At 68.8% G+C, this 55,008-nt stretch carries 58 protein-coding genes, 1 tRNA gene and 1 riboswitch (1 of these 60 only partly in view); of the genes, 21 read left to right on the top strand and 38 right to left on the bottom strand.

What is annotated here, in order from left to right:
• The 13 genes from QWY76_RS05730 to cobT form a co-directional block, all read right to left on the bottom strand.
• Window positions 1–377 carry the start of a PTS fructose transporter subunit IIABC gene (locus tag QWY76_RS05730; RefSeq protein WP_290310152.1) on the bottom strand. 1,528 nt of this gene lie to the left of the window's left edge, so 377 of the gene's 1,905 nt are visible here — the first part of the coding sequence; its start codon is at window positions 375–377; the stop codon falls past the left edge of the window.
• Window positions 378–499: 122 nt separating this feature from the next.
• Window positions 500–1,282 (bottom strand): ABC transporter ATP-binding protein, encoded by a 783-nt coding sequence (locus QWY76_RS05725; RefSeq protein ID WP_290310151.1) that lies wholly within the window; start codon window positions 1,280–1,282, stop codon window positions 500–502.
• Window positions 1,279–2,277, bottom strand: coding sequence for a FecCD family ABC transporter permease (locus QWY76_RS05720; RefSeq protein ID WP_290310150.1), 999 nt, complete (start codon window positions 2,275–2,277; stop codon window positions 1,279–1,281). The genes QWY76_RS05725 and QWY76_RS05720 overlap by 4 nt, the downstream gene beginning before the upstream one ends.
• On the bottom strand, window positions 2,264–3,163 hold the full coding sequence (locus QWY76_RS05715; RefSeq protein ID WP_290310149.1) for a cobalamin-binding protein: 900 nt from the start codon (window positions 3,161–3,163) through the stop codon (window positions 2,264–2,266). The genes QWY76_RS05720 and QWY76_RS05715 overlap by 14 nt, the downstream gene beginning before the upstream one ends.
• On the bottom strand, window positions 3,163–4,983 hold the full coding sequence (locus QWY76_RS05710; protein ID WP_290310148.1) for a TonB-dependent receptor domain-containing protein: 1,821 nt from the start codon (window positions 4,981–4,983) through the stop codon (window positions 3,163–3,165). Before QWY76_RS05710 ends, QWY76_RS05715 begins: the two co-directional genes overlap by 1 nt.
• Before the next feature lie 133 nt (window positions 4,984–5,116).
• Window positions 5,117–5,334: riboswitch (cobalamin riboswitch) on the bottom strand.
• Window positions 5,335–5,354: 20 nt separating this feature from the next.
• Window positions 5,355–5,807: a bifunctional adenosylcobinamide kinase/adenosylcobinamide-phosphate guanylyltransferase gene (locus QWY76_RS05705; protein ID WP_290310147.1), complete on the bottom strand. Its 453-nt coding sequence runs from the start codon at window positions 5,805–5,807 to the stop codon at window positions 5,355–5,357.
• The gene (locus QWY76_RS05700; protein WP_290310146.1) at window positions 5,759–6,409 is read right to left on the bottom strand and encodes a histidine phosphatase family protein; all 651 of its coding nucleotides are present in this window, start codon (window positions 6,407–6,409) and stop codon (window positions 5,759–5,761) included. The genes QWY76_RS05705 and QWY76_RS05700 overlap by 49 nt, the downstream gene beginning before the upstream one ends.
• 31 nt (window positions 6,410–6,440) lie before the next feature.
• Window positions 6,441–7,199: an adenosylcobinamide-GDP ribazoletransferase gene (cobS, locus tag QWY76_RS05695; protein WP_290310145.1), complete on the bottom strand. Its 759-nt coding sequence runs from the start codon at window positions 7,197–7,199 to the stop codon at window positions 6,441–6,443.
• On the bottom strand, window positions 7,196–7,732 hold the full coding sequence (locus tag QWY76_RS05690) for a bifunctional adenosylcobinamide kinase/adenosylcobinamide-phosphate guanylyltransferase (RefSeq protein ID WP_290310144.1): 537 nt from the start codon (window positions 7,730–7,732) through the stop codon (window positions 7,196–7,198). The genes cobS and QWY76_RS05690 overlap by 4 nt, the downstream gene beginning before the upstream one ends.
• Complete coding sequence (gene cobD, locus QWY76_RS05685; protein WP_290310143.1) at window positions 7,729–8,811, bottom strand: threonine-phosphate decarboxylase CobD; 1,083 nt, start codon at window positions 8,809–8,811, stop codon at window positions 7,729–7,731. Before cobD ends, QWY76_RS05690 begins: the two co-directional genes overlap by 4 nt.
• Window positions 8,808–9,788 carry an adenosylcobinamide-phosphate synthase CbiB gene (gene cbiB / locus QWY76_RS05680; RefSeq protein ID WP_290310142.1) on the bottom strand — a complete coding sequence of 327 codons (981 nt, stop codon included), beginning with the start codon at window positions 9,786–9,788 and terminating at the stop codon, window positions 8,808–8,810. Before cbiB ends, cobD begins: the two co-directional genes overlap by 4 nt.
• The gene (locus QWY76_RS05675; RefSeq protein ID WP_290310141.1) at window positions 9,785–10,486 is read right to left on the bottom strand and encodes an adenosylcobinamide amidohydrolase; all 702 of its coding nucleotides are present in this window, start codon (window positions 10,484–10,486) and stop codon (window positions 9,785–9,787) included. Before QWY76_RS05675 ends, cbiB begins: the two co-directional genes overlap by 4 nt.
• Window positions 10,487–10,491: 5 nt before the next feature.
• A complete protein-coding gene (gene cobT / locus QWY76_RS05670) occupies window positions 10,492–11,541 on the bottom strand; it encodes a nicotinate-nucleotide--dimethylbenzimidazole phosphoribosyltransferase (RefSeq protein WP_290310140.1) in 1,050 nt (349 codons plus the stop codon).
• Between the two features lie 173 nt (window positions 11,542–11,714).
• Between cobT and QWY76_RS05665 the strand changes: the two genes are divergently transcribed.
• The 3 genes from QWY76_RS05665 to QWY76_RS05655 all read left to right on the top strand — a co-directional run bounded on the left by QWY76_RS05665 (window position 11,715) and on the right by QWY76_RS05655 (window position 14,573).
• The gene (locus QWY76_RS05665; RefSeq protein WP_290310139.1) at window positions 11,715–13,040 is read left to right on the top strand and encodes a sulfite oxidase; all 1,326 of its coding nucleotides are present in this window, start codon (window positions 11,715–11,717) and stop codon (window positions 13,038–13,040) included.
• A gap of 8 nt (window positions 13,041–13,048) precedes the next feature.
• The gene (locus QWY76_RS05660) at window positions 13,049–13,426 is read left to right on the top strand and encodes a hypothetical protein (protein WP_290310138.1); all 378 of its coding nucleotides are present in this window, start codon (window positions 13,049–13,051) and stop codon (window positions 13,424–13,426) included.
• Between the two features lie 76 nt (window positions 13,427–13,502).
• Entirely contained in the window at window positions 13,503–14,573 is a 1,071-nt protein-coding gene (locus tag QWY76_RS05655) for a PA0069 family radical SAM protein (protein ID WP_290310137.1), read from the top strand.
• A gap of 1 nt (window position 14,574) precedes the next feature.
• Here QWY76_RS05655 and QWY76_RS05650 read toward each other — a convergent pair whose 3' ends face one another.
• From QWY76_RS05650 to QWY76_RS05600, 11 genes are all read right to left on the bottom strand, one after another.
• Window positions 14,575–15,570, bottom strand: coding sequence for a zinc-dependent alcohol dehydrogenase family protein (locus QWY76_RS05650; protein WP_290310136.1), 996 nt, complete (start codon window positions 15,568–15,570; stop codon window positions 14,575–14,577).
• 71 nt (window positions 15,571–15,641) lie between these two features.
• The gene (locus tag QWY76_RS05645; RefSeq protein ID WP_290310135.1) at window positions 15,642–16,481 is read right to left on the bottom strand and encodes a DUF2797 domain-containing protein; all 840 of its coding nucleotides are present in this window, start codon (window positions 16,479–16,481) and stop codon (window positions 15,642–15,644) included.
• Window positions 16,465–16,749 (bottom strand): YeaC family protein, encoded by a 285-nt coding sequence (locus QWY76_RS05640; protein WP_290310134.1) that lies wholly within the window; start codon window positions 16,747–16,749, stop codon window positions 16,465–16,467. Before QWY76_RS05640 ends, QWY76_RS05645 begins: the two co-directional genes overlap by 17 nt.
• A gap of 22 nt (window positions 16,750–16,771) precedes the next feature.
• Window positions 16,772–17,623 carry a rhomboid family intramembrane serine protease gene (locus tag QWY76_RS05635; protein WP_290310133.1) on the bottom strand — a complete coding sequence of 284 codons (852 nt, stop codon included), beginning with the start codon at window positions 17,621–17,623 and terminating at the stop codon, window positions 16,772–16,774.
• A 165-nt stretch (window positions 17,624–17,788) separates the two neighbouring features.
• Window positions 17,789–18,790: a metallophosphoesterase gene (locus QWY76_RS05630; RefSeq protein ID WP_290310132.1), complete on the bottom strand. Its 1,002-nt coding sequence runs from the start codon at window positions 18,788–18,790 to the stop codon at window positions 17,789–17,791.
• 1 nt (window position 18,791) lies between these two features.
• Window positions 18,792–19,673 (bottom strand): NAD(+) kinase, encoded by an 882-nt coding sequence (locus QWY76_RS05625; RefSeq protein ID WP_290310131.1) that lies wholly within the window; start codon window positions 19,671–19,673, stop codon window positions 18,792–18,794.
• Between the two features lie 64 nt (window positions 19,674–19,737).
• Window positions 19,738–20,607: an EamA family transporter gene (locus tag QWY76_RS05620; RefSeq protein ID WP_290310130.1), complete on the bottom strand. Its 870-nt coding sequence runs from the start codon at window positions 20,605–20,607 to the stop codon at window positions 19,738–19,740.
• Window positions 20,608–20,699: 92 nt separating this feature from the next.
• Entirely contained in the window at window positions 20,700–22,388 is a 1,689-nt protein-coding gene (locus tag QWY76_RS05615; protein WP_290310129.1) for a glycerol-3-phosphate dehydrogenase/oxidase, read from the bottom strand.
• 63 nt (window positions 22,389–22,451) lie between these two features.
• The gene (gene glpK / locus QWY76_RS05610) at window positions 22,452–23,957 is read right to left on the bottom strand and encodes a glycerol kinase GlpK (protein ID WP_290310128.1); all 1,506 of its coding nucleotides are present in this window, start codon (window positions 23,955–23,957) and stop codon (window positions 22,452–22,454) included.
• A 52-nt stretch (window positions 23,958–24,009) separates the two neighbouring features.
• Entirely contained in the window at window positions 24,010–24,834 is an 825-nt protein-coding gene (locus QWY76_RS05605; protein ID WP_290310127.1) for an MIP/aquaporin family protein, read from the bottom strand.
• Window positions 24,835–25,208: 374 nt separating this feature from the next.
• On the bottom strand, window positions 25,209–25,712 hold the full coding sequence (locus QWY76_RS05600) for a YqaE/Pmp3 family membrane protein (RefSeq protein ID WP_290310126.1): 504 nt from the start codon (window positions 25,710–25,712) through the stop codon (window positions 25,209–25,211).
• Window positions 25,713–25,959: 247 nt separating this feature from the next.
• Here QWY76_RS05600 and QWY76_RS05595 point away from each other — a divergent pair, with 247 nt between their 5' ends.
• The 6 genes from QWY76_RS05595 (at window position 25,960) to putP (ending at window position 33,083) form a co-directional block, all read left to right on the top strand.
• Window positions 25,960–26,367, top strand: coding sequence for a CBS domain-containing protein (locus tag QWY76_RS05595; protein ID WP_290310125.1), 408 nt, complete (start codon window positions 25,960–25,962; stop codon window positions 26,365–26,367).
• A gap of 298 nt (window positions 26,368–26,665) precedes the next feature.
• Window positions 26,666–26,739: transfer RNA gene (locus QWY76_RS05590), tRNA-Gly, on the top strand.
• 59 nt (window positions 26,740–26,798) lie between these two features.
• Entirely contained in the window at window positions 26,799–27,170 is a 372-nt protein-coding gene (locus tag QWY76_RS05585) for a hypothetical protein (protein WP_290310124.1), read from the top strand.
• A gap of 63 nt (window positions 27,171–27,233) precedes the next feature.
• A complete protein-coding gene (locus QWY76_RS05580; RefSeq protein WP_290310123.1) occupies window positions 27,234–28,034 on the top strand; it encodes an AraC family transcriptional regulator in 801 nt (266 codons plus the stop codon).
• Window positions 28,035–28,219: 185 nt separating this feature from the next.
• Window positions 28,220–31,411, top strand: a complete 3,192-nt coding sequence (gene putA / locus QWY76_RS05575) for a bifunctional proline dehydrogenase/L-glutamate gamma-semialdehyde dehydrogenase PutA (protein WP_290310122.1) — start codon at window positions 28,220–28,222, stop codon at window positions 31,409–31,411.
• Between the two features lie 181 nt (window positions 31,412–31,592).
• Complete coding sequence (gene putP, locus QWY76_RS05570; protein WP_290310121.1) at window positions 31,593–33,083, top strand: sodium/proline symporter PutP; 1,491 nt, start codon at window positions 31,593–31,595, stop codon at window positions 33,081–33,083.
• Between the two features lie 285 nt (window positions 33,084–33,368).
• On the opposite strand, the gene QWY76_RS05565 is transcribed toward putP, so the two are convergent.
• A complete protein-coding gene (locus QWY76_RS05565) occupies window positions 33,369–33,677 on the bottom strand; it encodes a hypothetical protein (RefSeq protein ID WP_290310120.1) in 309 nt (102 codons plus the stop codon).
• A gap of 275 nt (window positions 33,678–33,952) precedes the next feature.
• On the opposite strand from QWY76_RS05565, the gene QWY76_RS05560 reads away from it, so the two are divergent.
• On the top strand, window positions 33,953–34,561 hold the full coding sequence (locus tag QWY76_RS05560; RefSeq protein ID WP_290310119.1) for an OmpW/AlkL family protein: 609 nt from the start codon (window positions 33,953–33,955) through the stop codon (window positions 34,559–34,561).
• Between the two features lie 173 nt (window positions 34,562–34,734).
• The gene (locus tag QWY76_RS05555; RefSeq protein ID WP_290310118.1) at window positions 34,735–35,364 is read left to right on the top strand and encodes an OmpW/AlkL family protein; all 630 of its coding nucleotides are present in this window, start codon (window positions 34,735–34,737) and stop codon (window positions 35,362–35,364) included.
• 116 nt (window positions 35,365–35,480) lie between these two features.
• On the opposite strand, the gene QWY76_RS05550 is transcribed toward QWY76_RS05555, so the two are convergent.
• From QWY76_RS05550 to QWY76_RS05530, 5 genes are all read right to left on the bottom strand, one after another.
• Window positions 35,481–35,981 carry a gamma-glutamylcyclotransferase family protein gene (locus QWY76_RS05550; protein WP_290310117.1) on the bottom strand — a complete coding sequence of 167 codons (501 nt, stop codon included), beginning with the start codon at window positions 35,979–35,981 and terminating at the stop codon, window positions 35,481–35,483.
• A gap of 7 nt (window positions 35,982–35,988) precedes the next feature.
• Window positions 35,989–36,321 (bottom strand): YqcC family protein, encoded by a 333-nt coding sequence (locus tag QWY76_RS05545; protein ID WP_290310116.1) that lies wholly within the window; start codon window positions 36,319–36,321, stop codon window positions 35,989–35,991.
• Between the two features lie 67 nt (window positions 36,322–36,388).
• Window positions 36,389–37,147, bottom strand: a complete 759-nt coding sequence (locus QWY76_RS05540) for an amino acid ABC transporter ATP-binding protein (RefSeq protein WP_290310115.1) — start codon at window positions 37,145–37,147, stop codon at window positions 36,389–36,391.
• Entirely contained in the window at window positions 37,144–37,818 is a 675-nt protein-coding gene (locus QWY76_RS05535) for an amino acid ABC transporter permease (RefSeq protein WP_290310114.1), read from the bottom strand. Before QWY76_RS05535 ends, QWY76_RS05540 begins: the two co-directional genes overlap by 4 nt.
• Window positions 37,819–37,836: 18 nt before the next feature.
• Window positions 37,837–38,601 (bottom strand): amino acid ABC transporter substrate-binding protein, encoded by a 765-nt coding sequence (locus tag QWY76_RS05530; protein WP_290310113.1) that lies wholly within the window; start codon window positions 38,599–38,601, stop codon window positions 37,837–37,839.
• A gap of 328 nt (window positions 38,602–38,929) precedes the next feature.
• Between QWY76_RS05530 and QWY76_RS05525 the strand changes: the two genes are divergently transcribed.
• The 4 genes from QWY76_RS05525 (at window position 38,930) to QWY76_RS05510 (ending at window position 41,889) form a co-directional block, all read left to right on the top strand.
• A complete protein-coding gene (locus tag QWY76_RS05525; RefSeq protein ID WP_290310112.1) occupies window positions 38,930–39,955 on the top strand; it encodes a DUF3549 family protein in 1,026 nt (341 codons plus the stop codon).
• Between the two features lie 24 nt (window positions 39,956–39,979).
• A complete protein-coding gene (locus QWY76_RS05520; protein ID WP_290310111.1) occupies window positions 39,980–40,417 on the top strand; it encodes an ATP-dependent zinc protease family protein in 438 nt (145 codons plus the stop codon).
• Between the two features lie 38 nt (window positions 40,418–40,455).
• A complete protein-coding gene (rimK, locus tag QWY76_RS05515; RefSeq protein WP_290310110.1) occupies window positions 40,456–41,364 on the top strand; it encodes a 30S ribosomal protein S6--L-glutamate ligase in 909 nt (302 codons plus the stop codon).
• A gap of 78 nt (window positions 41,365–41,442) precedes the next feature.
• Complete coding sequence (locus QWY76_RS05510; RefSeq protein WP_290310109.1) at window positions 41,443–41,889, top strand: hypothetical protein; 447 nt, start codon at window positions 41,443–41,445, stop codon at window positions 41,887–41,889.
• Here the strand turns inward: QWY76_RS05510 and QWY76_RS05505 are convergent.
• From QWY76_RS05505 to QWY76_RS05475, 7 genes are all read right to left on the bottom strand, one after another.
• Window positions 41,810–42,592 (bottom strand): SanA/YdcF family protein, encoded by a 783-nt coding sequence (locus tag QWY76_RS05505; RefSeq protein WP_290310108.1) that lies wholly within the window; start codon window positions 42,590–42,592, stop codon window positions 41,810–41,812. The two genes, QWY76_RS05510 and QWY76_RS05505, sit on opposite strands and share 80 nt — an antisense overlap.
• A 12-nt stretch (window positions 42,593–42,604) precedes the next feature.
• Window positions 42,605–43,177 carry a putative Fe-S cluster assembly protein SufT gene (gene sufT / locus QWY76_RS05500; protein ID WP_290310107.1) on the bottom strand — a complete coding sequence of 191 codons (573 nt, stop codon included), beginning with the start codon at window positions 43,175–43,177 and terminating at the stop codon, window positions 42,605–42,607.
• Window positions 43,178–43,366: 189 nt separating this feature from the next.
• Window positions 43,367–44,608 (bottom strand): cysteine desulfurase, encoded by a 1,242-nt coding sequence (locus tag QWY76_RS05495; protein ID WP_290310106.1) that lies wholly within the window; start codon window positions 44,606–44,608, stop codon window positions 43,367–43,369.
• A gap of 4 nt (window positions 44,609–44,612) precedes the next feature.
• The gene (gene sufD, locus QWY76_RS05490) at window positions 44,613–45,962 is read right to left on the bottom strand and encodes a Fe-S cluster assembly protein SufD (protein ID WP_290310105.1); all 1,350 of its coding nucleotides are present in this window, start codon (window positions 45,960–45,962) and stop codon (window positions 44,613–44,615) included.
• Entirely contained in the window at window positions 45,959–46,711 is a 753-nt protein-coding gene (sufC, locus tag QWY76_RS05485; RefSeq protein WP_290310104.1) for a Fe-S cluster assembly ATPase SufC, read from the bottom strand. The genes sufD and sufC overlap by 4 nt, the downstream gene beginning before the upstream one ends.
• 237 nt (window positions 46,712–46,948) lie before the next feature.
• On the bottom strand, window positions 46,949–48,391 hold the full coding sequence (sufB, locus tag QWY76_RS05480; RefSeq protein WP_290310103.1) for a Fe-S cluster assembly protein SufB: 1,443 nt from the start codon (window positions 48,389–48,391) through the stop codon (window positions 46,949–46,951).
• A gap of 68 nt (window positions 48,392–48,459) precedes the next feature.
• Complete coding sequence (locus QWY76_RS05475; RefSeq protein ID WP_290310102.1) at window positions 48,460–48,921, bottom strand: SUF system Fe-S cluster assembly regulator; 462 nt, start codon at window positions 48,919–48,921, stop codon at window positions 48,460–48,462.
• Window positions 48,922–49,303: 382 nt separating this feature from the next.
• Between QWY76_RS05475 and QWY76_RS05470 the strand changes: the two genes are divergently transcribed.
• From QWY76_RS05470 to QWY76_RS05445, 6 genes are all read left to right on the top strand, one after another.
• Window positions 49,304–49,969, top strand: a complete 666-nt coding sequence (locus QWY76_RS05470) for an ABC transporter permease (RefSeq protein WP_290310101.1) — start codon at window positions 49,304–49,306, stop codon at window positions 49,967–49,969.
• A 46-nt stretch (window positions 49,970–50,015) separates the two neighbouring features.
• Window positions 50,016–51,179 carry an ABC transporter ATP-binding protein gene (locus tag QWY76_RS05465; RefSeq protein ID WP_290310100.1) on the top strand — a complete coding sequence of 388 codons (1,164 nt, stop codon included), beginning with the start codon at window positions 50,016–50,018 and terminating at the stop codon, window positions 51,177–51,179.
• A gap of 4 nt (window positions 51,180–51,183) precedes the next feature.
• A complete protein-coding gene (locus QWY76_RS05460) occupies window positions 51,184–51,915 on the top strand; it encodes an ABC transporter permease (RefSeq protein WP_290310099.1) in 732 nt (243 codons plus the stop codon).
• A gap of 70 nt (window positions 51,916–51,985) precedes the next feature.
• Complete coding sequence (locus QWY76_RS05455) at window positions 51,986–52,870, top strand: glycine betaine ABC transporter substrate-binding protein (protein ID WP_290310098.1); 885 nt, start codon at window positions 51,986–51,988, stop codon at window positions 52,868–52,870.
• Between the two features lie 130 nt (window positions 52,871–53,000).
• On the top strand, window positions 53,001–53,843 hold the full coding sequence (locus tag QWY76_RS05450; RefSeq protein ID WP_290310097.1) for a nitrilase-related carbon-nitrogen hydrolase: 843 nt from the start codon (window positions 53,001–53,003) through the stop codon (window positions 53,841–53,843).
• A gap of 117 nt (window positions 53,844–53,960) precedes the next feature.
• The gene (locus QWY76_RS05445) at window positions 53,961–54,473 is read left to right on the top strand and encodes a gluconokinase (protein WP_290310096.1); all 513 of its coding nucleotides are present in this window, start codon (window positions 53,961–53,963) and stop codon (window positions 54,471–54,473) included.
• A 247-nt stretch (window positions 54,474–54,720) separates the two neighbouring features.
• Here the strand turns inward: QWY76_RS05445 and QWY76_RS05440 are convergent.
• Window positions 54,721–55,008: TRAP transporter large permease subunit (locus tag QWY76_RS05440; protein ID WP_290310095.1), on the bottom strand; the 288-nt coding region annotated here is incomplete at its 5' end.

Below are 55,008 nucleotides of genomic sequence, written 5' to 3'. Positions count from 1 at the left end.
TCCTGCATATGCCGAGTCAGCGTGGCGAGGATATCCAGATGTTCCTCGGCCACCGCCTCGGTTTCGGCAATCAGGAAGAAGATCCGGCTGGGCCGATCGTCGAGCGAGCCGAACTCGATTCCATCCGCCGCGATGCCCAACGCGATCGCCGGCGAGCGGACCGCGTCGGTGCGCGCATGGGGGATGGCGATGCCGTTCTCGAGTCCGGTCGGAAACTGTTCCTCACGCTCGAGGATCGCCTCCCTGAACGCTTGCGGATCGAACAGCTTGCCCGCCTTGGTCAGCACCTCGATCAGCTCGTCGAGAATCTCGGACTTGGTGTGTCCCTGCAGGCGCAGGCAGACCGTATCGGTACTGATCAGGCTGGTAACCTCCATCGCGTTCCCCGTCGCCGATTATTGTGTGGAGCTTAGACGGTTTTCCCGACGGCTAACGGTCGGTGGCAGGCGCTCTCCTCTCCCCCGGGGCCGGCTCCCGTCCCCTCGGAGCGCCTTGCCTGTCACCTCGCGGGTACGAAGACGGGGGCGCCATCCAGCCAGGCGGTGACCAGCCGCTGGTCATAGAGGCGCTCCAGGGCGGCGGGCGTCAGCATCGCCTCGGCCGGCCCCCAGCAGGCCTGGCCGTCGGGATAGAGCAGCAGCAGGTGGCTGCACCAGCGGGCCGCCAGATTGAGGTCATGCAGGCACATGATCACGCCCCGGCCCCGCTCGGCCTGCCCGGCGAGCAGGGCCATGGCCGCCACCTGATGGTGGAGATCGAGGTGGTTGGTGGGCTCATCGGCGAGCCAGATATCCGGCGCCTGGGTCAGCACCGTGGCCAGGCTGACCCGCTGGCGCTCGCCGCCGGAGAGGGTCGCGAGCTCCCGCTCGGCGAGATGGGAGAGCTCCAACCGGGCCAGGGCGTCGTCCGCGCGGGCGAGGTCCTCGGGACCCTCCTGCCGCCAGGGCGAGAGGAAGGGATGGCGGCCGATCAGCGCGGTCTCGCGTACCGTGGCCGGGAAGTCGTCGTGGCGCTCCTGGAAGACCACCCCCAGCCGTCGAGCCAGCGCGCGGCGCCGCCAGCGGGCCAGCGCTCGCCCGTCGAGGCTCACCTCCCCGGCCCGCGGCGGACGCAGCCCGGCCAGGGTATGCAGCAGGGTGGTCTTGCCCGCGCCGTTGGGCCCCAGCACCCCCCAGCGCTGGCCGGGGGCGACGGCGAGATCGAGCGGCCGGCCATCCGGGCGCCCCGGCACGTCGATGACCAGCCCCTTGGCGATCAGGCCCCGCGCTGCCAGGCCGCTCATCGCTGGCTCCGCTGCAGCAGATAGAGGAAGGTCGGCACCCCGAGCAGCGCCGTGATCACGCCCACCGGCAGCTGCTGCGGCGCGATCAGGGTACGCGCCAGGGTATCGGCCAGGGTCAGCAGGGTGCCGCCGGCCAGGAGGCTCGCCGGCAGGATCCGCCGCTGGTCGTTGCCGAGCCGCAGGCGCAGCATGTGCGGCACCATCAGGCCGACGAAGCCGACGCTGCCGGCGGTGGTCACCGCCACCGCGGTGACCAGGCTGGCCAGCAGGTAGAGGGTCCACTCCAGCGGCCGCACCGCCACGCCCAGGGCGGCGGCCTGCAGCCCGCCCCGGGCCAGCACGTTGAGCGTGCGCCCCAGCGGCAGCACGACGGCCAGGCCGAGCGCGGCCACCGACAGCACCGGCCAGGGGCTGCCCGCGTAGGCCAGATCGCCCATCAGCCAGTAGAGCATGCCGGGCAGCCGTTCCACCGGGCTCACCGCCAGCAGGAAGGTGATCAGCGCGCCCCACCCCGCGGCCATCACCACCCCGGTGAGCAGCAGCCGGGTGGGCGTCCAGCTGCCGCCGCCATGGGCCAGGCCGAAGACGATCAGCGTCGAGGCGAGCGCCCCGGCGAAGGCCGCCCCGGAGACCAGCGCCATCCCCCAGCCGGCGAGCATGGCGGCCAGCGCCGCCACCGAGGCGCCCCCGGAGAGCCCCAGCACATAGGGGTCGGCCAGCGGATTGCGCAACAGGATCTGCATCAGCGCCCCGGCCATCGCCAGCAGCGCACCGGTGCCGAAGGCCGCCAGCGCCCGGGGCAGGCGCAGCTCCAGCAGCAGGGTGCGGTGCAGGGCCTCGCCGTCGCCGGCCAGCACCGCGACCAGCTCGCCGGGGCTCAGGGCGACGCTGCCGAGGGCCAGGGCGAGGAGCTGCGACAGCAGCGCGGCCAGGGCCAGCCACACTAGCGGCCCCCGCAGTCGCGGCGACGAGCGCAGTACCCTAGCGCCGTTCACGGGCCGTCTCCAGATGGGCGCAGAGCGCCCGGGTGCCCTGCACCAGCCGCGGCGTGGCGCGCTGGACCAGGTCCGGGTCGACGACGAAGAGGTTGTCGCGGCGCACCGCGGTCAGCTCGGGAAAGGCGCGCCAGGCCTCGAGCCAGCTGGAATCGGCCTTGCCCATGCCGCCGGTGACGATGACCTCGGGGTCCCGGGCCAGCACCGCCTCGACGCCGATGCGTGGTACCAGCGGCGCCTCCCCGGCGAACGGGTTGTCGCCGCCGCACAGCGCCAAAGCCCGGCTGATCCAGTGCTCGCCGTTGACGGTCATCAGCGGCTGCTCCCAGACCTGGTAGAAGACCGGTACCGCAGCGGCATCGGCATAGCGTGCGCGCAACTCGGCCACCTCGCCGCGCAGCCGCGTCGCCGCGGCCCGCCCCGCCGCCTCGCTGCCGGCCAGGACGCCGAGGCGCTCCAGGCTCGAGGCGATGGCGGCGAAGTCGCCGGCGTCGGAGAAGAAGACCGGCAGGCCGAGCGCCGCCAGGCGGTCGACCTGCTCGCGGGGATTGCCGCCGGCCCAGGCCACCACCAGGTCGGGCGTCAGGGCCAGCAGGGCCTCGAGGTCGAGGCGGTCGTAGCTGCCGACCCGGGGCAGCGCCCGGGCCGCGGGCGGATAGTCGCTGAAGCTGACCGCCCCGACCAGGCGCTCGCCGGCGCCGGCGGCGAACAGCAGCTCGGTGACACCGGGCGAGAGCGCGACGATGCGCCGGGCCGGGGCGTCCAGGCAGACCTCGCGGCCGGCGTCGTCGCTGACGCAGACCTCGGCCCGGGCCGCGCCAGGCAGGCCGACCCCGAGCCACAGGGCCAGGGTCGCCATCCAGAGACCGCGACGGCGCCTGATCATCACTCGCCGAAGCGCACGCTGAGGAAGGCGGCGCGACCGGCATTCAGGTAGTCGCGGCCGCTGAAGTCGCGGGCCGTGACCACGTCCCGGTCGAGGACGTTCTCCAGCGTCAGCCGCGTCGACCACAGCGGCGCGAACTGCCAGCCGGCCCGCAGGTTGACGATGCCGAAGCCGGGCAGCCGCTCGTCGTTGGCGGCGTCGTTGTAGCGCTGGCCCTGGGCGATCAGGGAACCGCCGAGGGTCCAGTCGCCCAGCGTGCGGTCGGCATCCAGCCGCAGGCTGCGCGAGGCCCGGCGCACCAGGCGGTTGCCGGTCTCGCGGTCCTCCGGGTCGACATAGCTCAGCGCCGCGCGCAGGGTCCAGTCCAGCACCTCGGCACCGGTGGCGAGCTCCACCCCGCGGATGCGGGCCTGGTCGACGTTGAAGGGGGCGAAGCGGCCATCGACCAGGGTATTGGCGATCAGGTCGTCGACCTCGGTGCGGTAGACCGCCAGGTCCCAGAAGCCCTTGCCGAACTGGCCGCGCAGGCCCAGCTCGACGGTCTCGGAACGCTCCGGATCGAGATCCGGGTTGCCGAAGCCGGGCCAGTAGAGCTCGTTGAAGGTGGGCGCCCGGAAGGCCGTGCCGTAGCTGGCCCGCAGGGTGTGATGGTCGTCGAGGTCGTAGCCCAGCGCCAGGCTGCCGGTGACTTCCTCGCCGAAGGCCTCGTTGTCGTCGTGGCGCAGGCCGGCCTGGACGGAGAATGGCGAGAAGTCCATCAGCGCCTGGGCGAAGGCGGCGACGTTGTCACGCTTCGTCTCGGTGAAGGCGGTGGTGCCGGTGACCTCGTCCTCGCTGTATTCGGCACCGGCGACCAGCTCGTGGGGGCCGAGCGCGAGGGTGTTCTCCCAGCGCGCGGTGTGGGTGCGCGTATCGATCACGGAATCGCCGAAGGCATCGGTGTTGTCGCTCTCGTCGCGGGCCTCACTGAGGGTCAGGCGGCTGGTCCAGGCGTCGGTCACCGGCAGCTCGCCGTAGAGGCCGGCCACCTGCTGGACGAAATCGCTGTCGCCGCCGACGAACTCGGTGTTGCCCCGGGCGCGCAGCGCGAGCACGCCGACCTCGGCACCGTCCGCGAAGGTGTGCGAGAGCCGCGCGAAGCCGGTGGTGTTGTCATAGCCCTTGTCGCCCTCTCCCTCGACGACCTCGGTGCCCTCGGTGGCGAAATGGCTGGCCGAGAAGGCGTAGCGGGTGCCCCCCTCGCTGCCCGACAGCGAGGCGCTGGCCCGGCGGCTATCGAAGCTGCCGCCGCCCAGGGTGATGCTCGGCGAGGGCCCGCCCTGTCCCTCGGGAGTGAACAACTGCACCACCCCGCCCACGGCGTCGGCGCCGTAGAGGCTGCCCCGCGGCCCCCGTACCACCTCGACGCGCTCGAACATCCGCGGCTCCAGGAACTGCCAGGCCGGGCCGCCGGCGGTGGCGGAGCGCAGCCGGATGCCGTCGATCATCAGCAGCGTCGACTCGCTGCCGGTGCCGCGCAGGAAGATGCTGCTGGTCTTGCCGAAGCTGCCGTTGGTGGTGACATCCACGCCGGGCTGGGCGCGCAGGATGTCGGTGATGGCCGTGGGATCCTGGCGGCGCAGCGCCGCCTCGTCGAGGACGGTGACCGAGGCCAGCGACTCGCTGGTGGTCCGGGGGGCGAGGGTCGCCGAGACCACCAGCGGGTCGAGGCGCAGCGCGGTCTCGGTGACACTGTCGTCGGTCTCGGCGGCGCCGGCCAGCGGCGCCGCGACCAGGCACAGGGCGGCCAGGCCCCGACGGCGGAAGAGCGGTGTGGTCATGATCGTGTTTCCCAGGGCCGCACGCACCCGTGCGGCATGAACCCTCGAAGGCCGGGCGGGAGGGGCTGCGGGGCGGGATCATCGGCGCCAGGTTCACGGCGAGTCGCCCTGCCCTCGGTTCGCCCTCCGCTGTCCAGGCATGCGCTCACAGGCCGGTCTCCGGGCTGACGAGGGAGGCGCTGGCGCCTCGGGACCGCCGCCTTCCCGTGCCGGGCACAGTGGCGAATGGCGGTCCTTGACTCGATCACCGTTGCGGGGGCAGCGTCGGACTGGCTGAGCGCGTCACCGACTTCCCGTTTCATCCCGGCCCTTCTTGTCGGGGCCTGGGTCACCTGAGAGTGGCCGTAAGCTAGCAACCGGCTGTGGGGGCGTCAACGCGCATGCCCCGCGGGCTTGACCTGGCGCAGGCAACGCACCAGCCCGTGGCGCACGTACCAGACCGCCTCGGCATGGGCCGCGGCGTCCTGGGCCAGCCAGCCGGCCAGGTCGCGCAGGCGGCGATCCTCCGCCGCCATCGGCACGATCCCGCGGCCCATCTCCGGCACGATCAGCACGACCTCGCCGCCCGTCTGGCGCTCGACCTCGCCGATCGCCGCCAGCTCGTCGGCCAGTCTCCCGCGCAGCCGATCGTCGTCGGGCGCCTCGGCCAGGGCTCGGGCAAGCCAGTCGACCCAGCCGGTGAGGACCAGGGACACCGCCGGGCTCAGGTGATCCCGCCAGCCTTCCGGCCCGGCCTCGTCCACCCGATACCAGACGGCATCCGGGAAACGCGCCGCTACGGTGTCGCGCTTGCCGGCGCAGGCACCGCCGATGAACAGCTGCATTGCCAGTCGCCCCCCTGACGAATGAAGACGAAACGGCGGCCCTGTGCCTGGCCGACCACCCCGTCCCAGAAATCCACCGCCTCCAGGCGCCGGCGCATCTCGCGGATCGCGCCCCCATGGCTCACCGCCAGCACACGGCGGTGGCCAGACTCGCTGGCCTCGGCCAGCACGCCCTGCAGCCAGGCCGAGAGCCGGGCCCACAGATCCTCGGCCGACTCGCCGCCCGGTGTGGCCCGCCTGCCATGGCTGTCTACCCAGGCCCGATAGTCCGGGTCGTCCTTCAGCGCCGCCCAGGTACGGCCCTCGTAGTCGCCGAAGTCCAGCTCGCGCAGCCGGGCATCGAAGCGCGGCGTCACCCCGCGCTCCTCCCGCCCTTTTCCTTCCAGAAGATGGGCCAGCGTCTGGCGACAGCGGGTGAGGTCGCTGCAGTGGACGGCGTCGAAGGCAATATCCGCCAGGGCGTCGCGCAGCCGATCCATGTCCGCCAGCGCGTCGGGCAGCAGCATCGGGATGTCGCGCTGGCCCTGGTAGCGGCGCTCGCGGTTCCAGGCGGTGAGGCCATGGCGCACCACGACCAGCTCGAGTCGGGCCATCTCGCTCATGAGCGATCCTCGCCCCGACACGGCCCGGCTGTCAGGCCAGGGCGAATGCGCACCCGCCCCAGGCGATCAGCAGCAAGCATAGTTCTCCTCCCTCGATGGCGGCCCCGACGATATCGCCGTTGATGCCGCCGAAGGCCCGGCGTACCGCCAGGCCGTAGATGATGATGAAGGCCCCCAGCCCGGCCACCAGCCAGGCCGCGCCGGGCACCCAGGCGAGCCCGGTCAGCGGCACCAGCGCCGCCAGGGCGAGATCCCGGGCGCCGAGGCTCTGCTGCCAGGCGTTGGCCAGGCCCTCCCCCCGGGCCGCCGGCACCCCCACCAGCAGGCCGAGGCCACCGAGCCGCGCCAGGCTGGCGACCGGCACCAGCCACCAGGGGCTCGCGCCGGCCTCGAGCAGGGCCCACAGCAGGGCGGCCTTCCAGGCCAGGTGGAAGACCAGCGCCAGCACGGCGAAGCTGCCCACCTGGGCATCCTTCATGATCGCCCAGCGGCGCTCCAGCGGGGCATTGCTGCCCAGCGCATCGGCCAGGTCCATCAGGCCATCCAGGTGCAGGCCGCCGGAGAGCGCCACCCACAGGCTGAGCAGCAGCAGGGCCAGCAGCGGCGTGGGCAGCAGCGGATGCAGCAGCGTGCCGACGCCGGCCACCAGGGCCCCGAGCAGCGCGCCCACCAGCGGGTAGGCCCGCGCCGCCCAGCGCCGGGTCGCCGGGGTCCAGGGACAGGCCACCGGCACCGGCAACCGGGTCAGGAACTGGATCGCCAGCAGCGCGCCGAAGGCGACGTCCTTCATGGGCTCTCTCCCTTCCAGTCGATGGGCTGGCCGGCCACCACCTCGATCACCCGATCCGCCTGTCGGGCCAGCTGGCGATGCAGGCCCTGCAGGAAGGCCAGGTAGCGCCAGACCAGGGGATCCCGGGGGGGCAGGTCCTCGTTGAGGTCGTTGGAGACCACCACCAGGCTGATGTCGCGGCGCCGGGCCGTCTCGACCAGCCGCTGCAGCCTCGCCGCCCCCTGTGCCTCCGCCAGGCCGGCCTCGAAGAGCACCTGGCTGGCCCACAGGGTCAGGCAGTCGAGCAGCACGCAGCTGCCCGCCTCGACGCCGACCAGGGCGCCGGCCAGGTCCAGGGGCGCCTCGAGGGTCATCCAGCCCTCGCCACGCTCGCGTCGGTGGCGGGCGACCCTTGCTGCCATCTCGTCGTCGGCGACCCGGGCCGTGGCCAGGTAGACGAGGCCGCCGGGACCCGGCGCTCGCCACGCCCGGGCCAGGGCCTCGGCCACCGCGCTCTTGCCCGAGCGCGCCCCGCCGGAGACGAAGGCGATCATCGGCGCCGCCACTCGGCCAGGGCCGCCAGCAGGCGCGCGTTGTCCGGGCCGTCGCGCAGGGCCAGGCGCAGCCAGCGGCCGTCGAGGCCGGGGAACCCGTGGGTATGCCGGGCCAGCAGGCCGCGGCGCAGCAGGAAGGCGAACAGCGCCTCCGCCTCCTGCGCCTGCCATCCGCCGCCCAGCAGGAAGTAGTTGGCCTGGGTGGCCGGCACGCCGTAGCCCAGCTCGCGAACCGCCTCGGGCATGGCCGGGCGCTGGCCGACCAGCCAGTCCCGGGTGCGCGCCAGGTAGTCGGCGTCGGCCAGCAGCCGGGCCACCAGCCCCAGCGCCAGGGCATTGACGCTCCAGGGCATCTGCCGGGCCCGGGCACCTCGCACCAGCGCGGGGGCCCCGAGCAGGTAGCCGATCCGCAGGCCCGGCAGGTCGAAGAGCTTGGTCAACGAGCGCAGCAGCAGCAGGTTCGGCGCCCCCGCCAGCAGCGGGGTGAGGCGCTCGTCGCCGTCGGTGAAGTCGACGAAGGCCTCGTCCACCACCAGGGTGGTGCCGGTCTCGCCCGCCCGGGCCAGCAGCCGCTCGACGTCGGCGCGTGGCACCAGGGTGCCGGTGGGGTTGTTGGGCCGGCACAGGAAGGCGACGTCGACGCCGGCCAGGGCCGCCTCGGCGGCGTCGAGATCGAGGCGGAAGGCCGGGCCCTCCAGGGCCAGCCGGGAGACCGTCAGGCCGTGCTGGCGACAGGCCAGGGCGTACTCGCTGAAGGTGGGTTCGATCACCAGGGCGCGGCCGCCGGCATGCAGTGCCGCGGTGAGGTAGATCGCCTCGATGCCGCCATTGGTCACCAGCACTCGCTCCGGTGCCACGCCGTCGTGGGTGGCGATCGCCCGGCGGGCCCGATCGTCGTCCGGGTCCGGATAGCGGGCCAGCGCGTCGCCGGCGCCGGCCAGCCACTCCGCCAGCCAGGCTGGCGGGCCCAGCGGGTTGAGGTTGGCGCTGAAGTCGATCACCGGGTGATCGGCGGGCAGGCCGTAGCGCGCCAGCAGGGGCGCGATACGGCCGCCATGGGCGGGCCAGTCGGGGCTCATGTCAGCCACTCCCGAAGCAATACCAGAGGCGCCAGCAACAGCAGCACGCCCAGCCAGCCGCCGTGCATGTGACGGATGGCGCGCTCGATATGGCCGACGGCCAGCGGCTCCAGCGCGCGGCCGAGCGTGGCGCGGTGCGAGGGGCGCCCGTCGTAGTGATTGAGGCCGCCGAGCCGCACACCCAGCAGGTGCGCCACCATCGCCTCCGGCCAGCCGGCGTTGGGGCTCGGGTGGCGCGGCGCCTCGCGCCGGGTCGCGGCCAGGGCCCCGGCGGTCCGGCCGCCGACGAAGCCGCGCGCCGCGAGCCACATGGCGAGGGCGGTGAGACGCGCCGGCAGCCAGTTGACGGCATCGTCGAGGCGCGCCGAGGCGCGGCCGAAGTCCTCGTAGCGCGGGCTGCGATAGCCGACCATGGAATCCAGGGTGTTGACCGCCTTGTAGGCCAGCGCCAGGGGCGCGCCGCCGAGCAGCGCCCAGAACAGCGGCGCGGTGATGCCGTCCACGGTGTTCTCGGCGACGGTCTCCACCGCCCCCCGGGCCAGCCCGGCCTCGTCGAGGTCGGCGGTGTCGCGGCCGACGATTCGCCCCAGGGCGCGACGGGCGGCCGTCAGGTCGCCATGCCGCAGCGGTTCGGCCACCGCGCGGGCCGCCTCGGCGAGTCCCCGGGTGGCGAAGGCCGTGGCCAGCAGCCCGAGCTCGGCGATCAGCGCCAGCCCGGGCGACACCAGGGCCAGCGCCGTCAGCAGGCCCCAGGCCAGCGCCCAGGTGCCGCCGACCACCAGGACCGCCAGCCAGCGGCCGCGGCGCCGGCGGGCGGCGGCGGGCCCGTGGTTCCAGGCCCGCTCCAGCCGGGCGATCACCCGACCGATGCCCACCACCGGGTGCGGCAGCCAGGGCGGGTCACCCAACAGCAGGTCGATGGCGAGCGCCACGCCGATCAGCGCCAACAGCTCCCAGGTCAGTGGGGCCAGCGTCATGACACGACCTCCCCCGTGGCCAGGGAGGCCCGGATGGCCCGGAACACGGCCCCCCCGATGGCCCGCCCCAGCAGGGTGCCCGAGCCCGCATAGGGAGTCGGCGCGCCGCGCTGGGTGGCGGCGATGGCCAGGCAGTCGGTGGAGGTGCCGGTGGCCGGGGTGCCGTGCTCGGGATCGCGCACCCCGCAGGCCGCCAGGGCACGCACCTTGGCCTCGCTGGCGGAAAGCGCGGCGTTGACCAGGGCGCCGTCGGTAAGGTGGCCGTCGATGAACACCAGGGCGTTGATGGTGCCCGCCACCAGGCGCGGATCGCCGGTCGCGGGCGCGGTGATGTCCACCGCGTTGCCCACCCCGGCGGTGACCGCCGCCAGCACCCGGGCCTCGCCGGCGCTGGCCGCCTCCAGTGCCAGTCGCGCCAACGGCACCGCGGTCATCATCGCCAGGGTCTCGCCCTCGGCGACCCCGCGCGCGGCGAGCCAGCGGTGCAGGTCCTCCGCTGGTGCCCGGCCGGCATAGTCCTTGTCGACATGGAAGTTGCAGAACTCCCGAGACCAGCCCAGCCCCTCGCCGATCAGGGCGTTGCTGAGGGTGCGCAGCGGCCCGGGATGCTGGAAGCGCAGGCAGGCCGCGTCGGCGGCCAGGCTCAGGCCCTCGCCGAAATCCAGGGCCTGGAGGGGGGGGCGTAGCGGGGCATCCATCGGGTTCAGGGCGCCGCGCGGTCGTCGATGCCGGCGTCGGCGAAGGTCGCCATCTCCGCCAGCATGGCCGTGGCCGCCTCGAGCAGCGGGAAGGCCAGGGCGGCGCCGCTGCCCTCGCCCAGGCGCAAGTCCATCGCCAGCAGCGGCTCGGCATCGAGCGCCGCCAGGGCCCGGCCGTGGCCGGGCTCAGCGGAGCGGTGGCCGAAGATCAGGTAGGGGCGCAACGCCGGGGCGAGCCGGCAGGCGGTGAGCGCGGCCACGGTGGCGATAAAGCCGTCCACCAGAAGCGGGATGCGTTTCGATGCCGCGCCCAGGTAGGCCCCCACCATGGCGGCGATCTCCAGGCCGCCCAGCCGGGCGAGCACGTCCAGGGGATCGGCGGGGTCCGGCGCCCGGGCGACGAGGGCCGCCTCGATGACCGCCCGCTTGTGGGCCAGGGCGTCCCCGGCCACCCCGGTACCCGGGCCCACCAGCTCGGCCACCGGCGCCCCGGTCAGGGCCGCCAGCATGGCGCTGCTGGCGGTGGTGTTGGCGATGCCCATCTCGCCGACGATCAGGCAGCGACAGCCGGCCGCGACGGCGCGCTCGGCGGCGCGTCGGCCGACCTCGATGGCCGCCCCGGCCTCGTCGCGGGACATTGCATCCTGCCGGGCCAGGTTGGCGGTACCGGGGCGCACCCTGTCGTGCACGACCCCGCTCGCCGGCAACTCGCCGGCCACCCCCACGTCGATTACCTCCAGCCGGGCGTCGAGGCGCCGCGAGAAGACATTGATGGCCGCCCCACCGGCGACGAAGTTGGCCACCATCTGGGCCGTCACCGCCTGGGGGAAGGCCGAGACGCCCTCCTCGGCCACCCCGTGGTCGGCGGCGAAGACCACCACCCCGAGCGGGGTGACGCGCGGGAAGTCCTCGCCGGTGAGGCCGGCCAGGGTCACCGCCAGCGCCTCCAGGCGACCCAGGCTGCCGGGGGGCTTGGTGAGGGTATCGAGATGGCGACGGACCCGCTCGGCGCAGGCCGCATTCGGTGCGGCGATCGGGGGCAGAAGATCGGTCACGAGGCGTCTCCGGGCATCCTTGTCGAGCCGGACATCCTACCAGAGGGGAGCCGGCCGGGCCCGCCCGCGGATCGCCGATCAGCTGCTAAGCTTATTCTGGTCGATACCATCACCACGATGCCCCGGCGGGAGACACGCCAGCCGCCCAGCCGGGCGCGCCAGGAGTCTGCACCATGACCAAGACACCGCCACGCACCCGCGGCCTCCATGAGCTCTACGCCGAGGACCCCGAGGCCGCCGACAAGCTGCTGTGGGATCGCGAGGTGGACCCGGTGACCCGCCGCGGCTTCCTCAAGCGCTCCAGCCTGCTGGCGATGGCCGCAGCGGTGGGCGCCCAGATTCCCTTCGCCGATCGCATGCCCGGTGGACTGATCCCCGCCGCCCTGGCCCAGAGCGAGGAACCCTTCCGGCTGACCGGCAAGGAAGGCCTCACCGTCCTCAACGACCGTCCCATCAACGCCGAGACGCCGCCCCACCTGCTCGACGACGACGTGACGCCCGGCCGGGTCATGTTCGTGCGCAACAATGGCCTCCCGCCGGCGGTGGAAGCCATCGACGTCGATGCCTGGCAACTCGAGATCGCCGGGGAGTCGTGCCTGAACCCGCAGACCTTCTCCATCGCCGAGCTCAAGCAGACATTCGAGCACCATACCTACCAGCTGCAGCTGGAATGCGGCGGCAACGGGCGCAGCGAGTACGTGCCCTCGGCGAGCGGCAACCAGTGGACCACCGGGGCCGTGGCCTGCCCCAGCTTCACCGGGGCGCGGCTGCGCGACGTGCTGGAGGCCTGCGGCATCGGCGATGACGCCGTCTATATCGGCTACTACGGCGCCGACGACCATGTCAGCGGCGACCCCGAGCGGGAGCCCATCTCCCGAGGGGTCCCCATGGCGAAGGCGCTGGAGGACGAGTCGCTGATCGCCTGGGCGATGAACGGCGAGGATATCCCCTACCTCAACGGCCACCCCTTGCGCCTGGTGTGCGCCGGCTGGCCGGGATCGGTGTCGGGCAAGTGGCTGAACCGCATCGTGATCCGCAACCGGAAACACGACGGCACCAAGATGGAGGCCCCCTCCTACAGCGTGCCCAAACACCCGGTCGCCCCCGGCACCGAGGTGCCGCTGGAGGACTTCGAGACCATCCAGTCCATGCCCGTGAAGTCGCTGGTGACCTTCCCGAAAACGGGCGTCACGCACGCCCTCGGTGAGGCGCTGACAGTGCGGGGACACGCCTGGGCCGGAGATCTCGCGGTGGACACCGTGCACGTCTCCATCGATTTCGGCGCCACCTGGCAGCAGGCCGAGCTCCAGGCGGCCCCCAACCGGCTCGCGTGGCAACGCTGGAGCAGTGCGGTGGCGTTCCCCGAACCCGGCTACTACGAGGTCTGGGCCAGGGCCACCGACAGTCAGGGCCGCGCCCAGCCGATGGTGGTCCCGGGCTGGAATCCCAAGGGCTATCTCAACAACGCCTGCCACCGCATCGCCGTCCAGGTGGCCTAGGGGGTCCCATGAAGATCACGATCACCCTGCGGCCGGCGTTGCTGGCCCTGGCCCTGCTCGTCCCCCTGGGCGCGGCCGCCCAGGAGACCGACTCCGAGACCGGCCTGGTCAAGGCCGAGGGCTGGCAGGTGGTCAAGGCCAACTGCACGGTCTGCCACTCCGCCAAGCTGGTCACCCAGAACAGTGGCTCGCGCAACCACTGGCAGACCCTGATCCGCTGGATGCAGGAGACCCAGGGGCTCTGGCAGTTCCGCCCCGAGATGGAGGCCACCATCCTCGACTACCTGGCCGAGCACTACGGGCCCAAGGCCGGCGCCCGCCGTGCTCCCCTGCCCCCCGACCAGCTGCCGCCCAACCCCTACAAGCAGCCGACCTCCAGCGGCTGAGCCGTGCCGCCACCCCGCTTGGCGCCAGCCGCCGCCGCCCCTATACTGTATTTAAATACAGCATAGGGGCTTCCCCATGGCATCCCCCCCATCCACGTCCATGCCCCGCAGGGGGCGCGGCGCCAGCTACGACCCGCCCAACCGCTTCGCCCCGACCCGCCATGAGGCGGTCGACGACGGCTGGTGGCAACAGGCCACCCCGGAGCGGCTGGCCACCGAAGTGGCGGAGGAGCGCGCGCGCAGCGCCCTGGCGTGGAACACCTCGCCGGACCTGCCCTTCGACCGTTCCCTGAATCCCTACCGGGGCTGCGAACATGGCTGCATCTACTGCTATGCCCGGCCGAGCCACGCCTACTGGGATCTCTCCCCCGGGCTGGACTTCGAGACGCGGCTGATCGCCCGCACCGGCCTGGTCGAACGGCTCGAGGAGGAACTCGCCCGGCCGGGCTACGTCTGCCGGGCGATCAACCTCGCCGGCAACACCGATGCCTACCAGCCGCTGGAGGCCGAGCGTGGCACGACCCGCCGGCTGCTGGCCTTCCTGCTGGAGTGTCGCCACCCGGTCACCCTGGTCACCAAGAGCGCGCTGATCCTGCGTGACCTCGACCTGCTGTCGGCGCTGGCCGAGCGCCGGCTGGTGCGGGTGATGGTCAGCCTGACCAGCCTCGATCGCGACCTCAAGCGTGCCCTGGAGCCGCGGGCGGCGGCGCCGGAGGCGCGCCTCAAGGTGATCTCTCGGCTGGCCGGGGCCGGCGTGCCGGTGGGGACCCTGGTCGCCCCGGTGATCCCCGGGCTCACCGACCATGAGCTGGAGCGGCTGATGACCGCGGCCCGGGAGGCCGGCGCGACCAGCGTCGGCTGGATGCTGCTGCGCCTGCCCCGGGAGGTCGCCCCGCTGTTCGAGGCCTGGCTGGCCGAGCATGCCCCCGGGCGGGCGACCAAGGTGATGAGCCTGATCCGCCAGTGCCGAGGCGGGCAGGCCTACGACGGACGCTTCGGGCAGCGCATGCGCGGCCAGGGCGTGTTCGCCGAGTTGCTCGAGCAGCGCTTTCGCAAGACCTATCGGCGACTCGGCTTCCCCGGCGATGTGCCACTGGATACCACGGCCTTCCGCCCGCCGCGCCGCCAGGCGGATCTCTTCGACTAGGTCAGGGGATCAGCACGGCGGCACCGGACAGCCTGCCGGCGCGCAGATCGTCCAGGGCCCGGTTGGCGTCCTCCAGCGGGTAGGCACGGGTCTCGGTACGAATCGGCACCGTCGGGGCCAGCGCGAGGAACTCCTCGCCGTCGCGGCGGGTGAGGTTGGCCACCGAGGTCAGGTGGCGCTCCTCCCACAGCAGGCGGTAGGGAAAGGCCGGGATGTCGGACATGTGGATGCCTCCCGAGACCACCGTGCCGCCGGGACGCACCTGGGCCAGGGCGATGGGCACGAGATCGCCGACCGGCGCGAACAGCAGGGCGGCATCCAGCGGCGCCGGGGGCGTCTCGTCGCTGCCCCCGGCCCAGGCCGCGCCGAGACGCCGGGCGAAGGCCTGAGCCTCGCTGTCACCGGGCCGGGTGAAGGCATAGACGGTCTGGCCGCGGGCCAGGGCCAGCTGGACGAGGATATGGGCCGCGGCACCGAAGCCGTAGATGCCCAGACGTCGTGGGGTGTCGCCGCCGGCGAGTCGCCAGGTGCGGTAGCCGATCAGCCCGGCACACAGCAGCGGCGCGGCGGCCTGGGCATCCTCGGCCGCCAGGGGAAAGCAGTAGCGGGCATCGGCCACGCAGTACTCCGCATAGCCACCGTCCCGGGTGTAGCCGGTGAACGCGGCACGCTCGCAGAGGTTCTCGCGGCCGGCCCGGCACGGTGGGCATTCACCACAGGTCCAGCCCAGCCAGGGCACGCCGACCCGCTGGCCGACCGTGAGGTCGGCCACGCCCTGCCCCCGGGCATCGACCTCGCCGACGATCTCGTGGCCGGGAACCAACGGCAGGCGGGGCCGGTCGAGCTCGCCGTCCACCAGGTGCAGGTCGGTACGACAGACACCGCAGGCCAGCACCCGGACCCGCACCTCGCCGGGGCCGGGCTCGGGCATCGGCAGGCGCTCGAGGCACAGCGGCTGGTTCGCGGCATGCAGGCGCATGGCGCGCATCTCGCTCATGGGAGGCTCCTCGTACGGATCACCTCCCGAGCATAGCGCAGCCACAAATATCCCTCGGGCCAGGCAGTGCCTCAGGCCTCGACGGTCACTTCGTAGCCCGTAAACTTGCGCAGGTTGATCACGCCGCTGTCGAGGATCAGGTACTGGCCCTTGATGCCCAGCAGGGTGCCGGCCACCTCGGGCGACTTGTCGAAGTTGTGGGAGACCACCTTGCGGGGGTACTCGAGCACCGGGTACTCGAAGGTGCGTGGAGGGGCGTCGAGCGTACGGATGGCATCATCGCCGAAGCGCTCGCGCAGCTTGGCGAGGCCACCGGCCAGGACGTCGAGCAGGCGGTCGCGTTCGGCGGCCAGGTCCAGCGCCTCGGTCTCGCCCTTGAGCATGGTGCGCCAGTTGGTGCGGTCCGAGACCCGCTCCTTGAACAGTACCTCGACGAGGCCGGACTGCTGGCGGGAATCGACCTCGAGGATGGGCAGCGCCTGCACGGCGCCCTGGTCGAGCCAGCGGGTCGGCACCTGGGTGCCGCGGGTGATGCCGACCTTGAGCCCCGAGGCATTGGCCAGGTAGACCACATGGGGCTGGAAGCAGTGCCGCTCCCCCCAGTCGGGCTCGCGACAGGTGCCCTGGAAGAAGTGGCAGAGTTCCGGCTTCATGATGCAGGTATCGCACTGGGCCAGCTTCTTGAAGCAGGGATAGCAGTGTCCCTGGCCGAAGCTCTTGCGGGTCGCCCGGCCGCAGTGGGTACAGGCGATGGCGCCGGTCCAGGTCAGGCGCAGGGGCTGGCCCAGGCGGGCGTTGAGGTCCAGGCGGGCCTCGCCGGCCCGCAGGGTATAGCGGGCCGGCGAGCCCGGCGCCACGGCCATCTTGGTCAGGCAGCCCTGCAGGGCGGTCGTCTCAGTCACGGCTGGCATCCCGGGCCAGGCCGGCCTGGGCCGGCGGGACATTGGCGCCGCTGCTGTCCGCGCCACAGGTGCGACGCTCGAGATAGCCGACCCGGGCCGGTTCGGGGACGCCGTTCTCGACCTCGTAGCGCATCACCGCCTCGAGGCACAGCTCGGTCTGCTCGGCCGTCAGGAAGCGGCCATCCGGCCACTTGCGCAGCGACACCGCCTGCTTGAGGCTCTCGTAGATGGCGGGGGTCATCTGCTGGATCATGCGCTCGAAGGTCATATCGCTCATGGCGGACTCCGGGGATACGGGCTCAACGGGGGGAACGGACACGGCGGGAATGATACCAGCCCAGGGCGAGCCCCACGACCAGCCCCCCCACATGGGCCTCGTTGGCCACGTTGCCGAAGCCGACCACGGCGGCCACGTCGGTCATGGTGAAGACCATCCAGCCGAGCATGAACACCACCAGCATCTGGGGCACGAAGAAGCCGTCGGCGGGACGCCGGCGCGACATCAGCCAGACATAGCCGAGCAGCGCGAAGTCGACGCCGGACATGCCGCCGAACAGCACGGTGCCGGTGGCGTACTGGGCCAGGTTGCCGCCGATGCCGGCCGCCAGCAGCAGGGTGAGCATGCGCCCGCGGCCATGCAGCGACTCCACCTGGCGGCCGAAGAACCACAACCACAGCATGTTGAAGATCAGGTGCATCCAGCCGAAGTGCAGGACGGCCGGCGACAGCAGCCGCCAGACCTGTCCCGAGGCCAGGGTCTCCGCCAGGCTGCCGAAGACCAGCTGGCCCTTGACCACTCCCACGGGCACGATGGTCAGGGCGGCGATCACCAGGTCGCCGAACACCCCCATCACGGCGAAGACCGCGAGGCACAGCGCCAGGGCCGTGGCGGTCACCGGCGCCTGGCGAAAGGGAATCCGCCACGCCGGCAGGGATCGGCGGGGCCGACGGCGCTCCTCGGGCATCAGGGACTCGCCCCGCTGCCAGCGCTCCACCAGGCGCTGCATGGCCGCCTGCTGGGCGGGGTCGACCAGCCACAGCACCTGGCCCTCGACCTCCTCGGTGAACAGGTGGCCGATGCGGTGGGCCCACAGGGCCTGGCGCAGGTCGTGGATGTCGACGTCATGAGGCAGCAGGATCACCCGGTACATGGTCTCTCCAGCGGTGAACGAAGCGGCTGCGCCGGGCACAAAGAAAAAGTCCGGCGGAGGGGGCCGCCGGACAAGAGCAAGGGATCATTCAAGGGAACACCTACTCAGATGCGGGCGACAGGGCGAAGTTCTCTCCGAGGCGCGACTATTTCGTAAAGAAATGTATCAATCGAAATCGATCTCCCAGGGCTGGGGGCGGGCCTGCTCCTCCCGCGGCACGCGGATCCACACGAAGTGGTTGGCGTCGAGGCGCGACTCGCCGCTCCAGCGATAGGCCACCAGGCGCCCGAACTTCACCGCACTGTAGTCCAGGCAGGCGATATTGGGCGCCGGCAGGGCCGGGATGCCCTCGCACCAGTAGTGGCCGATGAACAGCGGCGGCTCGTCCGGCCCATAGTAACTCAGCCGGGCGCGCTCGGCCTCGGTCAGCTCGCGGCCTTCCAGCGCCTCGGGCAGGTTGTCCGGCTGGAACACCACGTCGCCCCAGGTCCGCGGTGAGCGGGCCCAGAAATGGGCCCGGAAGCTGCGCCGCGTGAAGCCGTCGCCGGACTGGATCTGGATGCCCTCGGGCAGCGGGATGTGGCTGCCCCGCGTCAGGCGGTCGAGGATGCGGAACGCCCGGGTGCCCGGCTGCACGGCGGCGCTCAGGAAGTCGACATCGATCCGGGCGTCGGGACGCTCGCGGCGCAGTGCCTCGATCAGCGCCTGATCCCAGCAGGCATGCACCACCCGCAGGCCATCGAGCTCCACGCACAGCGGGATGTCCATGAACCAGGCCAGGGCGTCCTCCCACTCCTGGGGATGGTCGCGAAACTGCTCGAGGGTCTCCTCGATGATGCGGTTGTGGCGCGGGGTATGCTCGCGCAGCCATTCCCGGCCGAGACCCGGCGGGGCCCGGTGGCTGTAGGCCAGGGCATTGACCTCGTGATTGCCCATGACGATCAGCGCCTCGCCCTCCTCCACCATGCGCCGGGCGATGGTCACCGCGAGTCGGATCCGTGGCCCGCGGTCGATCAGGTCACCGAGGAAGATCACCTTGCGCCGGGGGTGACGATAGACGCCGCCACGCTGGTGATAGCCGAGGCGCTCGAGCAGCGACGCCAGCGTCGCGCCACAGCCGTGGACGTCGCCGATCAGATCATAGCCTTCGCGGGCGGCTTTGCTCACCTCAGTCTCCCAGGCGGTTGCTCCAGCCCAGCTTGCTGCGCAGGACCTCGAAGAAGTTGTGCCCCAGTGGATGCACCAGCTGCACGCGCTGGGGCTTGCGACGGATCACCAGCACGTCGTCGGGCTTGGCCACGGCCCGGGTCTGGCCATCGCAGCTGATGTGCGGGTAGGTCTGGTTGGTCTCGCCGATATGGATGCGGATCTCGCTGCCCGCGTCGATGGCGATGGGCCGGCTCGACAGGGTATGCGGGAACATCGGCACCAGGGTGATCACCTCGAGCTTGGGGTGCATGATCGGGCCGCCGCCGGAGAGTGCATAGGCCGTGGAGCCGGTCGGGGTGGCGATGATCAGGCCGTCGCTGCGCTGGCTGTGCACGAACTGGCCGTCGATGAACAGCTCGAACTCGATCATGCGCACGGCCTTGCCCGGGTGCAGCACCACCTCGTTGAGGGCATCGCCGTTGCCCACCAGGGCATCGTCCCGATAGAGCTCGGCATCGAGCAGGAAGCGCTCCTCGAGTTCGAAGCGTCCCTCGAGTACCTCCCCGACCCGGACCTCGAGCTCGTCGGGGGAGATATCGGTGAGAAACCCCAGCCGTCCGCGATTCACCCCGAGCACCAGGGTGCCGCTGTGGCAGAGGGTACGGGCGGCGCCCAGCAGGCTGCCATCGCCGCCGACCACGATCACCAGGTCGCACAGCTCGCCGATCAGGCGACGGCTGGCCTCGGGATGGCCATGGCCCAGCAGCACGGTGGCCGTGCGATCCTCGATGATCACGTGGTAGCCGGCGTCATCGAGGAAGCGGCAGAGCCGCTTGAGGGTCTCGACCACCTTGGCACTGCCCAGCCGGCCGATCAGGCCGATGTTCTTGAAGGGTTGCATGCGCGGGTCCTTCGCTTCACGACCGCTCATTATGGCGATACGCCGTGAGCCGGGCAAACCGCCCTCAGGCGGCCAGTGGCGCCCGGCGGCGCTGCCACCACTCGTTGAGCGCCAGCGACCCGAGGATGATCGCCGCGCCCAGGGCCAGCCGCGGCAGGTCGGCGTCGCGGTTCCAGAGCAACAGGTTGACCAGCAGGCCGGCCGGGACCAGGGCATTGTTCATGATGGCCAGCGCACCGGCATCGACCCGGGTCGCGCCCAGGTTCCACAGGAAGTAGCCGAGCCCCGAGGCCACCAGGCCGAGCCAGGCCAGCACCCCCCACTGCCCGCCGCTGGTGGGCAGGGCCGCGGGATTGCCCAGCAGCAGGAAGGCCGGGGCGGCGACCGCCAGGGCCCCCAGGTAGAACCAGCCGAACACCGCGAGCCGCGGCAGTGCCTCGGGCAGGCCGGCGGAGAGGCGCCGGTAGCCGACCTGGCCCAGGGCGAAGCACAGGTTCGCCCCCTGCACCACCAGGAACCCCAGCCAGTAGCCGTCGTCGAGCCCGCGGTAGCGGATCACCGCCGCCCCGAGCACCGCCAGCGCGGCGGTGACGAGGTGGAAGGGGGTGAAGCGCCGGAACAGGGCGTCATCGAGCAGGGTGATATAGAGGGGGGTCAGGATGGTGAAGAGCAGCACCTCCGGCACCGACAGCAGCAGGAAGGACTGGTAGAAGAAGAGGTACATCAGGCCGAGCTGCACGGCGCCCAGCCCCATCAGCGCCAGCCGCTGCCGCCCCCGCAGCAGCGCCGGCCGCAGGAAGGGCAGGAAGACCAGCGCCGCCAGGGCGATACGGGTCATCACGGCGAAGTAGCTGTCCACCTGGCCGGCCAGGTAGACGCCGATCAGCGAGAAGGAGAAGGCCCAGAGTACGGTAACGCCGACAAGATAGCCCACTGGTCAACCTCGGAAGACAGAAAGTTGACGGACATTATAACCGCTGCCCTTCCGGCATCCATGGCGCGCCGCTGCCTGCTGACCCTTCCCCCCTACCACTGCAACGACTCGGAGCTCGCCGGGGACTCGGCCAACTCGGCCAGTTCGGGCGGCGCCGGAGACGCTGCCGTCGGCTCGGCGACCGCGGCGAAGTATTCGTCGAAGCGCGCCTGTGCCTGGTCGCCGAACAGGATAGCGCAGGCCTCACGCAGCCCCGGGGAGCGGCGCAACCGCTCGACGCCGACTACCTGGGAGATCTTCGAGCGGCGACGCAAGAAGTCGTCGAGCCGCGTGATCATCTCACGGCGCTGGGCCTGGCTCAGCTCGCAGCGCAGGTACTCGGTGCCCTCGATGAGCAGTTCGGCCTGGCGCGGGTCCTCGCGAATCTCCTCGAGCAGCTCCAGGGCATGGGACCCATAGCGACGCCACAGCCGCACCGACAGCGGCTCGGAGGCCTGTGGCGACGTCAGGGCATCCAGCTCCATCAGCCGGGCCTGGTGGAAGAACTCCCGGCGCACCGTCTCTGGCGGCTCGCCGTACCAGCGATGCCTCGGATGGGGCACGCTGACCCCCAGCGTCTTCACCGCGGCGACGATCTCCTCCCCCACGTTCAGGCAGTCGGTCAATTTGCCACCGAAGATGCTGATATGGGCTTCCGCGGCATTGGTCTCGATGGCGTGCTTGCGCGACATCTGCAGGAAGTCGCGCTCGCCGCTGCCGCCGTTCGCCACCGCCAGGGGCCGTACCCCGCAGCGGGTGGCGATGATGTCCTCCCGGCCCAGCGGGGTAGCCAGGCTGAGGCGCTTGTTGATGTTGTCGAGCACGAAGCGGATGTCCTCGTCGGTGACCCGCGTCTCGGGGCTCTCCACCCGGGTATCGGTGGTGCCGATGCAGGTGCGCTGCCCCATGGGGATGACGAAGAACAGCCGGCCGTCGTCGGCGAAGAAGGCCAGCACGCGCCGGCTGTCGGTAAGACGCGGCACGATCAGGTGGATGCCCTTGGAGTAGGCGTGGCGATGACGGGTCTGCTGGCCGACGAGGGCATTGTGCTGGTCGGCCCAGGGGCCGGCGGCATTGAGCAACACCCTGGCGCGCACCTCGAAGGTCTCGCCTCCCATCGCGTCACGCACTCGGGTCACCCAGCCGTCACCCTCGCGGCGCGCCCCCTGGGATTCCACGTAGTTGGCTGCCACGGCCCCGTAGTTCAGCGCGCTGCGCACGAAGTTGAAGACGAAGCGCGCATCGTTGTCGTGGAGGTAGGCATCGGAGTACTCGAAGCCTCCCACGGCCTCCTCGGTGGCGATGATCGATTCCTGGGCCTTGATGGCGCGGGGGGCCAGGAAACGCGGGATGCGCGTGAAGCCGTTGCCCATCAGCCAGTAGAGCCAGGTGCCGGCCCACAGGTAGCGGGGGTGATAGCGGAATCCCCGGGAGATGGTGGTCAGGAAGCGGATCTCCTGCACCGTGGAGGGATAGCTGCGAATCAGGTGGTTGCGGCTCTTGCAGAGCTTGCGGACCAGCGCGAAGTCGTAGCTCTCCATGTACTTGATGCCCCCCCACACCAGGTTGGAGGAATGCATGCTGGTGCTGCCGGCGAAGTCGCCGCGGTCGATCAGCGCCACCTTGACGCCCTTGCCGGCCAGGGCCGCCGCGGCGGCGGCCCCGTTGATGCCGCCGCCGACGATCAGCACGTCGAAGGTCTGGCGACGCAACCGACCGATGTTACTGTTGCGCAACTGCATATCGATGATCCCCTCGGTGAAACGGTGGCGGGCTGCCCCGGACCGGAGCGCCCCGCGAAGCCCTCACTCCCCTTCGTCGCGCTCCCAGCCCATGGTGCGGCGCACGGCCTTCTTCCAGCCGCGGTAGAGGCGCTCGCGTCGCTCGGCATCCATCGCCGGGGTGAAGGCGCGTTCGACCCGCCCCTTGTCGGCGATCTCGTCCTGGCTCCAGACCCCCACGGCGATGCCGGCGAGGTAGGCGGCCCCCAGTGCGGTGGTCTCGGTGACCTCCGGCCGCTCCACCTCGACCCCGAGCATGTCGGCCTGGAACTGCATCATCACGTTGTTGGCCACGGCCCCTCCGTCCACGCGCAGGGACTTGAGTTCGATCCCGGAGTCGGCCTGCATGGCGTCGATCACGTCCTTGGTCTGGTAGGCCAGGGAGTCCAGGGTGGCCCGGGTGATGTGCTCCTTGCGGGTGCCCCGGGTCAGGCCGAAGATGGCGCCGCGGGCATACATGTCCCAGTAAGGCGCTCCCAACCCGGCGAAGGCCGGCACCACGTAGACGCCATCGGCATCCTCCACCTTGCCGGCGTAGTATTCGGAATCCGCGGCCGAGTCGATCATCTTCAGCTCGTCGCGCAGCCACTGCACCGCCGCCCCGGCGATGAAGATGGAGCCCTCCAGGGCATACTCGACCCGGCCGTTCAGCCCCCAGGCGATGGTGGTGAGCAACCCCGACTTCGAGGGCACGGGGGTCTCGCCGGTGTTCATCAGCAGGAAGCAGCCGGTACCGTAGGTGTTCTTGACCATCCCCTTCTCGAAGCAGGCCTGGCCGAAGAGCGCCGACTGCTGGTCGCCGGCGATACCGGCGATGGGCACCCGGGCGCCGCCGAACATCTCCGCCCCGGTGGTGCCGTAGACCTCGCTGGAGGGGCGGACCTCCGGCAGCATGGCGGCCGGGATGCCCAACTCGTCGAGCATGCGCTGGTCCCATTCCAGGCTGCGGATGTTGTAGAGCAGGGTCCGCGAGGCGTTGCTGTAGTCGGTGACATGCCGCTCGCCGCGGGTCAGGTTCCAGACCAGCCAGGTGTCCATGGTCCCGAACAGCAGATCGCCGCGCTCCGCCCGCTCGTGGGCCCCCTCGACGTTGTCGAGGATCCAGCGGATCTTGGTCCCGGAGAAGTAGGCATCGGGCACCAGGCCCGTGGTCTCGCGGATGTAAGGCTCGAGCCCACGGGCCTTGAGCTCGTCGCACAGCGGTGCGGTGCGGCGATCCTGCCAGACGATGGCGTGGTGGATCGGCTTGCCGGTGTGGCGATCCCAGACCACGGTGGTCTCGCGCTGATTGGTGATGCCGATGGCGGCCACCTGGGAGGGCAGGATGCCCTGGGTCTCCAGCACCTCCCGGGCCACCCCCATCTGGCTGCCCCAGATCTCCATGGCGTCATGCTCCACCCAGCCGGGCCTCGGATAATGCTGGGTGAATTCTTTCTGGGCCGCGCCGACGATGCGGGCGTCGCGGTCGAAGAGGATGGCACGGCAGCTGGTGGTGCCCTGATCGAACGACATTACGTATTGTTTTTCCATGGGAGCCTCCCGAGGCGTAGTGAGTACGAATAAGCGATGCCAGGCCCTGCAGTCAGAGTTCCTGGCCGGGGTGCGCGACCCGACTCTTCCAGCGCTTCTCGATGACAAAGTCGATGCCCAGTGCCACCACGATCGCCGCCAGGGCGATCATCAGGCCCAGTCTACTGCCGTCGAGGAAGACGTGACGGTAGAAGAGCGCACCGGCCACTCCGCCGACCAGCGGCCCGACGACGGGGATCCAGGCATACTTCCAGTTCGAGCCACCCTTGCCCGGGATGGGCAGCAGGCAGTGGGCCAAGCGCGGCGCCAGGTCGCGGGCCGGGTTGATGGCATAGCCGGTGGTGCCCCCCAGCGACAACCCGATGGCGAGGATGAACAGCCCGATGATCAGCGGATTGAGGCCCTCGGTGAACTCGTTGGCGCCGATGGCCAGGATGCCCAACACCAGGACAAAGCTGCCGATGATCTCGCTCATCAGGTTGGAGGGGGGATGGTCGATGGCCGGATCGGTGCAGAACACGGCCCGCTTGGCCTCCTGGCTCTCCGTCCTTTCCCAATGCGGGTAGTAGTGCAACCAGACCATCACCGCACCCAGGAAGGCGCCGATCAGTTGACCCAGCACATAGACCGGAACCTCGGCCCAGGGGAACTCACCGATCACGGCGAGGCCGAGGGTGACCGCGGGGTTGATATGGGCTCCGCTGACGCCCCCCACGGCATAGATGGCCATGGCCACCCCGAGGCCCCAGCCAAGGGTGATGACGATCCAGCCGCTCGCTTCGGCCTTCGAACGCTTCAGTAGCACACCGGCGACCACGCCGCCGCCGAAGATGATCAGGATCATCGTGCCGAAGATCTCGCCCAGAAAGGGTGTCATGCTGCCGCCCTCTTGTTGTGATCTGGATTGGCACCGGCCGCAGCCGGCATGGCATGTTTGAATGAGCACTTTCAAACAACAAACGAACACTGATGTTCGATTTCGATCACAAGTTAGCGAAAAGAGCGCACTATCACAACGAAATTCGAGGCAAGATGACTAGACCTTCGTCTAGCTCTGGATGCAATATCGACGAAACCACTGCCATATCGGGACGTTACAGCCTATCAGCCACAACGCTCGGGGAATGGCGGAATGTTCGATTTAGAAAAAAAGCGATAAGAGAACAGGCGAGCCCTCAGCGGGGGGCTCCAGGCGCCAGCCGAATACCGACCACCTCGCCGGATGCCGCGCGAGTGGCCGGTCAGCAGGAGTCACGGCCGATGCCGGTGGCCGAGCCAGCGCCAGGCATGCACCACCCCCGGCAACCAGCCCAGTAGCGTCAACAGCAGGTTGATCGCGACCCGACGCCCCCCACCCTGCGCCAGCCCCACCGCCAGGGGGGGCATCAACACCGCCATGGCCAACAGCGCCAGGCGCACTTCGGTGGGTACGGGCCGGGAGCGCGCCGCGCTCCCGGCCTCGAGGGCCGGGGACGCCGCCGCGGGGGCACAGGTCTCCACGGCGGCTCGGCCGGCCCGCTCACGGGCGCGGCGGTGGGCCTCCTGGTCGATCTTCTGTTGCAGGCTCTCGGCGCCCTCGGCGAGGACCTCGTGGTAGCGCTCCCAGTCCTCCCAGTCATGGGGAGTGCCGGCCCGCGGCCGGTGATCGCTGGCCTCGCGGGCACGGGACCAGGCCTTCTCCTCCAGGGTATTGGGGCGCTCCCGGTCGCGCTCTCCGTCCAGCCCCTTGCGGGCCAGGTATTCGCGAGCATCCATGAGGCGTCTCCATCGGTCGGGGATGCGGCATCGTGTCATATTGGAGTGGACCGTCCGGCGCGGGTTCCTGGCCGCAAGACCGTTGGCAGGCAGGCGAGGGTTGCCGGCATGGTCGCGCAGCCGGTCGGCTATGCTGAAGGCGAGACACGCCCGGATCGGCCTCGCATCGCGCGCCACCGGGACCGCGCCTCACGAGGCGACGGCACCGGGCGAGTCAGGTACCAGCGTTGGCACAAGGAGAACCGCCATGCCCAGCAAGGCCCCCACCATCGTGCGCGAGATCATGTCCCGCGACTGCTACCGGGTCACCGGCAAGACCTCGGTATCCACCCTGGCCCAAGGCCTGGCGCTGCACCGCCTGCCCGGCGCCCCGGTAGTCGACGAGCACGACAAGCTGATCGGGTTCATCTCCGAGCAGGACGTGATCGGCAAGGTGCTGGAAAGCTCCTACCTCAACGAGGACCCCCCGCTGGTGCGGGAGCTGATGCGCGACGAGGTTCTCGCCGTCTCCCCCACCAAGAGCATCACCGACCTGGCCCAGGAGATGCTGGGGGCCAAGCCCAAGGTCTACCCGGTCACCGAACAGGGGCACCTGGTCGGCATCGTGACCCGCCGAGATGTGCTCAGCGCCATCCTGCGCATGCGCCATTCCTGATCGCCGGCCCCGATTTCAACGCTGCTCCGCCCCCGGCTCTTGCTGGGGGCGGTGTCTGTCATGCACGGGAGTCACGCAAAGAAAGGCCGCCTCAGCGGGGCTGAGGCGGCAAAGGATCGAATATGCAAGCCAGAACAACAGTGTTAGCGACTGCCATCGCGCTGTTGCCTGCACCTGTTCTGACAGTGTTGGCAAGGAAAGTTCGTCACGCCGAGGAAATTTTTTCACGTTGTACGTCCGATGCCCCGGCACGCTCGGGGTTGTAATCATTAACTCTCTGGATATACTGGGAAACCTCGCGGGTGTAGCTCAATGGTAGAGCAGAAGCTTCCCAAGCTTAAGACGAGGGTTCGATTCCCTTCACCCGCTCCAGCTCCCCTCTCGCCCTCGGCGCATCCGGCCAGTCCACCGCCCTACTTCCCGAGCGCTCCATGGCCCTGTTCCTGACCGTCTTTCTCGTCTGCCTGATCATCTTCGGCGGCATGGTCGCCATCCTGATGCTGTCGCGCACGCCCCGCTACCGCACCGAGCCTGAGCACCTCCTCGAGGTATTCGACAAGGCCCTGGACAGCCGGGTCGGCGAGACCGAGTGGAATACCATCGTCGGCTACCCGGTGCGCCACGACGACTACCTGGAGGGCGTCCGGCGCCGCGCCCAGCGGCTGATGGAGGAGCACGGCCGGCATGGCCGGGTCGCCCGTGGCAAGCCGCTGCTGGATGCCGAGGGCCAGGCCGAGCTGGCCGCGCTGCGCGATCACCTCGCCGCCCGCACTCAACTTCGACGCCGTCAAGCCGACCCGTGAGCGTTGACGCCGGTTCCGGTAGACTGGGCGTCATGCCCTGACCCTCGATGCCGGAGGCCGATGATGTCCAGCGCCATCCGCCAGATTCCCCTCGACACCGCCATCCACCACCATGCCCACGACTTCCACCAGATCGTGATCGGCCTGCGTGGTCAGGCCGAGTTCGAGATCGAGGGGCTGGGCGGCTCCATCTCGGCGCTCTCCGGCTGTATCGTGCCGGCCGACCACATCCACTACTATGCCGGCACGGGCGACAACCGTCAGTTGATCCTCGACCTGCCCCGGGACGCCCTGTCGCTGACCGGTCACCATCATGAACTGGCACGGCTGTTCGACGCGCCGCGTTTCTTCGCCCTGGACGATCCCCTGGAGCGCTACCTGGACTTCCTGCTGCACGAGCTGCGGCTGATGTCGCAGCAGGGCCCCCTGCCCACCATCCAGCAGGAGCGGCTGGCCTCGACCCTGCTGGGGTCGCTGCATGCCCGGCTGGCCGGCGAGCCCCCCAGCCGGGGGCGGCATCTCGACCTGGCGGCGCTGGATCGGTTCATCGACCACCACCTCGGCGGCCACCTGCGGGTCGCCGACCTGGCCGCGGAGGCCTGCCTCAGCGAGGCCCACTTCACCGAACGCTTCCGTGACCAGACCGGCCTCTCGCCCTGGCAGTACGTGATGCGGCGTCGCCTCGAGGCCTCGCGTCGCCTGTTGCACGAGAGCCAGCTGCCGCTCTCCGAGATTGCCGCCCTGACCGGGTTCACCAACCAGAGTGCCCTGTCCCGCGCCTTCCGCCGCGCCTTCGGCCAGCCACCCAGCCAGCTGCGCCGCCATGGCCGGCAGCGACTGTCCTCGCCCGCGCCCCGCAGCTAGACCAAGGTCGCAGGAGAGTTCCGGCGCCGGACCAAGTTCCGCGAAATCGACAAATCCCTCCGGGAATTCGACAAGCAGAATCTAATGATGGGCCCTAACCTCAAAGGATGCCCTCGGTGCGCGGCGGCCCTGCGCCGGCGACCGGGACTCTACCCTGTGACGACGGGCCTTTAGCGGGGATTTTCATGCTCGATGCCAACAACATGCTGGACGACGCCACCTGGCGTCAGGATCTCGACACCCTGTTCGCACGGATCAGCGATCACTATGCCGTCGACGAGAATGCCTTCGTCGAGGAACTGATCAAGACCCTCGATGCCGACCGGCAGGACTTCACGCGGATCGCCGACAAGACCGCCGAACTGGTTCGCGAGATCCGCGAGATGGACACGGCGGTGGACACCATCGACGAACTCCTCCAGCAATACAGCCTGGATACCCATGAAGGCCTGATGCTGATGTGCCTGGCCGAGGCCATGCTGCGCATTCCCGACAAGGCCACCGCCGACGCCCTGATCGAGGACAAGCTCGGTCCGGCCGACTGGAAGGCCCATCTGGGCCGCAGCGAGTCCTGGATGGTCAACGCCTCCACCTGGGGCCTGCTGATGACCGGCCGCGTGGTGACCCTGGACCGGCCGCGGGAAGGCAAGCCCTCGAGCTTCATCAACAAGATGGTCAATCGCCTGGGCGAGCCGGTGATCCGCCGCGCCATGTATGAGGCCATGAAGGTCATGGGCAAGCAGTTCGTGCTGGGCCGTGACATCGACGAGGCCCTCAAGCGCTCCAGGCCCTTGTTCGACAAGGGCTATACCTATTCCTACGACATGCTCGGCGAGGCGGCGCGGACCCGCACCGACGCCCAGCGCTATTTCGAGGACTATGCCCGGGCCATCGAGCGGGTCGGCAAGACCAGCCGCTCGCTGTCCGACAGGACGCCGGCCCCGTCGATCTCGATCAAGCTCTCCGCGCTGCATCCGCGCTACGAGTTCGGCCGCCGCGAGCAGGTCCTCGAGGAGCTGGTCGGCAGCGTACGCGAGCTGGCCGGCCTGGCCCGCCGGCTGGGCGTCGCGGTGACCATCGACGCCGAGGAGGTCGATCGCCTGGAGCTGTCGCTGGAGGTGTTTCGCGCCGTCTACGAGAGCGATACCTGCCGCGGCTGGGGCCAGTTCGGCCTGGTGGTCCAGGCCTATGCCAAGCGTGCCCTGCCGGTGCTGCACTACCTCAACCGTCTGGCCGAGCGCCAGGGCGACGTGATCCCGATGCGCCTGGTCAAGGGCGCCTACTGGGACACCGAGATCAAGGAGTCGCAGCAGCTTGGCGTCGACGGCTATCCGGTCTATACCCGCAAGGCCTCCACCGACGTGGCCTACCTGGTCTGCGCGCGTTTCCTGCTGTCCGATGCCACCCGCGGGCGGATCTTCCCGCAGTTCGCCACCCACAACGCCCACACCATCAGCACCATCCTGGAGCAGGCCAACGCGGCACAGCGCCCGTTCGAGTTCCAGCGCCTGCACGGCATGGGCGAGGCCCTCTATGACGCGGCCCTGAAGCGCGCCCCCGAAGGGACCTACTGCCGCATCTATGCCCCGGTGGGGGCCCACAAGGACCTGCTGCCTTACCTGGTCCGCCGGCTGCTGGAGAACGGCGCCAACTCCTCGTTCGTCCACCAGCTGGTGGACCCCAAGGTGCCGGTGGAGTCGCTGTGTGTGCACCCGGTGGAGACGCTGCGCCAGTACGCGACCCTGGCCAACAACCGGATCCCCCTGCCCCGGGACATCTTCGGGCCGAGACGCCGGAACTCCCGGGGCGTGAACCTGAACATCCGCAGCCAGTACCAGCCGTTGATGGATGCCATGGCCCGGCACATGGACAAGCGCTACGAGGCCCGTCCGCTGCTGGCCTTCGAGGTGGCCACCGAGCCGGCCATGGTCCACGAGGTCACCAGCCCCTATGACCGCCGCCAGCAGGTCGGCACGGTGCTGTGGACCAGCAAGGACCAGGCCGAGAAGGCCGTGGACGCCGCCTGGGCGGCCTTCCCGCGCTGGGATGACACCCCCGTGGCCGAGCGCGCCGCCATCCTGCGTCGCTTCGGCGACCTGATGGAGGAGCACATGGCGGAGCTGATGACGCTGTGTTCCCGCGAGGGTGGCAAGCTGCTCACCGACGGCGTCGACGAGATCAAGGAAGCGGTGGACTTCTGCCGCTACTATGCGATGCGCGCGGAGGAGCTGTTCGCCGAGCCGACCCGCCTGCCGGGGCCCACCGGCGAGTCCAACGACCTGATGATGGGTGGCAAGGGCGTGTTCGCGGCGATCAGCCCCTGGAACTTCCCGGTGGCGATCTTCTGCGGTCAGGTGGTGGCCACCGCAGTGGCCGGCAACACCGTGCTGGCCAAGCCCGCCGAGCAGACCTCGATCGTCGCCCACCGCGTCATCGAGCTGCTGCACGAGGCCGGCATGCCGCGGGACGTGGTCCAGCTGCTGCCCGGCGACGGCCCCACCGTGGGTAGCGTGCTGACCCGCGATCCGCGCATCACCGGCGTGGTGTTCACCGGCGGCACCGACACCGCCCAGATCATCAACCGCGCCCTGGCCGGCCGCGAGAATGCGCCCCTGCCGACCCTGGTGGCCGAGACCGGCGGCATGAACGCCATGATCGTCGACTCCACCGCCCTGCCCGAACAGGTGGTGGCCGACGTCATCCAGTCGGCCTTCCAGAGTGCCGGCCAGCGCTGCTCGGCGCTGCGCGTGCTCTACCTCCAGGACGATGTGGCCGACCGGGTCATCGAGATCCTCGAGGGTGCCATGGCGGAGCTGCGCGTCGGCGATCCCCGCGATCTGGGCACCGACGTGGGCCCGGTCATCGACGAGGATGCCCGCCGGAACCTCCAGGCGCATATCGACAGGCTCAAGGGCGAGGGCCGCCTGCTGGCCGAGACCCGACTCGACCCGGCCCATACCGGCAACGGCACCTTCATCGCCCCGGCGGCGTTCCAGATCGATGGCATCGATGCCCTGGAGCGGGAGCAGTTCGGTCCGATCCTGCATATCGTGCGCTACCATGCCAGCGAGATCGACAAGGTGATCGCCTCGATCAACGGTCGCGGCTACGGGCTGACCTTCGGCGTGCACAGCCGCAACGAATCCTTCGCCGATGAAATCGCGAAGAAAGTCCGCGTTGGTAACGTCTACGTGAACCGCAATATCATCGGGGCAGTCGTCGGGGTCCAGCCCTTCGGTGGCCAGGGCCTCTCCGGCACGGGTCCCAAGGCGGGAGGCCCGAACTACCTGCTGCGGTTTGCCACGGAAAAGACGGTGACCGTCAACACCGCCGCCCTGGGTGGCAACGCGTCACTGCTCGCGCTGGGAGACGAGTGAGCCCCACTCGTCGTCAACGACAACAAACTGAAGGAAGCTTCCCATGATGGAAAACCACGCCAATACGGACTCGACGTTCCCGCTCTCCCGGATCGTGATGCCACCCAGGGACACGATGGCCGGCATGCGTACCAACAACACGCCGGTTCTACAGCCGGCCGAATAAAAAGGAGACGTTCTCATGGCTATTGGTGTCTGGATCAGTCTTATTGCTTACTTTGCGCTCATGATCGCCATCGGCTTTTATGCCATGCGCAAATCTACCTCTACGTCTGAGGATTACATGCTGGGTGGCCGCGCTCTCAGTCCACAAGTGGCGGCCCTGTCGGCGGGTGCTTCGGACATGAGCGGCTGGTTGCTGCTGGGTTTGCCCGGGGCACTGTTCGTATCTGGCTTGGGTCAGGCCTGGATCGGTATCGGTCTGCTCGTGGGTGCGTTCTTCAACTGGACGCTGGTCGCACCACGCCTTCGCGAACAGACGGTTCACTATGGTAATGCGATAACCATTCCGGAATTCCTGGCAAACCGCTTCCCGACGCGGGCGATGTCGCTGCGAACGGTATCCGCTATCGTCATCGTCGTCTTTTTCGCGGTTTACACGGCGTCAGGCCTGGTGGCAGGCGGCAAGTTGTTCGAAAGCGCGTTTTCCGGGGTTATCAACATTGCTGGCCTGAGCGACTACGCTGCGGGCGTCGTCATCACGCTGGGCGTGGTACTCGCCTATACGGTGGTCGGCGGCTTCCTGGCCGTGAGCATGACGGACTTCGTGCAAGGCTGCATCATGATGCTGGCCCTGGTGATCATGCCGGCGGTCGTGCTCTTTGGCGAAGGTGGCGGCGGATTCGGCCAGGCGTCACAGACCCTGAATGAAGTCGATCCCACGCTACTCTCGTGGACGGAGGGGCTGACCTTTATCGGCTGGCTATCTGCAGTGACCTGGGGGCTGGGTTATTTCGGGCAGCCGCACATCATCGTGCGCTTCATGGCCATCCGGACTCTGAAGGATGTTCCTGTTGCCCGTAACATCGGCATGAGCTGGATGCTCATCTCCCTGATCGGTGCGATCTCTCTGGGGGTGTTCGGCCGGGCCTATGCGATCCGCAATGGCATGGATGTCCAGGATCCGGAAACGATCTTCATCATCCTGGCGGATCTGCTCTTCCATCCGCTGATCACCGGTTTCCTCTATGCGGCACTGCTCGCGGCGATCATGAGCACCATTTCCAGTCAGCTTCTGGTGTCGTCTTCATCACTGACCGAGGACTTCTACCGCCTGTTCCTGCGTAAAGAGGCTACGGAAAAGGAGACCGTCGGCGTAGGCCGGATTTGTGTCGTTCTGGTTGGTGTGGTTGCAGCCTTCATTGCGTCCGATCCGGACTCTCAGGTTCTGGCGCTGGTCAGTAACGCCTGGGCAGGCTTTGGTGCGGCGTTCGGCCCGCTGATCATCCTGTCGCTGATGTGGTCGCGCACGAACGGCGCTGGCGCCATCGCGGGCATGGTTGTGGGTGCCGTCACCGTCATGATCTGGATTTCACTGGGCTGGAACGGAGAGTTCATGGGTGGTCCCGGTGTGTACGAGATCATTCCTGGCTTCGTCGCTTCCTTCATTGCCATCCTGGTGGTGAGCAGTGTTACTGCCGATGCCGGTGAATATCAGCAAATCTCTCGCTGAACGAGCGCGCGTAACGCACTCAGAGCAGCGACAGGGCTCCTGCGGGAGCCCTGTTTCATGACTGCGGATACACGGCCAGGCGAATCGGTATGGCCGCCACCATGACCAGCGTACCGCCCACACTCGTCACACGCTGCAGCCTAATCGCCATCCGGCCTGTGCCGCGGGCAACTGGTGAGCCTGCCGGGTAGCGGCTACGTTCGACGCTCCCAAGCAAGCCTCATCATCCGCTGACCGAGTCTCGACGAGACAAGCCGCCTGCGGGCGGCTTTGCTGTGTCCGGCCTCAGCCCCGGATGCCGAGCCCCGCCACCACCAGCGCGAATCCCCACAGCGCCAGGCGACTCCAGCGTGCCCCGGCCTGCCGCCACAGCCAGCCCTCGCCGACCTCGAGCGTCAGCGGGCGAACGAAGGCGCTCCCCAGGGCCCAGGCCCCGAGGCCGACCAGCGGCCAGCGCCAGGCCGGCGGCAGGGCCTGGAGGGGCTCGGGTCGCAGCAACAACCAGATGGCGATCCCCGCCGCCAGCAGCAGCAGGGTCAGGGGGCGTTCCAGCAGGCCGGGGCGTGGCCCGGCGAAGAGAGTCCTGCCGCTCATGAAAGGCTCCGCTCGCGTCGTTCCCCCCTAAGTGAAGCCGAAACCCGGCCGGCCGGCGAGGACCGTGCAGAAAATGTGAAAATACTGTACAAAACCTTCGATCACCAACCCCGCCAACGCCAGCCTCCCATGAAAAATGCGTATCTACCCCTATGCAGGCCATAGAAAAATTCTACAAGACGTTTAGAAACACTGTTCGTTATGATCGCAATCACTGGTGGGACGGCGCCGAATCCCTCGGCGTCGCCACCCTGGAAGACACAGGGAGGATTCTCATGAACACGACGCGTCTTATCTCCGCCGCCGCCCTCGCCACGGCCGGCATCATCGCCACCCAGACCGCCATGGCCTATCAGGCCGGCGACGTCTATGTGCGCGGCGGCGTCGCCAAGAGCGAGGTCGAGGATGACAACGGCCAGGCGGCCGGTGGCGACCTGGACATCTCCGACGAGCGTGGCTTCACGTACGGGCTGGGCTACCAGTTCCACGACCAGCTGGGCGTGGAGCTCAACGGCTCCCAGGACATCGAGCACGACCTCACCGTGAGCGGTATGGACGCCGGCTCGGTCGACCGTCGCCCGGTCAACCTGATGCTCAACTACTACCCGCTGGGTGGCACCGACTCCCGGGTACAGCCCTACGCCGGGGCCGGGCTGAACTACACCTACTTCAATGACGAGACCGCCTCGGGCCTCGACATCGATGAGTCCTACGGTGCCGCCGCCCAGGTGGGCGTGGACTTCGCGGTCACCGACTATCTGCTGGTCGGGGCCTTCGCCAACTATGCCGACGTCGACGCCGACGTGGAGGTCAACGGCAACGATGCCGGCGAGGCCGAGATCGATCCGATGACCGTGGGCGGCGGCGTGACCTTCCGCTTCTGATGCCCCCTGCCCTGGACGCCGCCGGGCTCAGTGCCCGGCGGCGTTTTCTTGATCATCATCAAGCGGTGGGGCAACCCGCCTTGCGCTGGATCAAGTTCGATCCGCGAAGTGGCCGATAGACTCTGCTTCATCTCCGGCGACACTCGCCGAACGCATGACAGAGGAGCCACATCATGCCCAAGTCCCCCCTGCCCGTCCTGCTCGCCGCCGGTCTCGGCACCGTCGCCCTCGCCGCCAGTTCCCAAGTGCTGGCCTATGGCGCCGGCGACCTCTATACCCGGGTCGGGGTCGCCAAGGTCGAGCCCAAGAGCGACAACGGCGACATCCTCGGCGGCGCCGAGGTCGACGTCGACGATGACAGCGCCTTCGCCTTCACCCTGGGCTACCGCTTCACCGACACGCTGGGCGTGGAGCTGCTGGCCGCGGAACCCTTCGACCACGACTTCGAGGTCGAGGGGGTCACCGGCGGATCCACCGACCACCTGCCGCCGAGCCTGACGCTGCAGTACTATCCGCTGGGCGGCACCAGCGCCCGGGTCCAGCCCTACGCCGGCCTCGGCGTCAACTACACCCTCTTCTCCGACGAGGACGTGGACGTACCGGGCGTGGAACTCGAGTTCGACGATTCCTGGGGGGTGGCCGCCCAGCTTGGCGTCGACCTGCTGATCGACGAGCACTGGGCGCTGAACGCCGCCGCCTGGTACCTGGACATCGACGCCGACGCCAGCCTGAACGGCGACGAGGTGGGCACCGTCGAGATCGATCCGCTGGTGGTGATGGCCGGCCTCAGCTTCCGCTTCTGAGCGAGCGCCAGCCCCGACAGACAGCAGGCCCGCCGATCGGCGGGCCTGCTGTCGTGAGTGGCATGACGCCTGGCAGCCTGTCTCAAGGCTCGATCAACCTCCGCCGATCCAGGACACTAGCGCGGCGTATGGCGGGACAACCCCAGCGCCATCAATGTCTCGTCGTCCAGGCCGTGCACCGCCTCCACCTCGGCCAGGCGGGCATGGTAGGTCGGGCTCAGGAAGGCCTCGCCGGCCAACAGGTGATCGAGGTATTCCCGGGCCGGCCTGAGTGCCTCGGCCGTGGTACCGGGCGCGGCGATGTAGACCCAGGCCTCGATGGCCCCATGCTCGGTATGGATCGGCAGGCGATGCCGGTCATAGGAGTGGGGGTAGCCCTCGAAGGGATCCATCAGGTGGATCTGCTCGGGCGCGACCAGCTCGAAGAGCGCGCCCTCCACCCGGCCGCCGGGAGCGGGCGCCACATTGGCATGGCTGATGCCCGCCACCCGGGAGGCCTTGTCGAAGCACAGGCCGTGATCGGCCAGCATCCCGGGCAGCGCACGACGGGTCGTGCCGATCCGCGCCTCCACCCGAGCCGGGTTCATGTTGCTGCCATAGGCGAAATAGTACGGCATGGGGGCCTCAGTTCTCGGTGACCAGGCGGTCGATCCGCTCGACCACCTTGCACATCAGCAGACGGTCGCTGGCCCGGGCGCCCTCCTGGGTCAGGTAGGCCTCCACCGCGGGCGCCACGTCGCAGGTCGACGGCAGCGGCGCGCGCGCCTCCACCAGCGCCTCCAGCCGGGCGATGAACACGAAACGCAGCCACTGGGGCAGCGCCATGGTGTCGATGCAGAACGGCTGGGGGCTGTCGAAGGCCTCGGGCTCGGGGCGCTCCATGCGCCACATGTCGGCCGCCTTCATGGTGGACTCGAGTTCGCGCAGGGCCTGATCGAGTTCCTCGTGTACGCTCATGGGCTATCGCTCCGGTCGGTCTGTGCCTTCATTATCCCGCCTCGACGCACCGGCGGCCAACCCCGGTTCAGGAAGACTGGATGGCGGGCTGGGCGGCCAGGACCTTGCGCAGGAAGTCGCGGGTGCGGGGATCGCGGGGCGCGTTGAACAGCCGCGACGGCGGTCCCTGCTCGACGATGCGGCCGCCCTCCATGAACACCACGCGATCGGCCACGTCCCGGGCGAAGCCCATCTCGTGGGTCACCACCAGCATGGTCTGGCGTTCGGCGGCCAGCTGCTTCATCAGCGCCAGGACCTCCTCGACCCACTCCGGATCCAGCGAGGAGGTGGGCTCGTCGAACAGGATCACCTCGGCCTGGGCGGCCATGGCGCGGCCGATCCCCACCCGCTGCTGCTGGCCGCCCGACAGCGAGGCCGGATAGGCGTCGGCCTTGTCGGCCAGGCCGATGCGCTGCAGGATCTCCCGGGCCCGGGCGTGGGCCTTGGCCCTGGGCCAGCGGTTGACCACGATCAGTCCCTCGGCGATGTTCTCCAGCGCCGTCTTGTTGGCGAACAGCGCATAGTTCTGGAACACGAAGGCCGTGCGCCGCCGGGCCGCGAGGATATCGGCACGGGTCGCCCGAGTGACATCGACATCCAGGTCACCGAGGGTCAGGTGCCCGGCATCCGGTCGCTCGAGGAAGTTCAGGCAGCGCAGCAGGGTCGACTTGCCCGTGCCCGAGGGCCCGATCACCACGATGATCTCGCCCTGGTCGATGGCCAGATCGATGCCATCGAGCACGGTGGCGTCGCCGAAGCGCTTGACGAGATTGGCTACCTGGATCATCTGCGATACGCCTCGTTGAGCCGGGTCTCCAGCCGGCGCTGGCACCAGGCCAGCAGCTCGACGATGACCCAGTAGAACACCGCCACCGTGATGAAGGCCTCGAAGTACAGGAAGCTGCCGGCGGCCTCCTTCTGGGTCGCCCCCATCAGTTCGGTCACGCCCAGCGTGAAGGCCAGGGAGGTGGCCTTGATCATGTCGATGAAGTAGTTCATCAGGGTGGGCACGGCCACCCGGGTGGCCTGGGGCAGCACGATGCGCCGCATCAGCTGGCCGTTGGTCATGCCGATCGACAGCGCCGCCTCGGTCTGGCTGCGGTCCACGCCGACGATGGCGGCGCGGATCGATTCCGCCATGTAGGCGGCGAAGTGCAGGGTCAGCCCCATGATGGTGGCGGTGATGCCGTCGATCCGGGTGAGAAAGGCCAGGACCTGGGGCAGCCCGTAGTAGAACAGGAACAGCTGGACCAGCAGCGGCGTGCCACGGAAGAAGGAGATGAACAGCAGGGTCACGCCGTTCAGCCCCGGAATCCGCAGCACCCGGATCACCGCCAGGCCGCAGGCCAGTACCAGGGCCAGCGCCATCCCCGCCGCGGCCATGGCCAGCGTCAGCGGCAGATAGCGCAGCAGGATGGGCACCAGCCCTACCATGTAGTCGAGATCGAGAATGCTCATGTCGGCCCAGGCAGCGGATCAGGGACGGGTGATGTCGTTGCCGAACCAGCGCTCGGAGATCTCGCTCAGGGTGCCCTCCTCGCGCAGCGCGGTGAGGGCCGCATCGACCCGATCACGCAGGGCACGGTCCGCCTCGGTATCGCGAAACGGCAGGGCGTTGCGGATCTCGGAGAACGGCTGGCCGGCCAGGGCCAGGGGCAGCGGCTTGTCCTGGATGACCTGGCTGGCACTGACCCGGTCCATGACGAAGGCATCGACGCGACCCAACGCGGTGTCCTGCTCGATATTGCTCTCGTAGGTGCGGATATCGATCTCGTCGGCATAGGGCAGCTCGCGCAACAGCTGCTCGTAGTTGGAGCCCAGGTTCACCGCCACGGTCTTGCCGCGCAGGTCCTCGACCCCCGCGATGGTCGCGTTGCCTTCCTTGACCACCACCTGGGCGCCATCGTAGACGTAGGGCTGGGTGAAGACGTACTTCGCCTGGCGCTCCTCGGTGATGGTGATCTGGTTGGCGATGGTGTCGATGCGACCGGACTCGAGCATGCCGAACAGCCCCGAGAAGTTGGCGGTCACGAACTCCACCTCGGCGTCCATTTCCTCGGCCACCGCCTCCATGACGTCGACCTCGAAGCCCTTGAGGGTGTCCTGCTCGACGAAGGTGAACGGGAAGTAGCCGCCGGACATGCCGACCTTGAGGGTCTCTTCCTGCGCCTGGGCCTGGGCGCCGCCGGCGATGGCGATGACGCCGGCAGACAGCAGGGGCAATGCAAAAGAACGTAACATGAGGATGCCTCCGGTGAGAGCAAGATCTGCATGGAATAAAAAACGGTTCTTATATTCTATTTTCACAGATAAAGTAGGGAAAATCTCGGCCCACGGCCAATAGGCATCGATTATGCCTGCTATAGCCGGAGCCCGCAGGACGTTCATTCACAGATCCACTGAACGCCCCTGTGGATAAGCCTTGGAAAGATACCCCATCCGCCGTCGCCACGGGCCTCGGCGGGGACTGGTCAGGAATTGACCAGCCGCGCCGGGCATCGCCTGTCCGACAGGCTGACAGGACGCGGGAGCCACGGTAGAGTGCACGGTCCGAGAGTGGAGAGACAGCATGCAGCCGATCGACAGCCTTCACGACTTCTTCATTCGCACCGGTGCCGAGGTGAGGCTCTATCACCTGGGCCGGCGCGTCGAGCCCTGCCCCCTCGAGGACCTGGCGGCCCTCGAGGCCGGCCAGCGGCCCTGGCCGCAACCCTGGCAGGGCAAGGCCCGCCTGGCCATGGTGTTTCGCGTCGGCGAACTCGAGGACCCGCTGATCTGGTTCCTGGCCCTGCCGCTGGACGAACAGGGCCAGCTCGACCCGGCCCCGCGAGACGCCTTCCTGCAGCGGCTGCTCGAGACCCTGGGGCGCAACGTCCGGGGCCTGGGCCGCGGGGACGGCGAGCAGATCGACAACCTGATGAAGGACAACCCCCTGGCCTTCACGCCCTCGATGCCCTTCCAGGCCCTGCTGCACGCCCGCGCCAGCCTCGACCTGGGTCGCCCGGCGAGCCAGCACCTGGAGCCGGCGGAGGCCTACCTGGAGGGGCAGCAGGCACTCGACTGGCGTGCCCTGGGGCTGCAGGGCCTGGCCGACTTCGTGGTGCGCATGGACGCCGACCAGGCCGGCCGCCTGGCGGCACACCTGCCGGCCCTGCCCGGCGAGGTCCTCACCTCGCTGTGTTACTGTCTGGAACATGTGACGATCGCCGAAGACCTGGCCGAGGCCCTGCGCGCCCGGGGCGAGGCGGCCGCCGAGGCCGGCGATGTCGAGGCCTTCTGCGCCTGCGTGCGCGCCGTCGCCGGTGCCGAGACCCGCGTGGCCGGTGCCTGGTTCGACGCCCTGCTCGACGCCCCCGAGGCCTGCGGCCCGGACCTGCTGGCGGCCATGGCGGGGCGCGGGTGGCGCCACCTGGAAGACGGCGAGCGGCTGCCGCGCTTCCTGACTCGGCTGGCCGAGGCGCCCCAGGCGGATTTCACCGCCGTGGCCCGGGACCTGGCGCTGATCCCGCGCCTGCGCCTGCCGGTGCTGATGACGCTGCGCGAGGCCGCGCCGGCTTCCTCCATCGGCCGCCGCCTGGCCGGCCTGTCCCGTTGAGCCGGCGCCACGAGGAGTGATGCCATGAAGGAACTGCCCTACCAGGCCAAGGCGGTGATCGGCCGCCGCGAGATGGTCACCCTGCCGGAACTGCACCTGACACTGTGTGCCAAGGCCGATACCGGCGCCCGCACCTCGTCGCTGCATGCCGAGGACATCGAGTCCTACGAGCAGGACGGCCACCTCTGGGTCAGCTTCACCACCCGTGGCGGCGGCCCCGGCAGCCCGGCCCATGTCCACCATATGCACCTGCACGACCGCCGCCGGGTGACCAGTTCCAACGGCCAGGCCGAGTGGCGCTACGTGATCCGCACGCTCATGCAACTCGGCGAACTGGAGTTCCCGGTCGAGCTGACGCTGGCCGACCGACGCAACATGCGCCACCCCATGCTGCTGGGACGCCGCGCCCTGCGCCGCCTGCTGGTGGCCCCGGGGGCCGGCTTCCTGCACGGCGAGCCCTGACCGCTTCCCTATTCAGCCCACGCTACCGGAGACCCGCCATGCACTTCGCGCTGCTGTCACGCAATCGCAACCTCTATTCCACGCGTCGGCTGATCGAGGCCGCCGAGGCCCGGGGTCATACCGCCCGGGTGGTCGACACCCTGCGCTGCTACATGAGCATCGCCTCGCACCATCCCTCGATCCACTACAAGGGCGAGGAACTCGAACCCTTCGACGCGGTGATCCCGCGCATCGGCGCCTCCATCACCTTCTATGGCTGCGCGGTGCTGCGCCAGTTCGAGATGATGGGCACCTACGTGCTCAACGACAGCGTCTCCATCACCCGCTCGCGGGACAAGCTGCGCTCCCTGCAGCTGCTCTCCCGCAAGGGCATCGGCCTGCCGGTGACGGGCTTCGCCCATTCTCCCGACGACATTCCCGACCTGATCACCATGGTCCGCGGGGCCCCGCTGGTGATCAAGCTGCTGGAGGGCACCCAGGGCATCGGCGTGGTGCTGGCCGAGACCAACCAGGCCGCCGAGTCGGTGATCCAGGCCTTCATGGGCATGAAGGCCAACATCATGGTCCAGGAGTACATCAAGGAAGCCAGGGGGGCCGATATCCGCTGCCTGGTGATCGGCGACAAGGTGGTGGCCGCGATGAAGCGCCAGGCCGCCGAGGGCGAGTTCCGCTCCAACCTGCATCGCGGCGGCAGTGCCAGCGTGATCCGCATCACCCCGGAGGAACGCTCCACGGCGATCCGCGCCGCCAAGGCCATGGGCCTGCGGGTCGCGGGGGTCGACCTGCTGCGCTCGAACCATGGTCCGGTGATCATGGAGGTCAACTCCTCGCCGGGGCTGAAGGGCATCGAGACCGCCACCGGCAGGGACATCGCCGGGCTGATCATCGAGCACCTGGAGAAGAGCGCCATGCCGCGTCGCAAGACGCCGCCCAAGCCTAAAGGCTAAGCAAATAATTGCCCGGCGGGGGTGGCAAAAGACCGTCGACACCCCCACAATCTGCGTCACCGGAGGAGGTGACCGCCCATGTTTCTCGACAATCGCCAAGTGGCGATGGACAGCGTCCTCGAGGCGCTGGCCGACAGCATCGACTATTTTCAGGACAACCACGAGCGCCTGAAGCCGACCCTGCGCCAGGCCCTGACCCCCTACTTCGAGGCCAGGGACGAGTCGATGCGCGAGTTGCAGGAACTGGCCCGCAAGCACCTCGACCTCCTCCCGCGCGACGCCGATGTGGAGCGCGATGACTACATGTGGCTATGGAGCCGGCTGAAGAGCTTCGTCGGCGACGACAGCCAGGTGCTGATCAACGAGCTGCTGGAACAGGAACGGGTGCTGATGCAGGCCCTCTCGACCCTGTTCACCCACCCCCTGCCCGAGCCCATCGAGGCGGTCATCGAGGACTGCTGGAAGAACTGTCGCTCGCTGATTCGCGAACTGTACCGACAGCAGAAGCCGCGCCAGCGGCGCTGATCTCCTCCCCCGGCCTGACGTCCCGCGCCTCCTCCCCGGGCACGATGTTCAACGGTTCCCGGGGACCCAGGAAGTGCGGCTCGCGCCGCCAGAGATAGAGATCCCCCAGGGTCGCCACCCGCGCGACCCATTCCCGTGCCCGCAACTGCAGGGTGCCGTACGACCGCCGTTCCGGGGCCGCGCAGCCGCGGGCCTCGAGCCCCAGGGCCCGGGCGATGAACAGGGCCCGCGGCAGGTGCCATGACTGGGTGATGAGCAGTGCCCGGCGCACGCCGAAGACGTCCCGGGCCCGGGACAGGGTATCGAAGGTGCTGAAGCCGGCGTAATCCAGGGTCATGGCCGCATCCGGCACCTGGCGACTGCGCAGGTCCCGCCACATGGTCACCGGCTCGTTGTAGTAGCGGGTACTGTTGTCGCCCGACAGCAGCAGGTGGCGGACCCGGCCGTCCTCGACCAGCCGCGAGGCGGCGAGCATGCGTCCCTCGAAGTGCGGATTGCGCGCGCCGCTGCGCGTCCAGTGGGAGGTGCCGAAGACGATGCCGACCCGCTCGGGCCGGCACTGGGCCAGCGCCGGGTCGATGGCGCCACGGGTCTCGGCGAGCATCCACAGGTTGGCGCCAATCAACAGCAATGTCGCCAGGAGCGCAATGGCCCCCAGCGACATCAGCAGTCCCCTGAAGCTTTTCCACAGCGTCGTGGACATCGACCTCCCCGGTCAGAACATCCCCAGTTCCAGCTTGGCCTCGTCGCTCATCATCTCACGACTCCACGGCGGGTCGAAGACGATCTCGGTGTGCACCTGGCGGACCTGGGGCGCACCGAGGATCTTGTTGCGGGCATCCGCGGCGATGACGTCACCCATGCCGCAGCCGGGAGCGGTCAGCGTCATGCGGATGGTGACGATGCGCTCGCCGCTGATCAGCCGCTCGATGCGGCAGCCGTAGACCAGGCCCAGATCGACGATATTGACCGGGATCTCGGGATCGAAGCAGGTGCGCAGCTGATCCCAGACGAATCGCTCGATCGCCTCTTCCGACGCATCCTCGGGCAGGGTCGGCCGGGGCAGGGCCTCGAGGCCCAGGGCATCCAGGTTACGGCCTTCAATGAGGTAGAGACGCCCCTGGTGGCCCACGCTCACCGAGCTGCCCTTGGCCTGCATCACGCTGACCTCGCTGTCCTCGGCGAGCGTCACGGTCTTGCCGAAGGGGATGGAGATCGCCTCGACGTCGCGCTGCAGCGGCAGGAGCTGGCCCTTGGACAGGCCGACCAACGGGTCGAAATCGCTCATATGACTCCTTGGAGCTTCATGACAGGCACAAGGGGTGAGCGTTGCCGGGACCAGGCCCCGGTGAGCCGGAGCTTGGCGAGGGCGCCATGATGCCATCCATCGGCGCTGCATCGGCCTTCCCTGGCAGATGCCCCTCGCTCCGCCTTGTCCCGCGGCGCTCACCTCGCCCCAGATTGGTTAAATGAACCCTCAGCGCAGCATGCCCACGACCCGCTCGAGGCCCTCGACGAAGATATCGACCTCCTCGGGGGTGTTGTAGGCGGCGAAGGAGGCGCGGCAGGTGGCGTCGACGCCGAACGACGACAGCAGCGGCTGGGCACAGTGATGGCCGGTGCGGATGGCCACGCCGAGCTGGTCGATCAGCAGGCCGATATCCTGGGAATGGGCGCCATCGACCACGAAGGACAGCACGCCGGCCTTGTCGGGGGCGGTGCCCAGGATGCGCAGGCCGTCGATCGTCTCCACCCCCTCGCTGGCATGCTGCAGCAGCCGGGCCTCCCAGGCGCTGATCAGCTCCATCCCGATCTCGCCGACCCACTGAAGCGCCCGGCCCAGCGCGATCACCTCGGCGATGGCCGGGGTGCCGGCCTCGAACTTGTGGGGGATGGCGGCGAAGGTGGTGGGCGTCTCGAAGGACACCGTCTTGATCATCTCGCCGCCGCCCTGCCAGGGCGGCATGGCCTCGAGCAGCTCGGCCTTGCCGTACAGCACCCCGACGCCGGTGGGCCCGTAGACCTTGTGACCGGAGAAGGCATAGAAGTCGGCGTCGATGTCGCGCACGTCGACCCGCTGGTGGGGAGCCGCCTGGGCGCCGTCGATCAGGATTCGCGCGCCGTGCTCATGGGCGACCCGCGCCATCTCGGCCACCGGGTTGATGGTCCCGAAGGCGTTGGACACATGGTTGACCGCCACCAGCTTGGTGCGCTCGCCGATCAGGTCGCGATAGGCCGCCTGGTCGAGCACGCCCCGCTCGTCCACCGGGATCACCTTGATCACGATCCCCAGCTCGCTGGCCAGCAGCTGCCAGGGCACGATATTGGAGTGGTGCTCGAGACGCGAGATCAGCACCTCGTCGCCGGGCCCCAGGTTCGCGCGCCCCCAGCTGTTCGCCACCAGGTTGATGGCCTCGGTAGTGCCGCGGGTGAAGACGATCTCCCGGGCCTCGCCGGCGTTGATGAAGGCCCGCACCGTCTCCCGGGTTCCCTCGAAGGCCGCGGTGGCCTCGTCGGCCAGGGTGTGCAGACCGCGATGGATGTTGGCGTTGTAGCCCCGATAGTAGGCGTCGAAGACCTCGATCACCTGACGCGGGGTCTGGCTGGTGGCCGCGTTGTCGAGATAGACCAGCGGCTTGCCGTGGACCTCCCGATCGAGGATCGGGAAGTCGCGGCGGACCCGGGCCACGTCCAACAGCAGGTCGCTGAAGTCGGCCATGGACTTATTCCTCGTTCAGGGCCGTGGCGGTTTCCACCAGCCCGGCCAGGTTGAAGCGCTCCGGCAGCTTGCCGGCCACCGTCAGCTCGACCCGCTCGGCGACGGCGTCGAGGTCGACCCGCTCCATGACCTCGCCGGCGAAGGCCAGGGTCAGCAGGCCGCGGGCGGTCTGGGCATCGATGCCGCGGGTACGCAGGGCATAGATGGCCTCCTCGTCGAGCTGGCCGGTGGTCGCGCCGTGGGCGCACTTGACGTCGTCGGCGTAGATCTCGAGCTCGGGCTTGGTGTCGATCTCGGCGCGATCGGAGAGCAGCAGGTTGGCGTTGCTCTGCTCGGCCTCGATCTTCTGGCTGTCGCGCTTGACGATCACCTTGCCGTTGAACACGCCATGGGCCCGGTCGTCGAGGATGCCCTTGTAGTTCTCCCGCGAGGTGGTGTGGGGCGCGTTGTGGTTGACCAGGGTGTGGTTGTCCACGTGCTGGCGGCCCTGGCCATAGAAGAGCCCCTGGAAGGTGGTCTCGGCCCCCTGGCCATTGAGGTCGCTGACCAGGTCGTTGCGCACCAGGCCGCCACCGAGGTTCAGGTTGAACGAGGTATAGCGGCTGTCGCGGGCCTGTTCCACCTGGATGCTGGCCACGTGACGGTCCTGGATCGGCGCCTCCTGGAGCTTGTAGTGGGTCAGGATCGCCCCGCGCTCGAGGATGATCTCCTCCACCAGGTTGGTGAAGTTGGCGGCGCCCTCCTCGCCCACATGGTGCTCGACGACGGTGGCCTGGCTGCGCCCGCCCGCCTCGATGAGGATGCGCGGGTGGCTCATCACCGCCTGCTCGCCGGCCCGTGACAGGAACTGCAGCACGATGGGCTTTTCCACCACGGTACGCGGCGCCAGGCGGACCACGGCGCCCTCCTCCATGAAGGCGGTGTTGAGGGCGGCGAAGGGCGAGAACTCGACCCCGGTCAGCCGGCCCAGCGGCCCGCCGACGGCCTCGTGGTTGTCCTCCAGCGCCTGCGAGAGCGGCATCAGCTGGACGCCGTCGGGCAGATCGCCGAGATCCGACAGGGCCGGGGCGAAGACGCCATCGACGAAGGTCAGGCGGTGGCCGTCGAGCGGCAGGGTCAGGGCCGCCGCCGCGGCCGGCGAGAAGTCGGCATCGCCGGCCAGCGCGAAGTCGTGGCGGGCGATATCGCGGACGTCGGTGTACTTCCAGTTCTCGATGCGCCGATGCGGAAAGCCCAGCGCCTCGAAGCGGGCCGCGCCGGCCTGGCGGCGGGCAGCGATCCAGGTCGGTTCGGGGCCGCGGGTGGCGTTGCGCTCGGTCAGGCGATCGAGGAAGCGCTGCACATCGTCATTCATGCGGCGGAGCCCTCCAGCAGCCAGTCGTAGCCACGGTCCTCGAGTTCACGGGCCAGGTCGGCGTCGCCGCTCTTGACGATGCGCCCGTCGACCAGCACATGCACCTGGTCCGGCACGATGTAGTCGAGCAGGCGCTGGTAGTGGGTCACCAGCAGGATGCCGCGGTCCTCGGCGCGCAGCGAGTTGACGCCCTTGGCCACCACCTTCATGGCGTCGATGTCGAGGCCGGAATCGATCTCGTCGAGCATCGCCAGGCGCGGCTGCAGCACCAGCATCTGCAGGATCTCGTTGCGCTTCTTCTCGCCGCCGGAGAAGCCCTCGTTGACGGCACGCTGCAGGAAGCTGGCGTCCATCTGCATGAAGGCGATCTTCTCCTTGATCAGCTTCATGAATTCCGGCGCCGGGATCTCGCCCAGCCCCTCGGCCTCGCGCTTGGCGTTGAGGGCCGCCTTGAGCAGGTAGATGTTCTTCACCCCGGGGATCTCCACGGGGTACTGGAAGCCCAGCAGCAGGCCCTTGCGTGCCCGCTCCTCGATCTCCATCTCGAGCACGTCGCGGCCCTCGAAGGTGATGGTGCCGTGGGTGACCTCATAGCCGTCCTTGCCGGCGATGACCGCCGAGAGGGTCGACTTGCCGGCCCCGTTGGGGCCCATGATGGCGTGGACTTCGCCGGCGCCGATGGTCAGGTTGAGGCCCTTGAGGATCTCGGAACCCTCGACCGTGACGTGCAGATCCTTGACTTCGAGCATCTTGACTACCTTTCGATCTTTGGGCCGCCGCGGCGGCTCGCATAAGTTGATTCGTTTCCCACCCGCAGGGGCGCTCCATGGCGCCTTGTCGCTGACGAGGATGAGCTGTTCCGGCGCCGAGCCACCGCGAGGGCGCTGTAAACCCCTCCCTGGGCGCTACCGACGCCATCCCTGGCGTAGGACCCTCGCGTCGGCTCGTCCCCGGCGCTCATCTCGCCGGCCGCTTGACCAAAACTCTTAACCAACCGCGCCTTCGAGGGTGACGTTCAAGAGGGCTTCGGCCTCCACGGCGAACTCCATCGGCAGCTCCTGGAAGACGTCCTTGCAGAAGCCGTTGACGATCATGTTCACCGCATCCTCCTCGGCGATCCCGCGGCTCTGGCAGTAGAAGAGCTGGTCCTCGCCGATCTTGGAGGTGGTCGCCTCGTGCTCCACCGTGGCGGTGCTGTTGCCGATCTCCTGGTAGGGGAAGGTGTGGGCCCCGCAGGTGTCACCGATCAGCAGCGAATCGCACTGGGTATAGTTGCGCGCCCCCTTGGCCCGCGGGCCCACCTTGACCAGGCCGCGATAGGACTGGTCGGAGCGCCCGGCGGAGATGCCCTTGGAGACGATGGTGGAGCGGGTCCCCTCGCCGATATGGATCATCTTGGTGCCGGTGTCGGCCTGCTGGCGGCCGTTGGTCACCGCCACGGAGTAGAACTCGCCGATGCTGTCCTTGCCACGCAGCAGGCAGGACGGATACTTCCAGGTGATCGCCGAACCGGTCTCGACCTGGGTCCAGCTGATGTGGGAGCGGTCACCGCGGCAGTCGCCGCGCTTGGTGACGAAGTTGTAGATGCCGCCCTTGCCGTTCTCGTCACCCGGGTACCAGTTCTGCACCGTGGAGTACTTGATGGAGGCGTCTTCCAGGGCCACCAGCTCGACCACCGCCGCGTGCAGCTGGTTCTCGTCGCGCTGGGGCGCGGTGCAGCCCTCCAGGTAGGAGACCTGGGCACGGCTCTCGCAGACGATCAGCGTCCGCTCGAACTGGCCGGTGTTGGCGGCGTTGATGCGGAAGTAGGTGGACAGCTCCATGGGGCAGGTCACGCCTTCCGGCACGAACACGAAGGAGCCGTCGGTGAATACCGCCGAGTTGAGCGCCGCAAAGTAGTTGTCGCCCTGGGGCACCACGCTGCCCAGGTACTGCTTGACCAGCTCCGGGTAGTCGCGGATCGCCTCGGAGATGGAGCAGAAGATCACCCCGGCCTCGTGGAGCTTGTCCTTGAAGGTGGTGGTCACCGACACCGAGTCGAAGACCGCGTCCACCGCCACGCCGGCCAGCGCCGCCCGCTCATGCAGCGGGATGCCCAGCTTCTCGTAGGTCTCGAGCAGCTTGGGGTCGACCTCGTCGAGGCTCTGGGGGCGATCCTCGGGGCGCTTGGGCGCGCTGTAGTAGGAGATCGCCTGGTAGTCGATCGGCGGATAGTCGAGGTGCGCCCAGGAGGGCGGCGTCATCTTCAGCCACTGGTGATAGGCCTTGAGGCGCCATTCCAGCATCCATTCCGGCTCGCCCTTCTTGTGGGAGATGAAGGCGATGGTGGTCTCGTCCAGCCCCGGCGGTACCGTATCGCTCTCGATGTCGGTCACGAAGCCTTCCTTGTATTCGCGACGGACAAGCTGTTCCATTTCCTGACTTGCCATGATGTGTCCCCTCCCGGGCGGTTGGGTCGGCGAGCGAAGCTCGTCTCGGGTGGTGATTCCGATGGTGATCAGGCCTCGGCGGCCAGGCTCACGCTCTGTATGGGCAGCTGCACCGGCAGCTTGATCGGGGTGGTGTCGGCCAGGTGGGCCAGGGTCACGCTGTCGAGCAGGGTACGCACCGCCAGCGAGACGCGCTGCCAGTTGTCGGAGACCCCGCAGGTCGCGACCAGGTCACAGTCGCCCTCGGCCTGGCTGCACTCGGTCATCGCCACGGGCCCCTCGATGGCCGTGATGATGTCGCTGGCGGTGATCCTGGACGCCGGACGGGCCAGGGAGTAGCCGCCCTGGGCACCGCGGCGCGACTCCAGCAGCCCCGCCCTGACCAGCATCTTCAGCGTCTTGCTGACCGTGGGATGCGGCAGCTGCACCGCCTCGGCGAGTTCCGCCGCGGCATGCGGCTGCTCGGGATGGCGGGCGATCTGCGCCATCACCACGGCCGCGTAGTCGGTCAGTCTGGACAGCTTGAGCAATGCCTGGCTCCCCGGGGACAGCCCCCTCAAGATCGATTGCGGACCATTTTAGTCCTGTATGATTTCGATGTGAAGCCTTGCGGCCCTTTCCCGCCCCGTCCCCGGGGGTTCGCGACACGTTCAGCGCCGTTACCATCAAAAACGCCAATCATTCTCATTTGCTGCAGTAATCGCCGTCAGCCCGTTCCAGGGCATGCATCAGCGCCCTCAATTCCTGCCATTGCGTATCGTCATGTTCGAAAAAACAAATAGACAGGATGTCTTGCTAAGCTACGTGCCCCCTTCATGAGGCCCCGTACCTCTCCCCATGCCGCCCCGTCGGGCAGCCAACGGAAGTATGCGGCTATGCTTCCTCGAGATAGCCAGCCAAGGAGATGTGACGTTGGAACTGATTCAGTACGCGCTGGACAACCTCGAGTTGCTGACATCGCGAACGATCGAGCACATCGCCCTGGTCGGGGTCGCCGTGGGCATCGCCACCCTCACCGGGGTGCCCATCGGCATCGCCATCACCAAGAACGAGAGAGTCGCCAAGGCGGTCCTCTACGTGGCCTCGATCATCGTCACGGTGCCCTCCATCGCGCTGTTCGGGATCATGATCCCGGTGCTCTCGCTGATCGGCCAGGGCATCGGCTACCTGCCGGCGGTGATCGCGGTGCTGCTCTACTCGCAGCTGCCGATCATCCGCAACACCTACACCGCCATCCACAACGTCGACCCCGCCCTGCGCGAGGCGGCCCGCGGCATCGGCATGAGCCAGAACCAGCGCCTGCGCATGGTCGAGATTCCGCTGGCGGTACCGGTGATCATGGCCGGGGTGCGCACGGCGGTGGTGCTCAACATCGGCGTGATGGCCATCGCCGCCTATATCGGAGCCGGCGGTCTGGGCACCTTCATCAGTCGCGGCATCTCGCAGTCCGACCCCCGCCAGTTGATCGTCGGCGCCGTCGCGGTCAGCCTGCTGGCGATCATCGTCGACTACTCGCTGCTGGCCATCCAGAAACGCCTGACCCCCAAGGGCATGGAGCGCGCCGCCGAAACGGCGTGAATGCTCGCCCCGGCCACGACACGGCTAATCGACCAGGAACCCCGGCATGATTCGACTGGATAACCTGACCAAGGTCTTCGACACGCCCAAGGGCGCCGTCACCGCCGCCGACCACATCACCATGGAGGTCCCGAGCGGCGAGATCTGCATCCTGCTCGGCCCCTCCGGCTGCGGCAAGACCACCACCCTGAAGATGGTCAACCGGATCATCCGTCCCACCTCCGGCAAGGTGTTCATCAACGACGAGGACACCACCGGCCTGGACACCCAGGACCTGCGCCGCAGCATCGGCTACGTGATCCAGCAGATCGGCCTGTTTCCCAACATGACCATCGAGGAGAACATCACGGTGGTGCCCAGGCTGCTTGGCTGGGACAAGGCCAGGTACCAGGAGCGCGCCCGGGAGCTGATGCGCATGATCGCGCTGGAGCCGGACGCCTTCCTCAAGCGCTACCCCAGCGAGCTCTCCGGCGGCCAGCAGCAGCGTATCGGCGTGGCCCGGGCGCTCGCCGCCGACCCGCCGGTGATGCTGATGGACGAGCCGTTCGGGGCCATCGACCCGATCAACCGGGCGGTGATCCAGGACGAGTTCCTCAAGATGCAGCAGGCGCTCAACAAGACCATCATGTTCGTCAGCCACGACATCGACGAGGCGATCAAGATGGGCGACCGGGTGGCGGTGTTCCGCGAGGGGCGGCTGGTGCAGTACTCCACGCCCGACGATCTGCTCGCCGCCCCCAGGAACGCCTTCGTCGAGTCCTTCCTCGGCGAGGACCGGGCGCTCAAGCGCCTCAACCTGGTCAAGGTGCGCGAGGTGGTGAGCGACGAGATCGGCACCGTGCGTCCCGGCGACACCCTGGAACAGGCGCTCGCCAGGATCGACGACTTCGGCTACCAGAACTCCATCCTGATGGTCAACGACAGGCGCCAGCCGGTGGGCCTGATCACCCGCGCCCTGGCACGGACCACCAAGGGCTATTGCCGCGACCACTTCCAGAACGTGCCGGCCACGGTGGCCCTGGACGACGACCTGCGCAAGGTCGCCTCGCTGATGTTCGCCCAGGACACCACCTGGCTGCCCTGCGTCGACGAGGAGGGCCGGGTCTGCGGGCAGATCACCCAGCGCGCCATGACGCACCACCTGGGCTCGCGCTTCCGGCCCACCCAGGAAGACGACGCCCCGCCCCCCGACGCGGCAACCAGGGAGTGAGCCGATGCCCATTCAGCGTCTGAAAGGGGCCCTGCGCATCCTGCTGTTCATCGCCGTCTTCCTCGGCGGGGTATGGAGCCAGTCCAGCGGGGTCATCGACGACTTCCTCTTCTACCTGCCCGACGTGCAGTACCTGATCGTCCAGCACCTCTGGCTGACCGCGGTCTCCGGCGGCCTGGCCATCCTGGTGGCCATCCCGCTGGGCATCGTGCTGTCCCGGCCGAGCATGGCCCGCTTCGCCGAGACGGCCATGCAGGTGCTCAACGTCGGCACCACCATCCCCACCCTGGCGGTGCTGGCGCTGTCCATGAGCTTCCTCGGCATCGGCACCGTGCCGGCGGTGTTCGGGCTGTTCGTGGCCACCCTGCTGCCGATCGCCCGCAACACCTATGCTGGCCTCAAGGGCGTGTCGCCGGCGCTGATGGAGGCCGCCGCGGGCATCGGCATGTCGCCGGCCCAGCGCCTGATCAAGGTGGAGCTGCCCAACGCCCTCTATGTGATCTTCGCCGGCATCCGCACCGCGCTGACCATCAACGTGGGCACCGTGCCGCTGGCCTTCCTGATCGGCGCCGGCGGCCTCGGCGAGCTGATCTTCACCGGCATCGACCTCTACGACCCGGTAATGATGCTGGCCGGCGCCATCCCCACCGCCCTGCTGGCGATCGTGGTGGACGCCCTGGTCTCCACCACCGCCTTCGTGGTGGTGCCCCGCGGGGTGAACCCGTCCCGCGCCTGACGCCATCGACAGCGGTTCCCAAGGCTGCCCCCGGCAGAGCCGTCAACTGCAACAAGAAGGAGAAGCATCCATGAAACGCTTGATGACAACCCTGTCCGGCCTGGTCCTGGCCGGGTCCTTGGCCACCGCCCAGGCCGAAGAGATCGTGGTCGGCGGCAAGAACTTCACCGAACAGCAGATACTCGCCAGCATGACCACCCAGTACCTCGAGGGCCTGGGCTACGACGTCGAGACCCGCGCCGGCATGGGGTCCGCCGTGCTGCGCCAGGCTCAGGAGAATGGCCAGATCGACCTCTACTGGGAATACACCGGTACCTCGCTGATCAACTACAACGACGTCACCGAGACGCTCTCCCCGGAGGAGACCTACCAGCGGGTCAAGGAACTCGACGGCGAGAAGGGCCTGGTGTGGCTGGAGCCGTCCGCCGCCAACAATACCTATGCCCTGGCCATGCGCGAGGAGACCGTCGAGGAGACCGGCATCGACAACCTCTCGAAGCTGGCCGAGGCGGTCAATGACGGCGATGAAGAGCTGTCGTTCGCCATGAACGCCGAGTTCTATGCCCGCGAGGACGGCTGGCGGCCGCTGCAGCAGGCCTATGACTTCCGGGTCAGCCGCGGCAACGTCAAGCGCATGGACTCCGGCCTGGTCTACCAGGCGCTGCGCGACGGCCAGGTCGACGTGGGCCTGGTGTTCGCCACCGATGGCCGCATTCCGGCCTTCGATTTCCATGTCCTGGAGGACGACCAGGCCTTCTTCCCGGCCTACGCCCTGACGCCGGTGGTCCGCCAGCAGACGCTGGAGGCCAACCCGGAACTGGCCGAACAGATGAACGCCCTCTCCAGCCTGCTCGACGACCAGACCATGGCCGACCTCAACGCCCGGGTCGACGTCGAGCGCGAAACCATCGAGGACGTGGCCCAGAGCTTCCTCGAGGACAACGACCTGCTGTAACCGCCGACATCATCGGCACCCCGCACGAAGGCCGCCCACGGGCGGTCTTCGCCGTCCCTCCCCGGTACGGGGGCTGACATGACCGCGGCCGCCACCACCGACCCTTGCTACCATCACGAGAGCCTCGATCATGCACTACCAGGATTCGCTCCATGTCGCCGCCGCCCAGATCAACGCCCGCCTCGGCGAGGTGGACGCCAACCTCGAGCGACACCTCGAGGTCATCGCCGAGGCCCAGGAGCAGGCGGTCGAGCTGCTGGTCTTTCCCGAGCTCTCGCTGACCGGCTACGGCCTCGGCGGCGAGGTCATGCAGGTCGCCATGCCCATGGAGGACCCGAGGCTCGAGCGCCTGGCCCGCGCCGCCGGCGACATGCAGGTCGTGGCGGGCTTCGTCGAGGAGGCCAGTCCCGGCGAGTACTACAACGCCCTGGCCATCCTCCAGGATGGCGGGATCGTCACCGTGCACCGCAAGCTCAACCTGCCGACCTACGGCGGCCTCGAGGAGGGCAAGTGGTTCACCCATGGCAGTGAGCTCACCCAGGCCACGGTGCGCCCCGGCTGGTCGGCCACCCAGCTGATCTGTGCCGACCTGTGGAACCCGGCCCTGGTCCATGCGGCCCTGCTGCCCCGGCCGACGGTGCTCTGCGCGCCGATCAACTCGGCCTCCGGCATCGTCAGCGAGGACTTCTCCAACGAGCAGAACTGGCTGCTGAATGTGCGCTTCTACGCCATGACCTACGGCACCCCGGTGATCATGGCCAACCGCTACGGCCCCGAGGGCAATAGCCACTTCTGGGGCGGCTCGCGGATCCTCGGCCCCCGCGGCGAGGTGCTCGCCGAGGCGGAGGACCAGGAAATGCTGATCACCGCCACCCTCTCGCGGACGCCGATCGCCCGCGCCCGTTTCGAGCTGCCCACCCACCGCGATGCCGATACCCCCCTGGTGCGCGAGCTGATGGCCGGCTACCGCTGAGCGACGACGCCTGCCACCTGGGCAGGCGGCCTCTCGACCAACACCCCCTCTCCCTTTGCAATAAAAATGCTAGAATCATGGGCATCCAATGGACGCCAAAACAAAGAAGATTCTCGCATGCACACCGACGCGAAAAGCATTCTCGTCATGGGGGTTTCCGGCTCGGGAAAGTCTCATATAGGACGCCAGGTCGCCGCGGCTATCGATGCCACCTTCATCGACGCGGATGACCATCACAGTGCCGCCAATATCGCCAAGATGGCCCGGGGAGAGCCCCTCACCGACGACGACCGTGCCGCCTGGCTGCAGACCCTGGCCGACCTCTACCGGCACTACCGCAGCGAAGGCCAATCACTGGTCATCGGCTGCTCGGCGCTCAAGCGCCGCTACCGTGACCGCCTGCGCCAGGGCGCTCCCGACCTGCAGATCCTCTACCTCCACGGCAGCCGCGAACTGCTGCTGACGCGGCTCGATACCCGGGGCGATCACTTCTTTGCCGGCGCGCACATGCTCGACAACCAGCTCGCGACCCTCGAGGCCCCTGCCGACACGGAGGCCTTTCGCTGCAACATCCGCTCGACACCCAGGGACATCGTCGACGCCTTCACGGCACGACTCCGCTCGACATGAGCCGATTTACCGGTCATGAAACGACAAAAAAGCGGCGCCCAGGCGCCGCTTTTTCATGGCCATTTGGCTTGTAGACTCTCTCGAAAAAAATCTTCCGCGATTGCGATCGACTTTCCGCCGATCGGTGATCGAACAGGCTCCCCCCCTGTCGGCATGGCCACGGCCATCGTGTGCCGCTTGCGGGCTCATCGGCCGGGGGAATGGCCGCCCCCGGCAGGGATACGCGCCGGCCACGGCCGGCGCGAGATCACACCAGCCACATGGCCAGGTTGGGCCAGAACAGCAGCGCGAAGAGCACGCAGAGTTGCAGGGCGATGAACGGCAGCAGCGAGACGAAGATGTCCTTGAGGCTGACCTCCGGCGGGGCCACGCCCTTGAGGTAGAAGGCCGCGGGGCCGAAGGGCGGCGACAGGAAGGACACCTGCATGTTCACGGCGAACAGGATGCCGAACCAGATCGGGCTGTAGCCCAGTTGCTCGACGATCGGCACGAAGATCGGCAGGGTCAGCATGGCCACGCCGATCCAGTCGAGGAA

This window comes from Halomonas maura, from assembly GCF_030409305.1.
Lineage (GTDB): Bacteria > Pseudomonadota > Gammaproteobacteria > Pseudomonadales > Halomonadaceae > Halomonas > Halomonas maura.
The sequence above is the reverse complement of the archived record's forward strand: the minus strand, read 5'-3'. Positions and strand labels throughout refer to the sequence as shown.

Bases quoted from the DNA above. Each gene is read 5' to 3' on its own strand.
- QWY76_RS05565 (WP_290310120.1), bottom strand. From the start codon at position 33,677: ATGAGCGGCAGGACTCTCTTCGCCGGGCCACGCCCCGGCCTGCTGGAA.
- QWY76_RS05665 (WP_290310139.1), top strand. From the start codon at position 11,715: ATGACCAAGACACCGCCACGCACCCGCGGCCTCCATGAGCTCTACGCC.
- QWY76_RS05595 (WP_290310125.1), top strand. From the start codon at position 25,960: ATGCCCAGCAAGGCCCCCACCATCGTGCGCGAGATCATGTCCCGCGAC.
- cobS (WP_290310145.1), bottom strand. From the start codon at position 7,199: ATGAAGGACGTCGCCTTCGGCGCGCTGCTGGCGATCCAGTTCCTGACC.
- rimK (WP_290310110.1), top strand. From the start codon at position 40,456: ATGCACTTCGCGCTGCTGTCACGCAATCGCAACCTCTATTCCACGCGT.
- QWY76_RS05540 (WP_290310115.1), bottom strand. From the start codon at position 37,147: ATGATCCAGGTAGCCAATCTCGTCAAGCGCTTCGGCGACGCCACCGTG.
- QWY76_RS05580 (WP_290310123.1), top strand. From the start codon at position 27,234: ATGTCCAGCGCCATCCGCCAGATTCCCCTCGACACCGCCATCCACCAC.
- QWY76_RS05535 (WP_290310114.1), bottom strand. From the start codon at position 37,818: ATGAGCATTCTCGATCTCGACTACATGGTAGGGCTGGTGCCCATCCTG.
- QWY76_RS05530 (WP_290310113.1), bottom strand. From the start codon at position 38,601: ATGTTACGTTCTTTTGCATTGCCCCTGCTGTCTGCCGGCGTCATCGCC.
- QWY76_RS05560 (WP_290310119.1), top strand. From the start codon at position 33,953: ATGAACACGACGCGTCTTATCTCCGCCGCCGCCCTCGCCACGGCCGGC.
- putA (WP_290310122.1), top strand. From the start codon at position 28,220: ATGCTCGATGCCAACAACATGCTGGACGACGCCACCTGGCGTCAGGAT.
- QWY76_RS05640 (WP_290310134.1), bottom strand. From the start codon at position 16,749: ATGAGCGATATGACCTTCGAGCGCATGATCCAGCAGATGACCCCCGCC.
- QWY76_RS05495 (WP_290310106.1), bottom strand. From the start codon at position 44,608: ATGGCCGACTTCAGCGACCTGCTGTTGGACGTGGCCCGGGTCCGCCGC.
- cobD (WP_290310143.1), bottom strand. From the start codon at position 8,811: ATGAGCCCCGACTGGCCCGCCCATGGCGGCCGTATCGCGCCCCTGCTG.
- QWY76_RS05710 (WP_290310148.1), bottom strand. From the start codon at position 4,983: ATGACCACACCGCTCTTCCGCCGTCGGGGCCTGGCCGCCCTGTGCCTG.
- sufC (WP_290310104.1), bottom strand. From the start codon at position 46,711: ATGCTCGAAGTCAAGGATCTGCACGTCACGGTCGAGGGTTCCGAGATC.
- QWY76_RS05660 (WP_290310138.1), top strand. From the start codon at position 13,049: ATGAAGATCACGATCACCCTGCGGCCGGCGTTGCTGGCCCTGGCCCTG.
- QWY76_RS05460 (WP_290310099.1), top strand. From the start codon at position 51,184: ATGCCCATTCAGCGTCTGAAAGGGGCCCTGCGCATCCTGCTGTTCATC.
- cbiB (WP_290310142.1), bottom strand. From the start codon at position 9,788: ATGACGCTGGCCCCACTGACCTGGGAGCTGTTGGCGCTGATCGGCGTG.
- sufB (WP_290310103.1), bottom strand. From the start codon at position 48,391: ATGGCAAGTCAGGAAATGGAACAGCTTGTCCGTCGCGAATACAAGGAA.
- QWY76_RS05725 (WP_290310151.1), bottom strand. From the start codon at position 1,282: ATGAGCGGCCTGGCAGCGCGGGGCCTGATCGCCAAGGGGCTGGTCATC.
- QWY76_RS05615 (WP_290310129.1), bottom strand. From the start codon at position 22,388: ATGCAGTTGCGCAACAGTAACATCGGTCGGTTGCGTCGCCAGACCTTC.
- QWY76_RS05635 (WP_290310133.1), bottom strand. From the start codon at position 17,623: ATGTACCGGGTGATCCTGCTGCCTCATGACGTCGACATCCACGACCTG.
- sufD (WP_290310105.1), bottom strand. From the start codon at position 45,962: ATGAATGACGATGTGCAGCGCTTCCTCGATCGCCTGACCGAGCGCAAC.
- putP (WP_290310121.1), top strand. From the start codon at position 31,593: ATGGCTATTGGTGTCTGGATCAGTCTTATTGCTTACTTTGCGCTCATG.
- QWY76_RS05555 (WP_290310118.1), top strand. From the start codon at position 34,735: ATGCCCAAGTCCCCCCTGCCCGTCCTGCTCGCCGCCGGTCTCGGCACC.
- QWY76_RS05455 (WP_290310098.1), top strand. From the start codon at position 51,986: ATGAAACGCTTGATGACAACCCTGTCCGGCCTGGTCCTGGCCGGGTCC.
- QWY76_RS05605 (WP_290310127.1), bottom strand. From the start codon at position 24,834: ATGACACCCTTTCTGGGCGAGATCTTCGGCACGATGATCCTGATCATC.
- QWY76_RS05655 (WP_290310137.1), top strand. From the start codon at position 13,503: ATGGCATCCCCCCCATCCACGTCCATGCCCCGCAGGGGGCGCGGCGCC.
- QWY76_RS05715 (WP_290310149.1), bottom strand. From the start codon at position 3,163: ATGATCAGGCGCCGTCGCGGTCTCTGGATGGCGACCCTGGCCCTGTGG.
- QWY76_RS05520 (WP_290310111.1), top strand. From the start codon at position 39,980: ATGAAGGAACTGCCCTACCAGGCCAAGGCGGTGATCGGCCGCCGCGAG.
- QWY76_RS05445 (WP_290310096.1), top strand. From the start codon at position 53,961: ATGCACACCGACGCGAAAAGCATTCTCGTCATGGGGGTTTCCGGCTCG.
- QWY76_RS05545 (WP_290310116.1), bottom strand. From the start codon at position 36,321: ATGAGCGTACACGAGGAACTCGATCAGGCCCTGCGCGAACTCGAGTCC.
- QWY76_RS05645 (WP_290310135.1), bottom strand. From the start codon at position 16,481: ATGCCAGCCGTGACTGAGACGACCGCCCTGCAGGGCTGCCTGACCAAG.
- QWY76_RS05700 (WP_290310146.1), bottom strand. From the start codon at position 6,409: ATGAGCGAGATGGCCCGACTCGAGCTGGTCGTGGTGCGCCATGGCCTC.
- QWY76_RS05465 (WP_290310100.1), top strand. From the start codon at position 50,016: ATGATTCGACTGGATAACCTGACCAAGGTCTTCGACACGCCCAAGGGC.
- glpK (WP_290310128.1), bottom strand. From the start codon at position 23,957: ATGGAAAAACAATACGTAATGTCGTTCGATCAGGGCACCACCAGCTGC.
- QWY76_RS05550 (WP_290310117.1), bottom strand. From the start codon at position 35,981: ATGCCGTACTATTTCGCCTATGGCAGCAACATGAACCCGGCTCGGGTG.
- QWY76_RS05675 (WP_290310141.1), bottom strand. From the start codon at position 10,486: ATGGATGCCCCGCTACGCCCCCCCCTCCAGGCCCTGGATTTCGGCGAG.
- QWY76_RS05690 (WP_290310144.1), bottom strand. From the start codon at position 7,732: ATGATCGCCTTCGTCTCCGGCGGGGCGCGCTCGGGCAAGAGCGCGGTG.
- QWY76_RS05450 (WP_290310097.1), top strand. From the start codon at position 53,001: ATGCACTACCAGGATTCGCTCCATGTCGCCGCCGCCCAGATCAACGCC.
- QWY76_RS05600 (WP_290310126.1), bottom strand. From the start codon at position 25,712: ATGGATGCTCGCGAATACCTGGCCCGCAAGGGGCTGGACGGAGAGCGC.
- QWY76_RS05585 (WP_290310124.1), top strand. From the start codon at position 26,799: ATGGCCCTGTTCCTGACCGTCTTTCTCGTCTGCCTGATCATCTTCGGC.
- QWY76_RS05505 (WP_290310108.1), bottom strand. From the start codon at position 42,592: ATGTCCACGACGCTGTGGAAAAGCTTCAGGGGACTGCTGATGTCGCTG.
- QWY76_RS05625 (WP_290310131.1), bottom strand. From the start codon at position 19,673: ATGCAACCCTTCAAGAACATCGGCCTGATCGGCCGGCTGGGCAGTGCC.
- sufT (WP_290310107.1), bottom strand. From the start codon at position 43,177: ATGAGCGATTTCGACCCGTTGGTCGGCCTGTCCAAGGGCCAGCTCCTG.
- QWY76_RS05510 (WP_290310109.1), top strand. From the start codon at position 41,443: ATGTTTCTCGACAATCGCCAAGTGGCGATGGACAGCGTCCTCGAGGCG.
- QWY76_RS05705 (WP_290310147.1), bottom strand. From the start codon at position 5,807: ATGCAGCTGTTCATCGGCGGTGCCTGCGCCGGCAAGCGCGACACCGTA.
- QWY76_RS05525 (WP_290310112.1), top strand. From the start codon at position 38,930: ATGCAGCCGATCGACAGCCTTCACGACTTCTTCATTCGCACCGGTGCC.
- QWY76_RS05650 (WP_290310136.1), bottom strand. From the start codon at position 15,570: ATGAGCGAGATGCGCGCCATGCGCCTGCATGCCGCGAACCAGCCGCTG.